Raw genomic sequence first — 57301 nt, 5'->3', positions numbered from 1 at the left:
CGACCGAGTTGATGCCCGCTCTGCGGACCTACGAACTCGCCGAGGCCGGCGCGGGGTTTCGGCCCTGCTCACCCGACGGTCTCCCCGTCATTCGGCGCATCGACGAGCGCGTCGTGGTGGCAACCGGCCACGGCCGCAACGGGATTCTGCTGGCCCCCTACACCGCCGACCGGGTGATGGCGCTCTTGGACGGCCACGAGGAGCCCGTGCCGGACATGGGCATGACCAATGAAGGAGTACGCCGATGATGTCGGTGATTGTCAACGGTGAGCACACCCGGCTGGCGCCGGAGTCGTCGGTGGGTGACCTCGTCGCCGTCCTGGAGTTGCCCGATCGCGGGATCGCCGTCGCGGTCGACGGCGAGGTGGTGCCACGTGGCCGGTGGGATCGTCTGCTGCACAACGATGCTCGCATCGAGATCGTGACGGCGGTGCAGGGTGGCTAACGTCATCGAGACCGTCGACGCGCCGCTGCGCATCGCCGACCGGGAACTGACATCGCGGCTGATCATGGGCACCGGCGGGGTGGCCAACCTCGCCGTCCTCGAACGCGCACTTGTGGCCTCGGGGACCGAACTCACCACCGTCGCGCTCCGGCGTGTCAGCCCCGAGTCCCGCACCGGGATGGTGGAACTTCTGCGTCGGCTCGACATCGCGATCCTGCCCAACACCGCCGGAGCTCACACCACCGCCGAGGCCGTTCTCACCGCGCAGCTCGCCCGGGAGGCGATCGAAACGCCCTGGGTGAAGCTGGAAGTCGTGGCCGATGACCGAACGTTGCTGCCGGACCCGGTCGAGTTGCTCGATGCGGCGCGGGCGTTGGTCGACGACGGTTTCGTCGTGCTCGCCTACACCAACGACGACCCGGTACTCGCCGCGCGGCTGCAGGACCTCGGGGTCGCGGCGGTGATGCCGCTCGGATCGCCGATCGGCACCGGCCTGGGGATCGCCAATCCGCACAATATCGAGATGATCGTCGCCGACGCACAGGTGCCGGTCATCCTCGACGCCGGGATCGGCACCGCGAGCGACGCCGCGCTCGCCATGGAACTGGGTTGCGATGCAGTGCTTCTCGCGTCGGCGGTGACCCGCGCCGACGATCCGGAACGGATGGCGGCGGCGATGCGGCACGCGGTGGCTGCCGGTCGACTGGCCGCCGGGGCCGGACGGATACCGAAGCGGTTCTGGGCGCGGGCATCCTCGCCGGCACCGCAGTTCTAGTGGTGCCGGTCTTCCCGGCGCCCATGGGTCAGTGCGCCGGTGCCGGCACGGGAGACGGTGCGTCGTCGACGAGTTCGTGGTTGACGCCGTAGGTGGCGCGCATGCGGGTCATCTCGACGTCTCTGGCCCGATAGCCGCGCCGCGAAACCCGTTGGGCACCACCGAGAAGTACGATCCGTGCCCGACCGAACGTCGTCATCACCGGTTCGGCGAGGCGGATCACGTGCTTGAGTCGCGTGTCCGGGATGTGCAGGGCGTCGGCGTCGTCGTCGCCGAGGAACACCCGCTGCAGTCCGTTCATCAACCCCGCCGCGACGGCGTGGCGGAGCCGTTGCGGACCGGCCAGCACGGCCGAGAGTTCCGGGATGATGTAGTCGTCGGTGAGGGCGGTGACGAACTCGCGATCGGATTCGTCGGGACCGGGTGAGGTGAGCCGGTAGAGCTCCTCGATACGGATGTGATCGGCGGCGTCGACGGGGTTGAGGTCGGGCTCCATGCCGATGACGTGTCCGACGTAGCGCCAGAGATGATAGATCGCGTCGAGCTCGTCCTCGGAGAACCGCACGCCGAGGCGTGCCATCGCGTCGAGCGCGATGTGACCGAACTCGGCCATCGTGAATGCCATGTACGGCTGTGGGATCGGCACACCCCACGCCGGCTCGTCCCAGGTGCCGAGGCGATACATGGCGCTGCGGACGTGGGCGTGGATCAGCCGGACGCGGACGGTGTAGGCGAACCCGGCTCCGTCGCGGCGCATCCCGCCGGGCGTGATCACATGCCGCAGCCATTCGCCGACCTCGACGGACCGCACGGCCGGCATCGTCGTGTACCGCCCGGTCAGCACCAGGGGCTTGCCGGCGATGCTGTTGCCCGCACCGCGCAGGAGTGAGGCCGCGCCGAGCACGATCCCGAGGGCGGCGGTGTGGCGGATCAGCGCGTCGGCGGCGCGGTCGAGCCGCGCGTGATCGACCCAGTTCGGTTCGTCGTCGAGGAAGGCGAACAGCTCGACCAGCGAGGTCGGCGCATCGTCGACGGCGGAGATGCCGTGCTCCAGTGCGGTGCGGACGGCCGCGGTGGCCGACGACCCGGGGAATTCGTCGAGGACGACCGCGTCGGCCAGGCGATCACCCGACCACATCGATGACACCCAGACCTCACCCGCGACCGGGTAGCGGGCGATCGCGATGTCGGTGTTGATCAGTTCCCTCGGGGCTGCAGACTCCACGATGACAGTGAAACACGAGGAATCCTCACTTACTATTCACTTTTATGGCCGGTTCTCCTCGACGTCCCGCCGGCTCGCGCACGCGGGCCCGGCCGCAGCAAGATCGCAGTGTTGACATGCGACGACGACTCCTCGCCGCGGCCGTCGAGATGCTGCGTCGTCGCCCTGGACGACGCCCGACATCACAAGAGATCGCCGACCACGCTCACGTCAGCATCGGGACCGTGTACCGGTATTTCGCCGATGTCGACGCGATCATCGAGGAGTTGCGCGCCGATGCGGTCCGCGACATCACCACCACCCTGGCCACCGGCGTCGGCCGGGCCATGGACGCCGAGCCGAGCGCGGCGATGGTGATCATCGTCGAGACGCTGACGGGTGCCTTCGAGAAGCACGATCCGGTGCTCCGCGTCGCAACGTCGACAGCGGAGGCCGAATTCGGCGAGGCCTGGGCCGAGGTGGAGGAACCCCTGATACCCCTCGCACGCATCCTGCCGGCGCGACTACGACCCGACCTCGACGAGCGTGCGCTGGACGACCTGGTCTTTCTCACGATGGGTGCGACGGCGAACCTGTGTCTGCGGATCGCGCTCCTGCGGCCGGCCACGGCCGATCGGCCTGCGCTGATCGCGACGGCGGCGCGGATGTTGCTGGCGGCGCTCGACCCGGCGTGACATCTCTCGATCCCTGGCAGGGTCCGCGGCTTCTCGGGACCCCGGATGGCCGCCGGTATCCTTGCCGCACTGCGCAATTCGGCACCGAGTATCCTGTCCTACCTGCACGGTATGATGAGCGATTGAGCTGCTCTCGTCTGACGAAAACCTTTGCAGTGCTGTGAAATCGATTCGATTTGGGCATTGCGTTCGACGTGTCACAGATGGTGGCGTTGACGATCTGGATCTTCGGGTTCTCGACGCTGGTGGCGAGGCTGATCATTTCCGGTGTTCCGCCTTGGCAAACCAAATCCTATGACAGGCAGGGTGTTACGGGTTTCATCCTGGCCTGTGGATAACCCGCCGCAGCGGCAAAATTCGCACAGATGTTCGATTACTATGGGGGCATGCCGATCGATAACCTGCTCCCCACCGTCCGTGACCTGACCATCACCTCCGACGCCACCGGCCGCGAGGTGTACGAGACCACCAAGATCCTGATGGGGCTGCGGAACGTGGTCGACCATCAACTCGCCGTGCACGCCGGCGCGCTGGACCGGTTGGGGATGGCCCGTCAGACCGGCGGGAAGACGCGTGCCCTGTTGACCGAGATGGGTGCCGCACCCACGGCGGCGGATCGGTGGCTGCGGATCGCCGCCGCGTTGACCACCCTGGAGCGGGTCGCGGCGTATTCGGGGGATGGGGTCTTCTCCTCAGAACACGTCGACGCGCTGGTCCGCGGGATGGCCCATATCGAGAAACGGTCGCCGGAACCGTTGAGTGAGGTGTCGCGGATCGAGCACCAACTCGCCCTGATCGCCCAGGCGTTTGCCGGGGCCACCCCACGCCAGGTGCTCGACACCGCCCGCAGCATCGGCAACCAGATCGCCGACGACCAGGGTGGTGTCCCGGCCGGTGAGGACCGCACCATCAACGAGTGGACTAGCACGCCCACCGACGACGGACGGTTGGAGGTCTCGGCGAATCTGGACATCGTGATCGGGGAGAAACTGGTGTCGGCCATCGAATCCCTGGCCGGTAAACGCCCCGAACCCGACGGGTCCGAGGATGCCCGCAGCACTGGGCAGCGCCGCGCCGACGCGTTGGAGATGATCCTGGACGCCGCCGCCCGCGCCGCCGAGTCCGGGGTCACCGATCTGGTGGCGGCCCCGAAAACGCACCTCAATCTGACCGTCCCGGCCGACACCCCCGATGCCGCGGCGTTGCAGTGGCTGGGCCCGATCTCGCAGACCCTGGCGAAAACGCTGTCCTGTGATGCCACGGTGACCGCGATCATCGTCGACGGCGAGAAGGTGCCGTTGGACATGGGACACCCGCAGCGCCTGTTCACTCATCATCAACGCAGAGCGTTGATCGTCCGCGACCAGTGTTGTGTCAAATGTGGTGCGGCAGCAGGATATACGCAGTGTCACCACGTGCGGCATTGGGCTGATGGGGGTCCCACCGACCTGGACAACGGCTGCCTACTGTGCACCTCGTGTCACGCCCAGATCCACGCCTCCGGCTGGGACATCGTCATGGGCTCCGACCGGCATCCCTGGCTGCTCCCGCCGGTGGAGCAGGACCCGAACCGCACCCCGATCCCCGCCTACAACCGCCGCACCATGCACCTCGACGACATCGCCGCCTGACCCCAGGCCCTGATCCCAGGCCCTGATCCCAGGCCCTGCCCGAGCATGACCGAGCACACCTGACCGGCAGCATCTTTCGAATCACCTGACCAGCCACCCGGGAACTCCCCGGACGCACGTTCCTTGAAAACTCCACAGTGTGAAAGAAGGTGGCGGCCCGGTGGGCCCGCCGGAGTCACAGCCGGCGGGCTCGCCCAGCCGCCGCGTCGCCCAGCGTTGAGAGGGAGGCCGGCCCCGAACTCCGCGCGTGAGCGGGGTACCCACACGCCGGTGTCGATGGCGGCCCGGTGATGCGACGTCTACAGGGTCCGTTGCGCTCATAGGGCGCCCCCGACCAGCGAGCGCGGGAGATACCGCTCGTTCCTCAGACGGAATCGACTCGCCAGACCTCGGTGCGGGCGACACATGCGTCGCGGCGATACGCCATCGCCACCCGGCGCGGATCGGTCATGTAGGCGTCGAACGCGGACTGGTCTGTGAACTCGATGACCTGGGTTTCTGTGGGGTGGTCTGCGGCGTCGATGTTGCGCACACGTGTCAGGACCCGACCTCGATGCTCGGCGACGAGCCGCAGCACATCGTCCTCGTAGTGGTGCAGTTGAGACTCTCGGTCGTCGACCGACCACAGCAGCACGGCAAGGGTGACAGACACACGATCCACGGTACGTCGCGCGAGTTCACTGAGGTCTCGCGAGTTCACTAAGGTCGAGTCATGTTGCGAGTCGAGAACCTCACGAAGGTCTTCGGCCAGGTCCGTGCCGTCGACAACCTCACCTTCGAGGTGCGCCCCGGTGTGGTGACCGGCTTCCTCGGGCCCAACGGTGCGGGCAAATCCACGACGATGCGCGTGATCCTGGGACTCGACCGCCCCACCGCGGGCACCGCGACGATCAACGGACGGCCGTATCGGGACCTCGATCACCCACTGCGGCAGGTGGGCGCGCTGCTCGATGCGCGGTGGGTGCACCCCAATCGCAGTGCCCGTTCCCACCTGCGCTGGATGGCGGCGTCCAACGGTATCCCCAAGCGGCGGGTCGACGAGGTCCTCGACCTCGTGGGGCTCTCGACGGTGGCGACGAAGCGGGCGGGCGGCTTCTCGCTCGGCATGTCGCAGCGACTCGGCCTGGCCGGCGCGCTCCTCGGCGATCCGCACACCTTCCTGTTCGACGAACCGGTCAACGGCCTCGACCCCGAGGGCATCGTCTGGATCCGGGGATTCATGCGTCACCTTGCCGCCGAGGGCCGCACCGTCCTCGTATCGAGCCATCTGCTGAACGAGATGTCGGTGACCGCCGACCATCTCGTCGTGATCGGGCAGGGTCGCCTCATCGCGGACTGCTCGGTCACCGAGTTCACCGGCCACGCGTCGAGCAGCGTCCGGGTCCGCAGCCCCCGGCTGCCCGAGCTGCACCGGGTACTCGCCGAGGCGGGCCTGGCGGTCACCCCGAACATCGGGCCCGACGGCAGGCCGTTCCTGTCGGTCGCCGATACGACGACCGAACACGTCGGTGACCTCGCCGCCTGGGCCGGCATCGCGCTACACGAACTGGCCTCCACCGGTGCGTCTTTGGAGGAAGTGTTCATGGCGATGACCGCGGGTGCGGTCCAGTATCACGGCGGGACAGATCATCCGCCGCAGATCGCGGGAGGGCCGCGATGATCACGGCGATGAACGCCGAGCGCATCAAGCTGATGTCCACCCGCTCGCCCTACTGGTGTGTCGCGATCGTCGTCGTCCTCGCGCTCGGCGTCGCACTGGTAATCGGCTCGGTCACCGGACCGATCGCCACGTCGCCCGGAGAGGCGGCGTGGAGCGCGCTCGTGGGGATCAACGCGTTCGGGGTGCTGGTCCTGATGATCATGGCGGTGCTCGCGGTGACGAGCGAATACCGCTTCGGCACCATCCGGACCACCTTCCAGGCGGTGCCGAACCGGTCGACGGTGCTGGCGGCCAAGGCCGCAGTATTCGGTGGGCTCGCGTTCGCGGTGACCCTGATCCTGAGTCTGGTCGCCCTGGCGGTGGTCCGGCTGATGGGTGGAGCGGGCACCGGCATCGACCTCACCGATCCCGGGGTGTGGCGGCAGATCTGGGGTACACCGGTGCTCGCCGTGCTCTATGTCGTCATCGGGCTCGGGGTCGGGGCGGATCGTCCGGCACACCGCCGGTGCGATCGTCATCGTGCTGATCTGGAATCTGGCGGTCGAATCGATCCTGTCGATCCTGCCCAAGGTCGGCCCGCACGTCGCGCCGTTCCTGCCGTTCGCCAACGGCAGCCGATTCCTCAACGACACCACCGGCGTCGCGTCCTACCACTGGAATGCCTATGGTTCGCTGGTCTATTTCGCGCTCTTCGCCGCCGCGATCCTGGGCTTCGGGATCGTGGTGACCGAGCGTCGCGATGCGTGACGCCGACGGCGAACATCCGCCGTGCGGTGGGATGCGGCGTAGCGCGGTCAGGGTAATGCCCCCGTTCACATCGGGGTACTAAAATCCTTCCATGTCCACCAACTGGCCTCTGGTCGAGCGCGAGGAGGAGTTCCGCATCATCGCGGCCACCCTGCGCGGCGAGACGGCGGCGTGCGGCGTTGTCCTGACCGGTGATTCGGGTGTGGGCAAGACGACGCTGGCGCGCCATGTGACCGCGGGCCTGCACGGCGGGGTCCGTTGGGTCGCGGGTACCGAATCCGCCCGCAGCATCCCGCTCGGTGTCTTCGCGCATCTGGTCGGCTCGGCGACGACGAGCGATCCGGTGACCTACCTCGCGGCGGCTCGGGAATCCCTGCTCGCGGAGGGCGACATCGTCATCGGTGTCGACGACGCCCACCTGCTCGACGAGCTCTCGGCCACCCTGCTGCATCAGCTCGCCATCGACCGGGCGGTGCACATCGTCGCGACCGTGCGCAGCGGCGAGACGGTCCCGGACGCGGTGACCTCCCTGTGGAAGGACAACCACCTCACCCGGCTCACGTTGTCGCCGTTCACGAAACAGCAGAGCGTCGAACTCATCGAGACGGTGCTCGGCGGTCAGCTCGAAGGCCTGTCGGCGGATCTGATGTGGGAGGCCTCCGGCGGCAACGCCCTGTTCCTGCGTCATCTGGTGGAGGGCGCCCGTCAGGCCGAGACGTTGCGCCAGGTCAACGGGGTATGGCAGTTGCGCGGTCGGGCAGCCATCACCTCCGAGCTCGCATCGCTGCTCGAGAGCCGTATCGAGCAACTCGACGACGCAGTGCTGACGGTGCTGAAGTACTTGGCGCTGTGTGAACCCCTCGACATCGACATCCTCGCCGACCTCGCCGGTGAGGAGGCGGTGGAGGCTGCCGAGATCGCCGGTCTGGTCCGCATCGTCCGGGACGGCCGGCGGTTGAACGTCCGCTACAACCACCCGTTGTTCGGTGAGGTCATCCGCCACCGGCTCGGCCTCGCGTCGTCGCGGCGCCTGCGTGGGCGGCTGGTGAAAGCGCTGCAGGCGCAGGGCACCGATACCCCCGCGGAACGCATCCGGCTCGCTGACCTCGCGCTGGAGAGCGATGTCGCGGTGGATTCGGCGTTGATGAGTGCGGCGGCCCGGGACGCCCTCGCATTCGCGAATGCCCCGCTCGGGGAACGGTTCGCGCGCGCGGCCGTCGCGGAGGGAACGGGCGGTCTGGCGGCCGCCGAACCGCTGGCGCGGTCGCTGATGTGGCAGGGGAACGCGGACGAGGCCGATGCCGTGTTGACCGCGTTCTCTCCCGCCGATCTGACCGAGCTGGAACTGGTCCTCTGGGGCGGAATGCGATTCGCCACGCTGTTGTGGGCGCTCGGGGACGCAGATCGGGCCGACGACGTCCTCGCGATGCTGCAGGAGAAGATCAGCGACCCCACCCTCGCACTCGTCGTCAAGGGCTTCGCGTCGGTCCGCGCCATCTTCGACAACCGCGTCCAGGACGCGATCACGCTTTCCGACGAGGTGCTCGAATCGCCGCATCCGTCGCCCTGGGCCGTCGAATGGGCGGTCTTTGGCGGCACCCTGTCACGGGCGGTGTGCGGACGAGGGTACGAGGTCGCCGCGCTGGCGGCTCGGGCACGTGTCGCGGAGCAGTCCACCGACGGGCTGCTCCGGTTCCCTGCCGGCCTGGGTGAGATCCTCGCACTCACCCTCACCGGGCAGCTCGATGAAGCCGGGGTGCGTGCCGACCGCTACGTGGAGTTCTCCAACGTCGGTCAGTATCTGGGATGGGGGATGGCCGGGATCCTCGTCTCCGTGGTGGAACTCGCCCACGGTGACAGTGCAGCGGTCGCCCGCCGCATGCAGCAGACGCTGGCGTCTCTGGACAGTGGTCGTGCCGCGGAATCGTGGAACTATCCGGCCCGCGTCTACCTGGTGCAGGCGCTGTCCGCCACCGGACGCACCGCACCGGCCGAACGCGCGCTGCGCAAGGCGCAGGCCCGGTTCGGACGTCACATCGCGGTCTTCGGTCCCATGCTCACCATCGCGCGGTCGTGGCAGGAGGCGGCCTCCGGCACAGTGTCGGTGGCCGTGCAGACGGCGCTGGCGGCGGCCGCAGAGGCCCGAGACTCGGGGCAGTTCGCGATCGAGGCCGAGGCGCTGCACACGGCAGCCCGGTTCTCCGATGCCTCGGTGGCAGAGCGGCTGTCCGAACTGGCTGCGCAGATCGACGGACCGCTGGCGGGGCTCTACGCCCGCCACGCCCGAGCCCTCGAGGTCGGAGACGGGGTCGAACTCGACTTGTGCGCCGGCGAATTCGAGCGGCTCGGCTACCTCTTGTCGGCCGCCGACTCGGCGGCGCAGGCCAGCCTGCTGCATGAGGCCGCGGAGAGTCGCTCGGCGACGGTGGCATCGGCCGCTCTCGCGAATCGTCTCGCGGCGCAGTGCGGTGGGCTGCAGACCCCGGCACTGGTCGAGGCGGCGCAACCACTTCCGTTGACGACACGGGAGCGTGAGATCGCGAACCTGGTGGCCGCAGGCCTGTCGAACAAGGAGATCGCCGAGCGGTTGACGGTCTCGGTGCGGACCGTCGAGGGCCACATCTACCGGGCGTGCACCAAACTCGACGTCGCCGACCGCGCCGAGCTCGCGGCATTGCTGCTCAGGTCGAACGCAGGCACCTGACGACCTCCTCGTCGTCGACCTGCCGGAAATCGCGGTAGTACAGGCCGACCGCGTGGAAGGGCTCCGGCGTGATCACGCAGACGACCGCGTCGACCGCGGGGTCGTCTGCGAACCGGCTCAGCGTGTCGGCGGGGGCGGTGGGTACCGCGACCACGATGGCCGCGGCACCGGCTGCATGCGCCGCGCGCACCGCCACCGCCATCGTCGAACCGGTGGCCATCCCGTCATCGACGAGGACGACCGTGCGGCCGGCGATCGGGACCGGCTCACGCCCTTCTCGATAGCGGGCCTCTCGTGCGGCGCGGACCTGCTCCTCACGATCGGCGATCTGCTGGAATCGCTCCGGGGAGACGCCGAGCCGGTGTGGCATGTCGTCGTTGACGACGACCTCCCCGGCCGCGAGCGCACCCATCGCGAACTCGGGCTGTCCGGGTGCACCGATCTTGCGGACCACCAGCGCGTCGAGCGGCGCTCCGAGGACCTCGGCGACCTCGCGGGCGACGGGGACACCGCCGCGGGCGAGGCCGAGGACCAGGACGCGGTCCGCCACCGGGGTCTCACCGTCGGTGATCAGGGGCAGCGCGCGTAATTCGGCGGCCAGCGCGATGCCGGCCGTGCGACGATTCTCGAAGTCCTGTGGATGGTGTCTCATCACGGCTCCTCGGTCAGGATGGCCGGCCCCACGTCGAGCGCGAAACTCGGCAGGTCATCGAGGCTGAGTTTCGCCTCGTAGGTGCGGTCGTAGCCGGTGGCGCTGATCCGCCAGCCGTCGGCGGTGCGTCGGTAGCGGTCGGTGTAGAACGCCGCCCCGAAGAGCATGAAGGAGAACTCCGGCGCGATCACGCGGTCCTGCAGATACCAGCGCCCGGCGGCGGTGTCGTCGTCGACGGTGATCTCCGGGTGCCCGACGCGGTGTTCGGTGACGATCCCCGGACCCACCGACGCGCGCATGAACCCCACGAGGTCGTCGCGGTTGGTGAACGACAGGCTCGCGCCGTAGTTGCCGGTGACGTCGGCGGTGAGTGTGTCGGCGAAGGCGTCCCAGTTCTTGGTGTCGAGTGCGCGCAGATACCGGTACTTGAGGGTTTTGATCTCCTCGAGGTCGTTCATGGGTCCACATCTACCGGCTCGCGCATCGTCGCGGGTCGAAACGCCCGTCGTCGAGCCATCTCCCGGTGCGGTTGACACACCCGCGCACTGCCCGCGAGTGTGAACCCATGACCTCGATCGCCGCCGGCACCGCCCGCAAGGCCTACGAAACTCTCGAACCACTCCACGTTCTCGTCTACTTCAACCCCGGTCTGCGGGCGGCGCAGGCCGACACCGGACTCGATGCGCGCGCGTTCTACGTCGGCGCCCGTGCCGCGCCGATGGGCCCCTGCCACCCGACCGTGGTCACCTCCGCGTTCTTCAACTTCGCCCCGGACCTGATCACCGCGGCCTGGACGGCCGCCTGCCGCGTCGGTCTCGACACGATCGCCGAACGACGTTTCGTCATGCTGGACGAGCAGTTGCGGCAGATCCTGGCCGACCGGATCGAGAATCCGGAGATCATCGAGCTGGCCAAACGCTATGCCGAGATCGCCGCGGATCTGCCGCTGGGCGGTCGGCCGCTGGCGGCGGCCTGGGCCGCGGACACGGCCCCCGACGACCCGCATCTCGCGTTGTGGCACGCCATCTCGATCCTGCGGGAGTGGCGTGGTGACAACCACATCGCCGTGCTGGTCAACCGGGGTCTCGACGGCCTCGACGCGGTCACCTTCCACGAGGCGCAGCTACCGGACCCGACGATCCGTCGCCGGGTTCTCGGCCGTAAGCTGGTCCAGATCACCCGTGGCTGGTCCGACGACGCGTGGGACGCCTCAGTGCAGCGCCTCGCCGCCCGCGGACTCGTCACCGACGGCGACTCAGGACATCGTCTGACCGATGCGGGCCTCGAACTGTACCGGGCCGTCGAAGCGGATACCGACGCACTCTGCGCGCCGGCGTGGTCGGGATCGGGCGCCGACGATCTGCTCGATCGGACCCGGCCCTACGTGAAGGCGATCATCGACGCCGGGATTCTCCCGGGGACCCGCACGAAGCGCTGACCGCGACCGGCCGGCTCAGCGGTCGCGCCGGTCGGAGGTCGGTTTGTTCGGGGTCGCTTCCTGCTCGTGCCGGGCCTGCCGCTCCCAGGCCGCCTGGCCGAACAGGGCGTTGCCCCAGCTCGCGGTGTCGATGGCGCGGGTGTCGTCGGGCGCCTCCATACGGCCCCGCCGCCACCCGCCCTTCTGCGGCGGCGCCTCGCCGAAGTGGTCGGGGTCGCCAGAGCCGTACCAGGCCACCAGCACGGCGCCGATGACCGCGCCGACGAAGCCGACGATCGCCAGCCACCCGAGCCCCGGCTTCGCGGTGTCGTCGAGAAACAGCACCCCGACAAGGCTGGGGCCCGCGGTCTCGCCGACGACGAGGACCGCGGTGACGCCGTTGACCGCGCCGACCTGCAACGCGACGGTCTGGACGAAGAACCCGGTGGCTCCGGCGACCGCGATACTCCACGCTGCGGGGTCGGTGATCAGTTCGACGGGCTCGAACGGATCGACGCCGTCGAGGATCCGCACCGAGATCGCGATCATGCCGAACAACAGCCCGGCGGCCGCCCCACCGGCGATCGCGGCATGTCTGCCGAGGCGGTACACACAGATCAGGGCGAGTCCGCTGAGTCCGAGCGTGGCGACGAACAGTTCCCAGTGGAACGTCGCGCTCTCGCCGCCGCCGGTGTGATACGCCGACGACAGGCCGAGCAGACACAGCGACAACACGACGAGCCAGATGGAGATCCAGTCCCGGGTGTGCAGGGCGATGTTGAGCAGGATGGTGCCCAACAGCGCGGTGACCACGAGATTCGCCGACACGATCGTCTGGGACAGGAACAGCGGCAGGAACCGGGCGGCCACGGCGCCGCCGGCGAAACCCAGCACCACCATGACGGTGCCGAGGATGAAGGCCGGGTCGAGGATGGTGGACACCGTGGACCGTAGCGACGGCCCGCCCACCGCATTGGTCTGCTCGGTCTCCTCGCCCTCCTCGCGGGCCGTCATCGCCACCCGACGGGCCCCGAGCGCGCGCAGGACCGTCGACATTCCGTAGGCGACGGCGGCGAGACATGCTGCGATCACCCCGATCAAGAACATCTCACGCACCTCCGAACCCGACTCGGGCCACCCGACCTGGACCGACTCCCACCCCGTCGTGACGTCGCATCGCGATCCGGGCCGATGTCCACGAGCGGCGTCGCCCGCGAGTTCGACCAGTCGGCCCTGGTCATCGCATACATCAAGATTGTCCAACGTTCCCGCTCGGCGGGCTATTCCATTTCCGGTGTGTGGAATTGCGCACCGGGGTTCGGCTCCTACACTCGGCCGGGTGGGGAGTTCCGAACGTAGACACGTGATGATCACCTTCGGGCGGTCGTTCCTGACGCTCGACCTTGCGCGGCTCATGTCGGCCGCCGGACATAGGGTGACCATCGTCGACAGCGTCCCGATCGGGATCACCAGGTTCTCCCACGCCGCCGACGCCTTTCACCGTGTCCCCGCACCGAAATTCGAGCCGCGCGCCTACTGTCATGCGCTGGCGCGCATCGTTGCCGACGAGCACATCGACATGGTCATCCCGATGCATGAGGAGACCGACGTCCTGTCGATGATGACCGACATCTTCCCGCCGACGTGTGAGTTGTTCCTCTCCGACTTCGAGACCGAGAACAGCCTGCACAACAAGTTCGAGTTCCAGGAGTTGTTGGCGGCGCGCGGATTTCCCACGCTGAAGTATGCGCAGGTGCGTGGACCCGGCGATGTTGCGACACTCGACTTCGATGACCCGTTCGCCCTCAAGGAGTGCTACTCACGCGGATCGCAACAGGTACACAAGGTCACGCCCGGAGAGGCGCTCGACTGGGTCGACCACGACCCGATCAATCCGTGGCTCGCCCAGGAATGGGTGCACGGCGACAAGTACTGCACCTACTCGATCTGCCGAGAGGGGAAGATCTTCGCGCACGCCACCTATCCGGTCGACTACGCCATCGACGGCAGCTCCTGCCTGAACTTCCGGTCGGTGCGCCACGACGGCATCGTCGAGTGGGTCAGCGAGTTCGTGGCCGACCAGAACTTCACCGGGCAGGTCGGATTCGACTTCATCGAGGTTCCGCAGCGCGGGCTGTACTCCATCGAATGCAACCCCCGCGCCACCAGCGGCATCATGATGTTCTCGCCCGCCGATCGGGTCGACCGGGCGTTCTTCGGGGAGAACACGGAGCTGATCACCCCGGACCCGGAGGTGAACAAGATGATCGGTCTGGGGATGCTGCTCTACGGCTGGCGGAAATCGTCGCGCGGGCACCACACCCTGCGCGGGTTCGTCCGCGATTTCCGCGCCTCGCAGGATGTGGTCAGCGAACCCGGCGATCGGCGACCAGCGATCCTGCTGCCGGTGGCCTACGCAGGAATCCTGCGCAGTTGCCTGCGATATCGCGTGGGCCTTGCCGAGGGCTTCATGTACGACCATGAGTGGGACGGCCTGCGCATCGCCGAGTAGGCCACCCGGCGCGCCGCGTCACACCCCGACCTGGGCGCCCCGCACATAGACCTCGGTGATGGCGGGCTCGCGGAGACCCATGAGCAGGGCGAACAGGATCTGGTCGCGGGCGACGACGTCGTCGTCGGCGCGAATGCCGTGGCGCAGGAGGGAATCCAACGGCGCCCACCGATCAGGTTGGATGACAAGGAAATCTGCCTCCTTGCCGACGTCGAAGTTGCCGAAGCGGTCCTCCATGTCCAGCGCGCGTGCGCCGGCGAGCGTACCCGTGAACAACAATTCGGCCGGGTGAAGCGAGACGCTGTCCTCGCCGGGCTCGGACAGGTGCACCTTGAACGCGTCGGAGAGCACTCGCGAGATCAGCCACTCGTCACCCGCGCCGACGTCGGTGCCCGCGGCGACGGTGACCCCGGCGGCGAGCGTCCGTTTCCACGGCATCGTGCCCGAGCCCAGGAACAACTGCGAGACAGGGCAATGCGCGATCGACGTGCCGGTCTCGGCCATCCGGGCCAACTCGGTGTCGCTGCAGTGCACCGCATGCGCCATGATGGTGCGGCGACCCAGCAGACTCGACCCGCCGACGCGCCCGCCGGGCAGGAACCGGCCGTCGTAGGTGTCGAGGTAGGCGTCGACCTCGAAAGTCTTTTTCACCGAATCGATCTCACCCGTTCCCGGGCGATTGTTCTCGTTCAGGTGGGTGTGGACGTACACGCCGCGAGCGCGGACCCCGTCGTAGAGCTCGCCCAGCGCAGCCAGTGTCTCGGTGGTGACCGACAACGAGAACCGCGGCACGATCGCCGTCTGCAGCAGCGCCGTCGACGGATCACCGGAATCGGCCGCATGCCAACGATCGATCTCCGAGGCGGTGAGGGTGATCGCATCGCTCTCCGAGGTCAACAGCGGTGCCGATGACTCGGAACCGACGGTCTGAATACCGCGGCCGCTCACGATCCGCAGTCCCGATCGCTGAGTCTCGGCGAACAACGCGTCCTGAGCGTGCGGAAAGGCCGAACCGAACACCATCGCCGCCGTGGTCCCCGCCGCGACACGACGGGCCGTGAAATCCCGTGCGATCCGGGTCGCGAACTCCGGGTCGGCCAGGCGCGCCTCGGCCGGGAAGATGCAGTTGTCGAGCCACTCCAGGAGCTGCCCACCGCCGTAGGCGTCGAGCGAGTAGGTCTGCGGGAAGTGGATGTGCGTGTCGACGAAGCCGGGGAGCAGAAATCCGTCCCCGTGATCGTTGATCACTTCGTCGTGCCCGTCCTGCGGAGTCGGGCGATGATCCCGCGGACCGCAGTAGCTGACGACGCCGTCGTCGTCGATGACCAGCGCGCCGTCGGGAATCCAGACCAGCGCTGCGGCCGCGTCGGACGCCTCGGGGCGGCCGGCGACATGGAAGATCCGGCCGAGATGGGTGGTGCTCATCCGACCACGTAAGCACAGGTCGGCGCCGTCGGCCCGCTGAGAGAATGGACGGTCGGCGATAGACTTGGCCGCGACATCGGTGCGGGAGGTCCCGGTGCGGGCGGAATGGAGTGGACGATGAAGCGCAGATTCTCTTTGGCCGTCGCCAGTGCGGCCGTGGTGGCCTCGGTGGGTGCCGTGGCCGCGCCGGCGGCGAGCGCCGCGCCACTCGGACGCCACGAGGTGTTCAACGTCGGTTCGCTGTCGTTCTGTTTCCACTTTCCGATCGGCCCGGTGACCATCACGATCTGCTGACAGCAGGGCGCGGGCACACCAAATGCCCTGGGCACACCCAAAAGCCCACCCTCCAATATGCCCCGCCCCAATGCCGCAGTGGAGGAGTGGGTTTCGGCGGTAGGAATCGGTGGTCGTCGGCCGGAGGAAGGGATCGATCCATGGGCGCTGCACTCGGTGACCTGCTGCCGCTGGCCGTCGGGGTCGCGATCTCGCCGATCCCGATCATCGGCGCGATCCTGATGCTGCTGGGCACGCATGCCCGCACGACGAGCGTGGGGTTCGCGACCGGCTGGTTGGCCGGAATCGTCATCGCCACCACGGTGTTCGTGTTTATCGGCGGCGGCTTCGATGATTCGACGTCGACGACGAGCGCGTGGATCAAGCTCGCCCTCGGCGTTCTGTTGCTTGTCGTAGGGCTGCGGCGCTGGCGATCCCGCGACGAACAGTCGACCCCGAAATGGATGGCCGCGATCGACGACATGAGGCCGGTCCCCGCGCTGGGTCTGGGCTTCGCCCTCGCGGCCGTCAATCCGAAGAACCTGATGATGTGTATCGCCGCCGGTGTCACCATCGGTGGCGCATCACTGCCGGCGGGCTCGGATGTGGTCCTCGTGGTGGTCTACTCGCTGCTCGCCGCGACCACCGTCGTGATCCCGGTGATCGCATATCAGGTGTCGGCGCAACGTCTCAGGGAGCCCCTGGCCCGGCTCAAGGACTGGTTGTCGGCCCACAACGCGGCCGTGATGACCACCCTGATCGTGGTGATCGGAGCGATGCTGATCGGGAAGGGCATCACCGGTCTCTCCTGAATCCCCGTCCCGGCGGTCACGGGGTGACGATGGCGAAACCTGGATCCGGTCTGTCGAGGTACCCGGCGAGTTCGATGAATCGTCCGGGGTCTCCGGTCACGGCGACGGTCCCGTCCTCGACTGCGCTGCTCGGGTCGAGCCTCCCGAGCAGTAGTCGCATCAGGACCGGCCTGGTCAGCGTGAAGGTGGTCTCGGCGGCCGGCCGGTCGGTGGGGACATCGAAGTGGACGAGCAGGCCGTTGCGGAGTTCGGTGCGGTGGCGCCGCTGCTCGTCGGTGAACACCCAATCGATGACGATGTGCGCGTCCCAGCTCGCCGGTCCGTCGACCCGGAGCGCGACGGCGTCGAAGAACTGATCGACCGTCAGGGCGCCGACGATGTCGGTGGCGGCGGTCGTGGTCGGTGTGCCGACCGAACCGTTGCGCAGCTCGTAGGAACCCATCAGGAAGAAGTTGCGCCAGGTGCCGCACTCGGCGCCGTACCCGAGCTGTTCGTAGGTGTCGGCGAGCAGGTCGCGGGCCGCGGGGTTGTCGGGGTCGGCGAACACCACGTAGTTGACGACCTGAGCAACCCATCGGAAGTCGCCCTCTTCGAAGGACTTCCGCGCCTTGGCGAGTACCTCGTCGGCGCCGCCCATGAACTCGACGTGCCGTTTGGCAGACTCCACCGGCGGGTGTTCCCACAGGTGCGCCGGGTTGCCGTCGAACCAGCCCATGTAGCGCTGGTAAATGGCCTTCACGTTGTGACTGACCGAGCCGTAGTAGCCGTGGGTGTGCCAGGCGTTCTCCAGCGCGGGCGGCAACGCGATGTCCTCGGCGATCTCGCTCCCGGTGCGGCCCTGGTTGAGCATGCGCAGGGTCTGGTCGTGTAGATACCCGTACAGATCGCGTTGCAGCTCGAGGAACTCGGTGAGCTCCTCGGTACCCCACGTCGGCCAGTGATGGGATGCGAACAACACATCAGACCGGTCGGCGAAGATCGTGATCGACTCGGTCAGATACCGCGACCAGACGTGTGGGTCGCGCACCAGCGCACCTCGCAGTGTGAGCAGATTGTGCAGTGTGTGGGTGGCATTCTCGGCCATGCACAGCGCCCGCATCTGCGGGAAGTAGAAGTTCATCTCGGCCGGAGCCTCGGTGCCCGGCGTCATCTGGAACTCGATCGTGACACCGTCGATCGAATGGGTCTCGCCGGTCGAAGTGATGTCGATCGTCGGCAGGATCAGTGTCGCGGTACCGGTCGAGGTCGACTGCCCGAGTCCGGCGCCGACGGCACCGCGCGGACCGCGGGGGAGTGCCGCACCGTACATGTAGGCGGCGCGGCGCCCCATCGCGGTTCCGGCATAGACGTTCTCGGCGACGGCGTGTTCGACCATGCCGGCCGGAGCGATCACCGCACAGTCCCCTGCGTCGACGGACTCCTGGGTGATCACGCCCTTGACGCCGCCGAAGTGGTCGATGTGCGAGTGCGTGTAGATCACCGCTTTCACCGGCCGGTCACCGCGCTGCGACCGGTACAGCGCCAGGCCCGCGGCGGCGGTCTCGGCGGAGATCAGCGGATCGATCACGATGACCCCGGAGTCGCCCTCGACGATCGTCATATTCGACAGATCGAGACCGCGAACCTGGTAGATCCGCTCGACGACCTCGAAAAGACCTTGCCGCGCACACAGTTCGGACTGTCGCCAGAGGCTGGGGTTGGCCGTTGTCGGGCAGTCCTCGGCGAGGAATGCGAATTCGTCGCAGTCCCACACGGGGTTGCCGTCGGGACCCGAGATCACCGGCGGGTCGAGCGCCGCGATGAAGCCGCGATCGGCGTCGGCGAGGTCGCGGGTGTCACCGAACGGCAGATCGGATCGGGCTCGTGTGTTGGCATCGGACACCGTCTCGGTTGCTTGTATGGAACTCGACATTGAGTCTCACCTCGGTCTCGGTGGTAGGCAATCCCATTCCACCACGATCGGTGTCCGGTCCGGGCGTGGCCGTTGGGCCGGACGACACCGGTGTCACATCGTAGGCTCGGACCATGACATCGACAGAGGTGCAGTCTGACGAAGGTACTGCCCCCGACCGAGCCCCATTGGTCCTCGGAGCGTTGATCCTGGTGGCCGGCGTCGCCAACATCAACCTTGCGGTTGCCAATGTGGCGCTGCCCGACATCGGCAAGGACCTCGACGCGAGTTCCACCCAGCTCAATCTGATCGCGGTCGGCTACTCGCTGGGCCTGGCCGCCTCGGTGCTCTACTTCGGCGCACTGGGCGACCGGTACGGCCGCAAGCGGATGCTGGTCTACGGCATGCTGTTGTCACTTCCGGCATCGCTGGTCGCGGGGTTCGCGCCGAACGCCGACGTGTTGTTCGGCGCCCGGGTCGTCGGCGGCATCGCGGCGGGTCTCGCGTTCCCCACGACCCTGGCCATGATCACCGCATTGTGGACGGGAGCCAAACGCACCAGGGCCATCGCCGCGTGGTCGGCGCTCGGCGCGGCCCTCTCCGCGTCCGGGCCGCTGATGTCCGGAGCGTTGCTCGAGGTGTTCTCCTGGCACTCGGTCTTTCTCGTGACCCTGCCCTTGGCGGTGGTGGCACTGGCCGGCGCATGGTTCCTGGTTCCCAGAGACGGCGGTGACGAGCGGGCGACGGTGGACAATCTGGGCGGCATCCTCTCGATCGTTCTCGTCGGGGCGACCGTCCTCGCACTCAACTTCGCGCCCGTCCCGGGCGATGGGACCGCGGTCCTGGTCCTCGCCGGTGTCGCAGTGGTGGCCACGGTCGTCTTCGTCATCCGTCAGCTGCGGGTCCGGGTCCCGCTCTTCGACCTCCGCGTGGCCTCGCGACGGACCTTCTGGGTCGCCGCCGTCGGCGGCATCATCGTGTTCGGCACGCTGATGGGCACGATGTTCATCGGGCAGCAGTACCTGCAGAACGTCCTCGGCTACTCGACGCTGGCCTCCGGAGCGATGATCATCCCGGCGGCCGCGGCGATGGTCGTGGTCGCACCGCAGTCGGCGAAACTCGTGGAGTCGAAAGGGTCACGACTGACGCTGCTGACCGGGTACGTCTTCATCGTCGCCGGGTTGGTCACCATGTTGACCACCTGGAAGGATTCGGCCTCGCTGTGGGTGGTGCTCAGCGCGTATCTGCTGGTCGGTATCGGTGTCGGCTTCGCCGGTACTCCCGCGTCGCACTCACTGACCGGTTCGGTCCCCATCGAACGTGCCGGGATGGCCTCGAGCATGTCGGACCTGCAACGCGATCTCGGCGGCGCGATCATGCAGTCCCTCCTCGGTGCGATCTTGACGGCGGGCTATGCGAAGGCGTTGTCGGCGTCCATCGCCGCGTCACCCCACGCGAACGAGGTGACCAGCCAGACCGAGAGCGCCCTGACGAAGTCCTTCTCGAGTGCCGAGGTCATGGCCGAGCGTTACCCGCAGTACGCCGATCAGATCATCTCGGCGGCGCAGCAGGCGTTCGTCGACGGTGACGCACGCGCGTACGCGGCCGCGATCGTCGTCGTGGTCGCCGGGGCCCTCGTCGTGTTCTTCGGCTATCCGAAGCGCGCCGATGAACGCGTCGCGATGAAACGCTATGCGGCCGAAAGATACAAGGGGTCCGAACTCCCTCGGTAGGGATCCCCGACGTGCTGGGACAACGCCACTTTCTGGACGGTTGACCCACCTTTGGCGGGCGGGTGTTGTTCGCGCGCAGACTGTTTGACCGTGGCTTGACAGCTTGACACGGGTGTAAGGCACGCGATAGTTTGCCGGTGGTGGAGATCACATACCCGGATCTCACCCCCGGTTCGCCACACGGTGACCCGGTACTCCATCCCTGTAACTCAAGAGCCCCTCCGGGCTGATCGGTCGTGCCCGGAGGTCGGTGGGAAAGGCGTGTGAGAATGCTTAGGCGAACTGGGCGGGTCGTCGCGGCTGCGATCGCGGCGGCGTGCGTCTTCTCCGTTGTGTCGTGTAGCAGCGACGACAGCGGATCGAGCGATTCAAGTGCCGTCGACGAGAGCGGCGTCAAGGCGTCGGGTGATCCGATCAAGATCGGTCTGTTCAACCCGTCGCAGGGCCCGGCGCCCCAGCCGGGCGTGACGACCGGCAAGGATGCCGCGGTCAACTACATCAACAACTCGCTCGGCGGACTCAATGGCCGGCCGATCGAGGTCGTCGACTGCGGAGTCGACCAGACCGCTCCGGAATCGACGATCGCGTGTGCGAACCAACTCGTGCAGGGTGGGGTCGTGGCCGCCGTCGACGCGTACAACTCGGAGTCGCAGTCGGCCATGCCGATCCTGACCTCGGCGCAGATCCCGTTGGTCGGGCAGATCCCGTTCAACACCGCGACCGGGGCCTCCCCGGAGAACCGCGTCTTCTTCGGTCCCCCTCCGGCCGCGTTCCTGGTCGGCTTCATGCAGTCACTCAAGGCCGCCGGGAAGTCCTCGCTGACACTGGCGAATGCCGATCTGCCGCAGGCGCATCAGGTCTTCGACGGACTGCTCGTGCCGCTCGGCAAGCAGCTCGGCATCGACGTCAAGGCCGTGTACTACCCGCCGACGGGCCCGAACTTCACAGCTCTCGCAACGACTCTCGCCGAGGGCAACCCCGACGCGGCGGGCCTGATGACGTCCCCGAACGACAACACCTGCACCAAGCTGGCCCAGGAAATGCGGTCGGTCGGCTATCAGGGGACGATCTTCTTGGCCGCGTGCACCGAGTTCATCCAGACGATGGGTTCGCAGGCGGTCGGTGCGCAGACCTACTCACCGTTCTGGCAGCCGCCGGCGATCGACTCGACACCCGAGCCGGCAAAGGCCAACCTGCAGATCGCCGAGAAGTACATCAACGATGAGGACGGCACCCCCGACTTCTTCGCGTACGGCACGTTCTCGATCCTGGTCAACATGGCCAACGGGCTCAACAAGGCCGGGGTCACCGACTTCACCGGTCCCAACGTGCTGAACGGGCTCAAGGGGCTCACCGACTTCGAGAGCTTCATGGGTCCCACCGGGTTGACCTGCAACAAGCCCACCACTCCGAACTGCACCACCGAGATGCTGCTGTTCGAGGTGACCGCCGACAAGACCCAGACGCCTGTCGGTGACGGGTTCATCACCCCGAGCCCTGATGTGCTCAAGCTCATTCCGGGCGCCGCATAGGGAAGGTTCGGCAACACTGCTCTGACGGTGGGTCGGGCGACCTGAGCTCGCCCGACCCACCGTCCGTCACCGGATACATTCGCGCCGCTGTCGGTGAGACTCCGGGCGCGCCGATCGATTGGGTCACCGAATGGGTCAGTTCCTCCAATTCGCTTTCCTGGGCTTGTCCACAGGTGCCGTCTACGCCGTGATGGCGTCGTCACTCGTCGGCGTCTACGCGGCCACCGGGATCATCAACTTCGCACAGGGAGCCATCGGCCTCTGGGCCGTCTACCAGGTCGCCGCCCTCCGGGACGACGGCGGGCTCGTGCTGCCGATCGGGACCATCCCGCTCACCGGCGGTGACGACCCGATGCCGATGATCCCTGCGATCATCATCGGCGTCCTGTCCGCGGTCGTGTGGGCGATCGCCGCCCACCTGCTCGTCTTCCGGCCGCTGCGGACCGCGCCGGTGCTGGCGCAGGTCGTCGCCTCGGTGGGCCTGATGCTGTTCATCCAGGCGCTCGTCCAACTCCGATTCGACACCGGCACCCTGTTCGCGTTGGCCACCTTGCCGGACAAGACCATCGAGTTCGCCGGCGCCGTGGTGAACGTGTCCGACCTGATCCTCGCGGGCATCGCGATCGTGATCGCCGCGCTGTTCTGGGCCTACTTCCGCCTCACCCGCCTGGGTGTCGCGACCCGAGCAGGCGCGGAGGACGAGCTCGCCGCGCGACTGGTCGGCTATTCACCCGATCGTCTCGCCGCGATCGTGTGGGTCCTCACCGGCGCCGCGACGGGTCTGATCGTCATCCTCGCCTCGTTCACCATCGGACTCAACGTCACCAGTTACACGTTCTACGTCATCCCCGCACTGGCCGTCGCACTGTTGGGTCGCCTCACGTCATTCGGCGTGGCCTGCGGCGCCGGTCTGGCTCTCGGGTCGTTTCAGGCGATCATCACCTGGCTGACCACCAAGGACTGGTGGCCGGACTGGGCGCAGGCGGGACTCGGCGACGCACTGCCGTTCGTGGTGATCGTCGTCGCGCTGTTCCTGATGGGCGGCCGCATCCCGTCGCGCGGCTCGCTGGGCGAGGTGAAGATGCCCGCCGTGCGCATTCCCCGTGTCCGCCCGGTGCCCACCATCGCGGTGTTGGCGGTGACCGTCGTCGCGATCGTGATCACCTCCGGCACATGGCGATTCGGAGTGGTCACCTCGGTGATTCTGTCGCTGATCGCGTTGTCGCTCGTCCTTCTGACCGGTTATCTGGGCCAGATCTCGTTGGCGTCCATGGCCTTTGCCGGTGCCGCCGGTTTCGCGCTGTCCAAACTCACGGTCAACTGGCATGTGCCGTTCCCGTTCAGCATGCTGTTCGCGGCCCTGATCGCGACCGGACTCGGTGTCCTCGTCGGCATTCCGGCGCTGCGTATCCGGGGCGCGCAGCTGGCTGTGGTCACCCTGGCGGCCGCGATCGCCATCCAGGGCTTCGTGTTCAACAACCCGGCGATCACCGCCTACGAGGGCAACATCATCTCCGACCCGTCGCTGTTCGGGATCGATCTCGGGGTGCGTGACGGCACCAACCTGGTGACGCTGCGCTTTTCGCTCATGGTGCTCGTCGTCGTCGCGATCGCCACCCTCGTGGTCATGCGGTTCATGGCCGGGTCGACCGGCCGCGCGTTCCTCGCGGTGCGGTCCAACGAACGTGCGGCGGCGTCGGTGGGCATCAACGTCGCCGCCACCAAGCTCTTCGGATTCGCGCTCTCGGCGTTCCTAGCCGGTATTGGCGGCTGTCTGATCGGGTACAGCCGCGGGCAGCTGTCCGCTGGATCGTTCACCGTGATCATCGGTCTGGTCATGCTTGCGATGACCTATGTCGGCGGGATCACGTCGGTGTCCGGCGCGTTCATCGCGGGCATCATCGGGCCGCTTGGCGTCGGGTACGTCTTCCTGAATCAGACCCTCGAACTCGGCGAATACTACGACCTGATCGCCGCGGGTGGCCTGCTGCTGATGGCGGTGCTCAACCCGGTCGGTATCTCGGGAGCGGTCGGAGAATTCGTCGATCGTCTCACCGCGAGGCGTCACGTCATGTCCGACGGAGTGTCAACGCCTGCTGTGGCATCACCGAATACGAAGGCGGACTGCAATGTCTGAGACCGTGGCCGCAACTGCAACACAACCACTGCTGAGCACCAAGGGGCTGGGCGTCCGCTACGGCGGCGTCACGGCCAATGCGGACATCGACATCGCCGTGTCGGGTGGCGAGATCGTCGGGCTCATCGGGCCCAACGGCGCCGGGAAGACCACCTTCGTCGACGCGGTGACGGGCTTCGTGAAGGCCGAGGGCGAGGTCGTCCTCGACGGTCACCGCGTCGAGAAGACCAGTCCCCATCGTCGCCGCAACGCGGGGATGGCACGAACCTGGCAGGCCGGCGAGCTGTTCGCGGACCTGACCGTCGCCCAGAACCTGGCGGTCGCGGTGCAGCCGATCGGGTTGCGGGCTTTGCTCCTGGACGTGTTCACCGGCTCCCGGCCACCGGCCGGGGTCGTGGAGGAGGCGCTGGACCTGGTGGGTCTGGGCCCCGTCGCCGACCGTCGGCCTGGTGAGCTGACGCTGGGTCAGCAGAAGCTGGTCGGGGTGGCGCGTGCGCTCGTGGGCGGGACCCGGATGGTGTTGCTCGACGAGCCCGCGGCCGGTCTCGACACCCATGAGAGCCGTGAGTTCGGTCAAGAACTTCGACGCATCGCGGCCACCGGTGTCGGCATCCTGCTCATCGACCACGACATGTCGCTGGTCCTCGACGTCTGCGATCGGCTCTACGTGCTTGACTTCGGACGGGTGATCGCCTCGGGGTCGCCCCACGAGATCCAGGAGGATCCCGCGGTGGTCGCCGCGTACCTGGGCAGTGCCGAGGTACAGGGTGAGGAGATCGTCCCGGTCGATATCGTCGACGCACCCCAGAGCGACGGGGCGCCCGAGGTCGACGGGGCAACCGAGATCGACGGGGCACCCGAGAAGGAGGACTCATGACCAGCAGTTCGACCGTGTCCCAACCCGCGCTGCAGACCGGGGTCCTGGTCTTCGACGAGGTGACCGTCGGCTACGGAGGTGTGCCCGCAGTGCGGGAGTTCTCCACCGCGGTGGCGCCCGGAGAGATCCTCGCCCTGCTCGGTCCGAACGGCGCCGGCAAGACGACCACGTTGCTGGCCGCGGTGGGGGCGCTGCCGGTGATGTCCGGGACCATCAGCGCGCTCGGCGAGCCGATCCACAGCCATGTCGAGCGCAACGCCCGCCGCGGTGTCACCCTCGTGCCGGACAACCGCGGTATCTTCCACCGGCTCTCGGTGGTCGACAACCTGCGGTTGGCCCAGCGCAAGGGTGGGGGCAACCTCGCCGACGTCTATGAGCAGTTCCCCAAACTGCACACGCTGCGTGGGCGGCGGTGCGGCACCCTCTCGGGCGGCGAGCAGCAGATGCTCGCCGTGGCCAAGGCGCTGCTGACCAAGCCCTCGGTGCTGCTGATCGACGAACTCAGTCTCGGTCTGTCGCCGATCGCGGTGCAGGATCTGCTGCCGCGGCTGCGCACCCTGGCCGACGAGCAGCAGATGGCCATCGTGCTGGTGGAACAGCACATCGACCTCGCGTTGGGCATCGCCGATTCGGGGATTGTCCTCCACCACGGTCGGGTGGCACTGCGGGGCTCGGCGAGCGAGCTGCGGGAGCACCGCGATACCGTCGAGGACGCCTATTTCGGCCGGTTGGGCGGATCGGACAGCGCCGGTTGAGAGAGGTGTCGGGGGACGTATCGGATCGCGGTATCGCCCACCCGCTCAACGACCTGACATCAGGAGACCAGAGTGACCAACTCCGGACGAGCCGAGGGTTCGCGGAGCCGCAAACGGCCGCGTAACACCCGGAATCGGCCGACCGACGACGAACTGCTCGATGCCGCCACCTCGGTGATCGCCGAGGTCGGGGTCGAGCGGGCGACGATGGACATGATCGCCGAGCGCGGCGGCACCAGCCGGGTCACGCTCTACGCCCACTTCGGGTCGCGGGATGCGCTCGTCGACAAGGTGGTGGAGCGAGAGCTCGACCAGTTCACGCAGTGGATGTTCGCGGCCTACGACGACATCGCGGACATGCCCTACGGACAGCGGGCCCGGCGATCGGTGGAGGCCACCTTCGAATACGCGCGGCGCAACCCGGCGGGACTGCGCATCCTCCTCGGCCACCGGCAGGAGGCCGAGGACCCGGGCCGTCGGCTCTATCAGACCCTCGAGCCGCGGGTGGCCGCCCGTCTGCGGGAGAACTACGCGACCCGCGGGGCGCAGATCGAGGCCAGCGCCGACACACTCGCGTCGTTGCTGATCGGGATCAGTCTCGACGTCGCCTACCGCGCGGTCATCGTCGACAACGCCGACATCGACGTCGCCTGCGAGATCGCGGTGACCGCGACGATGGCCGTGCTGCGTGACGTCCAGGCCGAACAGCTACTCGCGCTCGATGCATCGCTGTCGAGGAAGTGACGGGTCCCCTCAGCGCTTCTCGACCAGATAGAGATGTTCGGTCACGTGCGTGGCGCGTCCGCCGAGGTTGCGGCTCCCCCGAAACGTGTTGTATTTCGAACGGAATTCGGTCACGGCACCGACCGCGGTGAGGATCTCGACCATGTCGGTCGGCGCGATGAACCCCTCGTCGTTGAAAGAGACGAGGAGGAAGCGGGCATCGAGTGCGTCCGTCAACTCGGCCATCCGGTCGGCGGACCGGCTGCGGACGTTGAAATCCGAACGGTTCCAGTCGGTCGGGATGCCCGACACCCGACTGATCTGCGGCGGCCGCCGGTAGTCCGTCAGCAGATTGAGCATGAAGTAGTTCGAACCGTAGGGGTGCTGGTTGTAGGGCGGATCGAGATAGGCGATGTCGACGGGGCCGGTCAGGTCGGGTAGCAGGCTGGCGTCGACCTGCAGGACCCGCTTCTCCGCGTCGTGACGGCTCAACACCGGGGGCGCGATGCGGATCGTGCCGCGAATACGAGCCAACGCATCCTCGCCGGCCCCGCCGAATCGTCCCAGACCGGTGTGCTTGTCTTTGTAGAAACCTTTGAAGACGCCCGAGGTGTTGGCGTGTATGGAAGCCTGGGACAGCAACGGCGCCAACAGGAATGGCTGTAGCTGTGGGTCGAGCTGACCGATCAGCCAGGCGTACGCGTCGAGTCGGCGGGCGTTGTCGCGCGTGTAGAAGACCCGTTCACCGGGACGGATCGCGTCGTCGTCGTCGGGGGCGTAGAGCTCGGAGATGAATCCGTCCACGGTCAGGCCGCTGTCGACCTGCTCGCTGACGCGGTGGACGAGCGAGGCGATCTCGTCGAGGTCGACGTCGCCCAGGTTGGTGAGGTGGCACTCGCTCATCACCCGTGCGTAGGACTCGAGGTCGTTGGCGATCACGACCTTCGCGCGGGCCTTGAGGAGCCGGGACACGACGCCGCTGCCGGAGAACGCGTCGAGCACGGTCAGCCTGCGGCCCAACCGCTGCTGCACATGCGCCGCGGCGCGGTCGATCAGGGGGAGCAGGGCCCGCTTGTTCCCGAGGTAGGTGAGCAGCTGATCGGACAGGTACCGTGGGTCCTCGTCCGGCATGTCCACCTCGAATCGTCGGTTGGTGCGGACATGATCCCACACCCACTCCCCACCCACCCCCATTCGCCGCGCACCGGCGCACACCTCGCTTCTTCCCCCAGAATTCGGGCCATTCCCCGTCTGTGCAGGTGGAGGATTGCCCGACTTTCGGGGGACGAACCACCGGACGAACTCCTCATGGACTCAGCGGACGGTGACGAAACCCGCCGGTGCAAACGAATCCGCATCGGCGGACGTCCAGTCCTCGACCCACGATTCGGGAGTGTCGTCGATCAGCTGTCCAAGACCGAGCCATTCGTAGATCTCGGCATACGAACGTTGCCGGGTGACCGAGATCCGCTTGCGCAGCATATGCGGTGAGAGTTGCGACGGGTGCTCGACTCCCATGGAGGCCATCAGCCGCATCGCTTCGTCGACCGTTGCGTGCTGGTAGCGGAAGACGCGCTCACTCTTGTCGTCGACGTCCAGAGCACGGGCCCGTCTCGGATCCTGTGTGGCCACACCGACGGGACATCGGTTGGTGTGACATCGCTGCGACTGGATACATCCGGTGGCCATCATCATCGCCCGTGCCGCGTTGGTGAAATCGGCACCCTGGATCAGTCGCCTGACGATGTCGTTGCCGGTCGCGACCTTGCCGCCGGCACCGATCCGGATGCGTCCGCGCAAGCCGGTGCCGACGAGCGCGTTGTGCAGGGTCATCAGGCCGTCGGTGAGCGGAAGGCCCACGTGATCCTCGTATTCGAGTGGGGCAGCGGCGGTTCCACCCTCGGATCCGTCCACGATGATGAAGTCGGGTGTGATGTCCTCGTCGAGCATCGCCTTGCAGATGGCCAGCACATCCACACGTGACCCCAGGCAGAACTTGAAGCCAACCGGCTTCCCGTTGCCCAACTCGCGCAGACGTGCCACGAAGCCGACCAGCTCCCGTGGTGTGGAGAACGCGGAATGGCTTGCCGGGCTGACACATTTCTCGCCGGCGGGAATGCCCCGGTAGCGGGCGATCTCCGGGCTGACCTTGGTGGCCGGGAGGACCCCGCCGATACCCGGTTTCGCCCCCTGACTCAGCTTGATCGAAATGCACCTCACCTGGTCGATCGCGGCTTTGTCGGCGAACTGGACGGGATCGAAATGCCCGTCGGTGGTACGCGTGCCGAAATAACCGGACCCGATCTCCCACACCAGGTCCGCCCCGCCGAGATGGTAGGGCGTGATACCGCCCTCACCGGTATCGTGGGCGAATCCGCCCTTCTTGGCTCCGTTGTTCAATGCGCGCAGGGCATTTCCCGACAGCGCCCCGAAACTCATGGCCGAGACGTTCAGCAGGGCCATGTCGTAGGGCTGACGGCAGTCGGGCCCACCGATGCGGACCCGGTGCGGTCGGGGTGTGGGGTCGACCGGGGCGGTGGAGTGGACGAGGTACTCGTAGCCGTCGGAGTCGATGTCACGCTCGGTTCCGAAGGAGAGCTCGGCCGACGTGCCCTTGGCACGCTCGTAGATGAGAGTCCGGACATCTCGGTCGTAGGGGCGGCCGTCGAAATTGCGCTCGATGAAGTACTGCTGCAGCTCGGGGCGGATGGCTTCCAGCAGGAAACGCATATGCCCGACAACCGGGTAGTTCCGCAGGACAGAGTGCCGATGCTGGAGGAGATCGAAGACGCCGACACCAGCGAGTGCGGCAACGATGATCGCCGGGATGTACCACCCCCACGGGCCGAGGATTGCCACCGCGATCAACGCCGCTGCTGCCACCACAAGGGCAACGACACCCCAGAGCCGGATCACCGCATACCTCCTTCTTCGCCGACGAGTGTACGCAGGGCTACCGCCGCCGGAGATCACATGAGACCGTGCTCGTAGGCGTATGCGGTGGCCGCCGAACGTGTGTTCACGTCGAGTTTGGTGAAGATGTTGGTGAGGTGGCGTGACACGGTCTTCTCGCTGAGCACCAGCTCGGCAGCGATCTGGCCGTTGCTGCGTCCGGTGGCCACGAGTCGCAGGACCTCGACCTCACGATCGGTCAGTCCGGCGGGGAACCCCTCCGGCGTGAGCAGCCCGGCGACCTCGTCCGCGGCGGGCTTCGCGCCCAGGTCGACGAAGGTCCGGTGCGCCGCCGCGAGTGTCGCGTCGGCCGAACGTGTGTCGGAGAGGGCTCGCAGCCCGCGGCCGATGAGCACCTGAGCGCGTGCCGTCTCGTAGGGGCAGTCCAGATCGATCCACAGCTGGCGGGCCTTACGGAGATAGGGCAGCGCTCCGGCCGGATCGCCGTCGGACAACTCGACCGCTCCCGCCGCATAGGCGGCCATCGCCTGCAGTGCGACGCAGCTGAAACCGCAGGCGATGTGGTCGAGTTCCCGCGCGGATTCCCGGGCCTGCTCGAGTTCGCCGGCGGCGATGAGGATCTCGATAGCTGCGGGGAGGATTCGTGAGCGCTCCACCGGCTGTTGGGATTCCACCAGCAGCCGACGGATCGCACCGAGTGCGGCGTCGCGGCGCCCGCGCGACAGCCAGAGCAGCGCGAGCCCGGGTTGCGGCTCGTAGCCGAACTCCGCCGCCTGCTCGTAGGAGTCCTCCGCGCTGTCCGGTTCACCCGTCAGCCGGTAGATGTCACCACGCAGGGCCAGGGCGAAACCGGCGGCCGGTGAAGACGTCTCGCGGTAGCGGCGTAGCGCGTCATCGAACTCGGTGATGGCATCGGAGAATGCGCCGTGCAACGCACAGATCTGGCCGCGGTGAACCGCGCATTGCCCGCGGTAGGGCACCAGACCCGGCTGCCTGTCGCACCACTGACTCAGCGCGGCCGTCCAGGCCGCGGCGCGACCGAAGTCCGAGACGTCCTGGCAGCCCTCGATCATCGTGCAGTACACCATGCCGGCGAACACCGCGGACACCTCGCCGGCGGTCACCGACACCATCGCCTCGTCGAACAGGGCGAGTCCCTCCCGAACATTGCCGCGTTCCAGGATGATCCGCCCCTCCGCGGAGATGCCGGCGGCGAACAGATCGGGATTGGCGAAGCGCCTGCCCGCGTCGGCGACACGGCGCGCGGACTCCGTCGCCTCGTCGAGTTCTCCGACCGCGAGATGGGCGTACACGTGGTTCATCTCGAGATACCCGCGCTCCTCGACGTCCTCGTCGAACTCGTCGAGGAGCCGTTCGGCCCGCGACGCCCACCCCTGACCGACCGCCGGCTGGCCGGCCATCGACATGATCATCGCGATCCAGCACGCGCGCCGAGCCGCACCGAGGGTGTCGGCGTCGTCGATACAGGTCTGGAACGCCCGCTGGAGGGCCTCGGCGGCCGTCGAATCGCGGCCGACCAGGTAGGCAGCCACGGCGAGATCCTCGAGATCATCCGCCGACAGCCGACCCTGGTCGATCGACTCCCAGGTGCGCAGCGCGGCTCCCCACTCTCCGGCGTCGAAGTGCTCGCGGGCGCGCTCGAGTTCGTCGGTGACCGCCATCGACATTCACCTCCTCCTCGAGCGTAGAACGATCCACCCGGGGAGTCGGCGTCTCAGGCCGGTTGATGCATCACTGTGCTGTCCTGAGCGGCCCGCTCGGCGATCCGGTCGGCGATATAGGCGGCATCGCGCCCGACACCGGGCAGGACCATCGAGCTGAACGCGTACTGGAATGCGAGGCCACAGAAGTAGAGTCCGGGGACGTTGTCGACGACGCCGCGCATCTCCTCGGGCCATCCGTCGTCGCCGAGGACCGGTAGATGAATCCAGTCGAAGACCTGACGGAAACCGGTGCACCAGACGATGTTCGTGACGTCGAGGACCTCGCCGTCGGCCACCTCCGGCATGCCGCCGCGGCTGCCGGTCACGCGCTGTCCGATGCGCCGCACACCCCGCTTGCGCAGGTCTGAGTTCTTGACCCGGAGCGCGGGGGCGCCATGGTGGCGCACCTTGGGCATCTCCTTGCGGCCGATCGGTGTTCGGCGGGTCAACACATGCCGCCAGGCGAACACCACCATGGGGAACAGCACGTGTGCCCGCATCGACTCCGGGCGGAACGGGATGGATCCGCAGTCGCGACCGCAGAGAATCGTCGGGTGTGATTCGGCGACCTCGTACGCGATGTCGAAACCGGAGTGCGACGCGCCGACCACCAGCGTCGGGCCGTCCCGCAGCTGGGCCGGGCGACGGTACTCGCTCGAGTGCAGCTGCAGGATCGACGGGTCCAGGTCGGCGGCGCAGTCGGGGATGTTGGGCGTGCGGCCGAAGGTACCCGTGGCCACGACGACGTTGCGGCAGGAGATCGTTTGCGATCCGGTGCGGACGAGGAACCCGCCGTTCCCGTCTGCGTCGACGGACTCCACCCGGGTGTTCAAGCGGACCGGCAGGTCGAACCGTCGTGCATAGGACTCGAGATACTCGCCGACGGAGTCCTTGCCGGGAAATGACCACCCCGGTGCGGGGAACGGGTAGCCGGGCAGTCCGTCATAGCGAGCCGGGGAGTAGAGCCGGAGGCTGTCCCACTGTCTGCGCCAGTTGTCGCCGACGCGGTGGTTGGCGTCGAGGACCACACAGTCGTGGTCGCGTTCCAGCAGTTGATATGCGGTGGACAGGCCGGCCTGACCTGCCCCGATGATGACTGTTTCGATGTTTGTGGTGGACATACCCCGACGCTAGGTCGGCGCCGGTGACCCTCGCATCGGACGCATATCCCATCCCGGTCACGCGCCGGCTGGGAGATTCACCCCATGCCCTGCACCCGCGGTGGCGGGTCTGTGGTGAGCGGGTGCCACCATTGCTGCTCGCCGGGACGAAGTCTGATGTGCGAGAGGGTCGCATCGCGTCGTGAACCCGGCACGACGTGATAGCGGATGCTGGCGCGTTCGCTGACCAGGGCGAGCGGCCACCACAGCGCGCGCACGTAGCGGTGCGCCAGGTCCTCGCGGTCCCACTCGTAGACACCCCGGTAGACGTTGTTGCCGTCGTGGGCGATCCACAGTTTGGACACGAAGCCCGGGAACCCGACGAACAATGGTGTGTTCAGCAGACTTTCGATGCGGAAGAGCCGGTGGGCGAATCGGTTCGACCCGACCCACCGGAGGCGGAAACCGACGATCAGGGTCACCGGCTCGGTCGCCTTGCCGAGGTCGAGCACGGTCTCCCGGTACACCCGCCCGACGGTGCCGTCCGCGAACGGTATCTCGTGCCCGACGTTGTGGCGGGGGAGGTGGACCCGCCAGGTCAACAGCAGGATCGCGGTCGTGACGGCGCAGCTCAGCAGGCGCCAGAGGGCCACGGGGGAGGGCAGCGGCAGGACACCGTCGGCGTCCGCGGGGTCGGTGGCTCCGGCCACGGGCGTGCCTTTCGCGCGGACTGATCGGTCACTTGGAAGTAAACACAAGAATCAACGAGCTCGCGAGAGGAGATCAGGGGCCTCACCTATGCGACCGTCGAGGTGAGATCGACCTGGACGCCATGTCGGATGGTGTCGAGGGTGACGCACAGGGCATCGACCTGACCGAGCAGGAGCTCGACCAGGGTGTCATCGGTGCCGGGGGCGGTGCGGAGTGAGATCTCTGCGTCGATCCGTCGGAAGCCTGGGCGCACGGTGCGGTCGAGGGCCAGGCAGCCCCGGACGTCGACGTCGCCCACGACGTCCACGGTCAGGTCCTCGATCTCGATCCCGAGGTGGTCGGCGACGATCCGCGTGGTGCTCTCCAGACAGGCGGCCAGTGCGGCGCAAAGAAGGTGGCCGGGATTGGGCAGGTCGTCGTCGCCGCCGACCTTGGCGTCGATGCCGTAATCCCAGGTCGTTCCCGGGAAGTCCGGGGCGACGATGCGGCCGTGCCATTCGTCGGTGTGCGTGCCGGTTTCGGACGTGACGTGCTTGATCGAGATGGCCTTGGTCGGGTCGTCGGCAAAGGCGCGGCGCAGCGGGGCCTGCCGCCGGGCGGCGCTGAGTGTGGCTGTGGTCATGGTCGAACCTTCCGGGGTGATCTGATTTTAGTTGGCACGATCGTGCGTGCTTATTTAGACCGTACGCCCGTGCGTGCTAACTTGTCTAGTGTGTCGACCCAGAAGAATGCGGAGCGACGTGTGCGCTCCGACGGAGAGCGGTCGCGCAACGCGATCCTGGACGTGGCTGCCGACCTGGCCACGGTGGAGGGGTTGGGTGGGCTGTCGCTGGCCCGCATCGCCGGTGTCACCGGGATGAGCAAGAGCGGGGTGTTCGGCCTGTTCGGGTCGAAGGAGGACCTTCAACTGGCCGTCGTCGACCGCGCCCGCGAGACCTTCATCGAGGAGGTCGTCGTCCCCGCGTTGACGGCACCTCCCGGTCGCGACCGGCTCCTGGCGCTCTGTAGCGGATACCTCGACCACGTGGCGCGACGGGTCTTCACGGGCGGGTGTTTCTTCGCCTCCGTTGCCTCGGAGGTCAGTACGCGGCCGGGGCCGGTCAGAGATCGGATCGCCGACGAGCAGGTCGCGTGGGTTAGCCTGCTCGCCGACAATGCCCGCCACGCCGTCGAGGCCGGTGAGCTGCCCGGCGATGTCGACCCCGATCAGCTCGTCTGCGAGCTGAGTACGATGCTCACCGGCGCCGACATCGCCTTCCTGTTGCGTGACGATCCGGCCGTGCTCGACGGTGTCCGAGCCGCGATCGAGGCGCGGCTGGCGTAGCGCTGACAGAAACGGACTCTTCGTCGCGAAACAAGTGTCGTATTGCCCGGGTGGAGGGGCTTCGCAGAACAGGCGTGCGCTGATAAGTGCGGCTTGCTTGGGGAACGGTCCGAGCCTGCTGTGAGCCTGCTGTCAGGTTGCACACGAGCCCGTTTAGATACCCCCGGGGGTATAAAATCGGAGGTGGAATCTCAGAGAGGAGTCCGATCATGATGACCAGACGTCGTACCGTGCTCACCGCGGCCGCATCGGCCGCACTCGCCGCCACGATCACTCTCGCCGGTTGTGCGGCCGACCAGCAACCGTCCGCGGTGTCGACCCCGGCGGCCTCGAGCACCACCTCGCAGTCGGTGGTGTTGACCGCCACCGATGAATCTCTCGCCGACCAGCTCCGTTATCTCGTCGAAGAGGAGAAGCTGGCCCACGACGTGTACGTCACGCTCGGCGACCAGTGGGGAAGCCGCATCTTCAGCAACATCGCGTCCTCGGAGGTGCGTCATCAGCAGCAGGTCGAAGCGCTGCTGCCCGCCTACGGCATCGAGGATCCGCGCATCGATCAGGTGGGACGGTTCACCGACCCGGACCTGCAGGCGCTGTATGACCGCCTCGTGGCCGAGGGTTCTCGCTCGCAGGCCGCGGCCTTCCAGGTCGGCGTCACCATCGAGGAGACCGACATCGCCGACCTGAAAGCGGCCATGGCGGGCTCGCCGGCCGACGTCACCGCCGTGTTGGAGAGTCTGCTCAGCGGATCCCAGAATCACCTCGCGGCCTTCCAGCGTCAGCTCGCCTGATCGGACGATCGACCCTGAAGTCCGCGCACGAGCGGGGCATCGAAACGTCGGTGTCGATGACCGCCCTACGGTGTGAGGTTTTCGTGGACCGATGCGGCAAGGCCCAGGCGCTCAGTCGGCGGTCGCCAACACCTGCTCGGTCAGCAGCGACGTGAAGTAGCGCTTCGTCCGCTCGTGGGTCCAGCCGCGGGCGGCGAAGCCCTGGTACGCCTCGGCGCTCAGGATCACGAGCATGATGTCGGTCGCCGTCTCCACCGTCATCCCGCGGCGCAACCCCCGGGGTTTGGTGGCGATGACGTCGACGACGGCGCGATAGGTCTCGACGCGACGCTCCTCGCTGACCCGAGCCATTTCCTGACCCTCCGGATCGCCGCTTGCGCCGTGCAGGGCGGGAACCAGGGGACCGACCCGCTTCAGGATGTCGGTGCCCTGCGCGACGAACACCCCGAGCGCATCGCGGGCGGTCGGGGCGGCGAGCAGGTCGGCCCACCAGCTGTGCACGGGGAGGAGGTCGGCGATCTCGAACGGCTCCGGCGGTGGTGCCCGCCATTGGTCGAAACCCACGATCGCGGCACCGAGGGTCTCGCCGAGCAGGGCGACCTTGGTGCCGAAGGTGTAGTACATCGTGGGGGCGGCGACCCCCGCCCGCTTGGCCACCGCGGCCATCGTCGTGCCCAGAAACCCTTCGGCGGCGAAGGTCTCGTACGCCGCCTGGACCATCCGTCGCCGCGTGGCGAGAGCGCGCTCGGCTCGTGTCCCGGTTCTCGTGGTCGTGGTCGACATGATCCTCACTATAGTCTTGCTTAATTTTCACTATAGCAGGACTATAGTGAGGAACATTGGAGGACGCCATGCAGATCCTGTTCGCCGCTCTTCCCGCCGAAGGCCACTTCAACCCGCTGACCGGCGTCGCCGCTCATCTCGCGAGCCGGGGTCATGACGTGCGCTGGTATGTCGGCCCCGCCTACAAACGCAAGGTCGACGCCCTCGGTCTGCAGTCGTTTCCGTATCGCCGCGCGGTCGAGGTGACGGGTGAGAACATCAACGCGCTGTTCCCGGAGCGGGCCAGGATGAAGGGTCCCAAACTCATCTCCTTCGACGTCGACACGTTTTTCGTCGGGAATGTCGAGAAGCACTTCGACGACATCACCGAGATCCGCGAGGAATTCCCGTTCGATCTCTTCTTCTGCGACGGGGCCATGTACGTCGAGAAGCTCGTTGCCGAGCGCCTGGGCGTGCCGGTGTTCGCGACTGGCCTGACCACTGTGTTGCCCGGCCCGGGTAGCCCACCACCGTTCTTCGGCCTGCGGCCCGCCCGGACCGTCGTCGGTCGCACGCAACACCGCGTGGTGCGGGGCATGCTGACCGCCACGATGAAGCGGGGTGTCGGACACTACAACACCGTCCTGGACTCCCATGGCCTCGAGCCGATTCCGTCGGACGGCTTCCCGCAGGCCCCGATGGCCTGCGCCGGCCGACTGTTCCTCGACGGTGTCCCGGGCCTGGAGTTCCCCGGTTACCGGCCGCCGCCGAACGCGCAGTTCGTCGGTCCGCTGGTGCCCGCCCGTGCTCTCCTCCCGCCGGACGCTCCCCTGCCGACGGTGATCACCGACCACGAGACCACGGTTGTCGCCGTGTCCCAGGGGACGATCGACAACACCGACCCGGACAAGCTCATCGCACCCACACTCGAGGCCCTCGGCGACGGACCGTATGTCGTGGTGGCCACCACCGGTGGGGCGAACACCGATCGGCTGCGCGAGCGGTTCGCCGGACCGAACATCGTCATCGAGGACTACCTGCCCTACTCGACACTCTTCGGGCACGTCGACGTCTTCGTCAGCAACGGCGGATGGGGCAGCACCGTGGCCGCACTGCGCCACGGTGTCCCGGTCGTCGGCGCCGGAAAGCGCGAGGGCAAGAACGACATCAACGCCCGGATCGGCTACAACGGCCTCGGCGTGGATCTGCGTACCGAGCGGCCCAGACCGGCCAGGATCCGTGCCGGGGTGCAACGCGTCCTCTCCGACGAACGGATCGCCGCGAACGTGAATAGCCTGCGTGCCGAGTTCGACTCGTATGATCCCCTCACGCTGATCACCGACGCAGTGGAGTCCTTGGAGCGCACCGCATCCCGCTGACGCCGGACCGATCTGCGGAGGCAGTTTCGGTCAGGCACATGGGAACAACGACGCGGACTCCGACGCTCGCGCCCACTGTTCGGCGAACTGGAGTTTGATCGTCTCCAGCGCCGGGGTGAGCGGCTCGATCGTCGGGGTGACGAGGGCTTGCTCGTCGGTCGCGGTCACCGGATGCCAGTAGACGCCCTCGGCGGTCACCGTCACCTCGGGGACGAGCGATTCGCGAGACAGCGTCTGGCCGACGTCGGCGACCCCCTCCCTCGCGATCGGCCGGATGACCTGATCGTCGCGGGCGATGCCGAGATCGTCGAGGAAGGTGTGGAATTTGTCCAGTTCGCCCGGGGCCGGGTCGGCGATCGTCGCCGCGACACGCACCCGAAAACCGAGCGAGATCGCCAGACGGATACCGGCGACGGCCCGCTTCCAGCTGCCCGCGCCGCGATGCGAGTCGTGCAGGTCCGGCGTCGACGAGTCGAGGCTGATCTGCAGGGCGAGCCCCGTGCGCGGAAGTGCCTCAAGCGCACGTAATCCTCTCCCGCGGAACACCATTCCGTTGGTGAGGACCGTGGTGGGCAGCACCGTGACGCAGTCGGCGATGATCTCGCCGATGTCGGGCAGCAGGAAGGGTTCACCGCCGGTGAGGAACAGTTCGGCGGCACCCCAATCGGCGGCCTCGCGGATCAGCCGCGCGATCCGCTGCGCCCCGAGTTCACGACGAGGCGCGCGGGGCGACGATGCGACGCAGCAGTAATCGCAGGACAGGTTGCAGTGGAAGTTGGTGTAGAGCCACAACCGCATCCCCGGCAACCGGTCGGCGCCGATCACGGTGGCGGGATCCGGTGGCCGGCCACGTCGGACGGTGAGCGTCCCTTCGCCGGTCTCGTCGACGTCGGCGCGTACGACACTGTTGCCGTTGCGTTCACACCAGCGCTGCGCGAGGTCGCGGTCGGCCGCCGAGCCGATGGGGATCTCGACGGTGGTGCCGACCGGCACACCCCCGAGGGTCCGCATCAGCTCGAGGATCACCATCGCGGGTCGATGCCCTGCTCCGCCACGGCCTCGAACAGCGGCTTGTAACCGTCGAGGTGCGGCTCCACCCAGCGCGTCAACCCCTCGAGTTCGAGGATGATGCGATGGTCGGGGTTCTCCCAATCCATGGCCATCAGCCCCTTGAGCCACGGTTCGTACCGTGCGGGTTCGAGGGTGTCCAGGGCGGTGAACATGCAGTGGCAGTAGCCGTCGGTGCGCCAGATCTCGGTGAGCGTCTGCGCCATCAGGTCGGCATCCATCGCCTGCCAGGTCGAACTGCCGATGGCTGCGACATCGGCCTCACCGTCGAGAACCGCCTGCACCGCGTCGAGTTCGCTGCGCCCGGTGTCGCCGTGTTTGCCGATGTCGGTGTCGAATCGCATGAGGTGCAGATCCTCGTCGGTGACGCCGGCACGACGCAGGTAATACAGCGGCAGGACCGCCGCGTGTGCCGAATCCGCCGATCCCAGGGCCAGCCGTTTGCCGGCGATCGCCTCGGGACCCTCGAGTTCGGTGCCCGCGCGCGCGACGAACACCGTGGTGAAGTCGACGTCGGTATCGCGCTGCGCCAACGCGATACAGTGGCCGTTGGTTTGTATGACGGTACGCACGTAGGCGAGGTTGGTGTTCCAGGCGACATCGATGTGCCCGGCGATCAGCGAGTCGACCAGCCTGCCGTAGTTCGAATACAGCACGAAGTCCATCTGTGCGTCGGGATCGTCGAGTCCCTGGAAGTAACTTCGTATCCCTTCCCAGATCGGTACCACGTTCGGCGTGTACGCAACCGCGCCGATGACCAGTGGTTCACTCATTCTTGCCAACCCTTCTCCTAGAACGATGGCTTCTCCTAGAACAGCGGCAGTCCGGTGACCGCCCTCCCGTAGAAGTCGTACAGCGCGTCCGCGGTCGGTGCCATGACCGAACCGGCGCGGGCGTCGCGGAAGGCGCGCTCGATCGGCAGGTGCTTGGAGAACGCGGCGCCGCCACAGACCCGCATCGCCGAGTCGGTGATCGTCAGTGCCGCGTCGTTGGCCGATGCCTTCACGCCGAGCACGTGGTGCAGCGTGGATTCGTCGGGGGACGACACGCTCTGCGCCGTATGGGCCAGATACGCCTTCTGCGTCGCGACGGCGATCCCCATCCGGGCGATCTGCGCACGGATGGTGGGTAGGTCGGCGAGGCTCTCGCCGAGGTGCTGCAGTCGCGCGGACCGGACGTGTTCGATCGCTGCGGTGGTCGCACCGGCGGCCAGGCCGGTCGACACCGACGCGTTTCCCAGGTTGAACCACGGCAGCACGACCTGCATCATCGTGCCGAATCCGCTTGCTTCCGCGCCGATCCGGTAGGACGCCGGAAGCCTGATGTCGACGCTCATCGGCGTCGACGCGTTGCCGCGCAGGCCCAGGCCGGTGAAGGTTCCGGAGATCTCCAGGCCCGGTGTACCCGCGGGCACGGCGAACATGTCCACGGCTCCGGCCTCCCCGGAGGTGGATCCGGACGACACCACATAGACATCCGCGTGCCCGGCCGAGGTGACCCAACTCTTCGCGGCCGTCACGGTCACGTCGTCGCCGGCCGCGACCGCTTTCGAGACCGGAGCCCAGAAGTGCGACCGAGAACCCTTCTCGCTGAAGGCCAGCGTGCCCAACGACTTCCCCGTCGCCATGTCCGACATCAGGTCGGGCAGTCCGGGGGGTGGCGCCGACGCGGCGGTGACCGCGGCCGCGACGTGCATCAGGTAGATCATCGCGGTGGACCCGCAGGCGGCCGCCAACGCGCAGACCACCTCGGTGAACTCGATCGGGCCCTTGCCCATCCCGCCGACCTCACGAGGCAGGACCAGGCCCATCAGCCCGCTGTCACGCAGAGCAGCAACCGCTTCTGAGGGGAAGACGCCGTCGGTGTCCACGCGTTCCGCGTGTGCGGTGGCGACGGCGACGACATCGGGTAACGAGTCGGGCGGTAGGGGGTCCGCAGCCATCAGGACAGTCCTTTCGGTTGGTTGATCCTCATTCCGGTGGTCACAGCGACCACCGCGGCGCAACCGAACACCACCGCCGTCTCCGTCGTTCCGCCCAGCCACACCTCGCCGCGGCCGAACTGGATGTAGATCCAGACCGCCGCGCCGACCGCGACGGCGGCAGCAACGAAGGCGACGACGGACGCCCGGATCACGGCAGCGACGATCATCGCGACACCGACGACGAGCAGCACCAGCCCGCCGCGGAGGTTGTATTCGCCGAAGGTCACCTCGAGATCGGTGGAACCCACGGTGATCGGCGCATCGTTGCCGATGGCCACGAGCATCGCGGCGGCCCCGATAAACGCCACCACCACACCCCACACGCCCAGGAAACGCACAGCGGCGGGCCGCGCCGCGGCGTCGGGCAGGGCGCGGATCGCGTCGACCGCGGCGAAGCGGGCGCACGCGGTGAACAGCAACACCACGTGGATCGCGATCAGCATGATGTAGGCCCAGGGCCATTCGTGGGGCGCCTCGGCGACCGAGAGGCCGATCGCCAGCGACTGTCCGATTCCGAGCAGCGCCGCGAACCGAACCAGCGTCCCGGTCAGCAGCAGCACCGCCAACGTGGACTCGAGGGCCAGCACCAACCAACCGAACGCCGTGAAGTTGGGTAGCACAACATGTTCCACCGCCCAGCTGTAGGGCGCGAACACGGGATGATCGACCGCGAGATTGGTGAACAGGTACAACCCGCCGTCGCGGTTCTCGCCGAAGTCGGGCGGGATCTTCCAGGCGACGTTGTGCAGCCAGATCAGGCCGGCGATGATGCGCAGGACCGCGAGTGAGATCTGGCCGCCCTTCTCGGGCAGCGGCGTGGGCGCCAGCAGCCAGCCGGCGATACGACCTGGGCCAGTCGCAGCCATGTCCCCCAGTGTGACAGCGGATGGTCGGTGATGTGGTTGATATCGGAACGCCGGGTTCCGAGCCGGTCCGAGTCGGCAGGTCCGTTCATGCTCTGCTCGAGGACCACCCGGGTAGTGTTGCGGCCGATGACCGAGGGTGAGACCACCACGCCGGGCGACACCGGATGGGATATCAGCAACGCCGACCACTGGGGTGGTATCGACGCGGCGGTACGCGAGTCCGGACTCGACAGCCCGGTGCTCGCACTCGATCTCGCCGCCCTCGACCACAACGCGAGCGACCTGACGCGACGGGCGGGCGGGGTCCCGATACGTGTGGCCACCAAATCGTTGCGCGTGCGATCGGTCGTCGACGATGTGCTCGGCCGCCCCGGGTTCGGTGGCGTGCTCGCCTATGACCTGGCCGAAGCCCACTGGCTGGCAACAGTATCCGAGGTATCGGATGTCCTCGTCGGCTATCCGTCCACGCGGCGGGCGGCGATCGCCGAGTTCGCTCGCGACGAGACAGCCGCCCAGCGCGTCACGCTGCTCGTCGACTCCATCGCACACCTCGACCTCGTCGACGCGACGGTATCGCCGGTGTGTCGTCCCACGATCCGTGTCGCGATCGACGTCGACGCCTCCTACCGTCTCGCCGGCGGACGGATCCACCTCGGAGTGCGGCGCTCACCGATCCACGACCGGCATGAGGCCGTCGAACTCGCGCGAGCGATCGTCGGGCGCCCCGGATTCCGACTCGTCGGCGTGATGTCGTATGAGGCCCAGATCGCCGGGGTCGCCGACGCGGTACCCGGCAGGCGACTGACCAATCTGGGCGTCGGCGTCATGCAGCGCCGCTCGATGGCTGAGCTGCGGCGCCGCCGCGGCCGCATCCTCGCCGCCCTCGGCGAGGTGGCCGATCTCCAGTTCGTCAACGGCGGCGGTACCGGCTCGCTCGAGCAGACCGCGACAGACACTTCGATCACCGACATCGCTGCCGGAAGTGGTCTTTTCGGCGGTCACCTGTTCGACTCCTATTCCCGGTTCCGGCCCGCTCCGGCGTTGGGATTCGGGCTCGACGTCGTACGTCGGCCCTCCGCCGGCATCGTCACCTGCGCCGGCGGCGGCTGGATAGCGTCGGGCCCGCCGGGCGCCGACCGGCTCCCGCTGCCGGTGTGGCCGGAAGGCCTGGAGTATGTGGGCACCGAGGCCGCCGGGGAGGTGCAGACCCCGTTGCGTGGGGCCGCCGCGGACGCGCTCGCCATCGGCGACCGGGTCTGGTTCCGGCACACCAAGTCCGGCGAGGTCTGTGAGCGGGTCACGTCGGTCGCGCTGATCGAGCGCGACCTCTCCGGCCGGGCCCGGGTCTGTGACGTGGTGCCCACCTATCGGGGCGAAGGGAAATGTTTCGGATGAGAGCGGATGGGAGAACCTGGCGGAACTGGGGCGGCACCCAGAAGGCCACGCCCACACGCGTTGCCCGCCCCGCCGACGCAGCGCAGGTTGCCGACCTGGTCGCGGACACCGCCGCGCGTGGGGGTGTGGTCAAGCCGGTGGGCGCCGGCCACAGCTTCTCCGCGATCGCCGTCGCCGACGACGTGCAGGTCGACCTCTCGGCGATGCGCGGGCTCGTCCGGGTCGACGGGTCCGCGGTCACGCTGCGGGCCGGTACACACCTCTACGAGATCCCCCGCATTCTCGCCCCGTACGGGCTTGCGATGGCCAATCTCGGCGACGTCGACCGTCAGACCATCGCCGGCGCCATCTCCACCGGGACGCACGGCACCGGACTTCGCTTCGGCGGGATCAGCACGCAGGTCACCGGTGTCACCCTGGTCACCGGCACCGGAGAGATCGTGACCGTCGAGAAGGGCAACCCGGATCTGGCCGCGGCCGCACTCGGTCTCGGCGCGCTGGGCGTACTCGTGGACATCACGCTGGAGTGCGTGCCGGAGTTCGGCTTGCGCGCGGTCGAGGCGCCCGCCGCCCTCGACGACGCTCTCGACGGATTCACCGACCGGGTCGCCGACACCGATCACCACGAGTTCTACTGGTTTCCGCATACCGAGTGCGCCCTGACCAAGTCGAACACAAGAATCGACGCCGACACCCCGCGATCGGGCCCGGGCCGGATCCGGCGCTACGTCGACGACGAGCTGTTGAGCAACAAACTGTTCGGGGTGCTCTGCGCGCTCGGCGCCCGTGTCCCGGCGGTGGTTCCCGCCATCGCGCAGCTGTCCGGCCGGGCGCTGGGGGCACGCACCTTCACCGACCGGTCCAGCGAGGTCTTCGTCTCGTCGCGCGAGGTGCGGTTTCGCGAGATGGAGTACGCCGTCGCGCTCCACGAGGTACCGGACGTGCTTCGTGAGGTGCGCCGGATGATCGAACGCCGGCGCTACCGGGTGAGCTTCCCGGTCGAGGTGCGCGCGGCCGCCGCTGACGAACTGATGCTCTCCACCGCCACCGGCCGCACCACCGGCTACATCGCCGTGCACCGATACCACCGCGACGACCCCGCCGACTCCGATGCGTACTTCGCCGGCGTCGAGACGATCATGAACGCGCACGGTGGTCGGCCGCACTGGGGCAAGATGCACGGCCTCGACGCCGCGGCGCTGCGCGGCCGCTACCCGCGATTCGACGAGTTCCTCGAGGTCCGCAACCGTTTCGACCCGGTGCGGGTGTTCGCCAACGACTATCTGCGCCGGGTGCTCGGCGACTGACTGCCCGCCGGCCCTGCAGGGCTACTCAGACAGCGCCGGCGGTCTCCGCGCGCATCTTCCGCAGCTGGATTGCCTTGTCGATGCCGACGAATGCCGGGGCGATCAGCGAGAGGCCGAGCACCACCATCCACTGACGACCACTGAGTGACACGGTGTCGAGCATGTGCTGGAACATGTTCAGTTCGACCGCCGCCCAGGCCAGCGTCCATCCACCGATGAGCCAGCCGAAGTATGGGAACATCGGGTTCGACCACGGGGCCTCGCGCTCGCGGCGCATGACCACGCCGAGGTTCACGCCGCTGAACGCGACCACACCGAACGCCATCGTCATCGACACCGACCCGACAGTCGCGGACGGCTCGTCCGGACCCCACTGGAGCACCGCGAGCGCACTGCCCGCGATCAGGAAACCACTGATCACCCACCGGATGATCTGCGGTCCGTTCACGATCCGGGTACCGGGGTGGCGGGGCGGACGTTGCATGACCCCGGGGTCGGAGGTGTCCACGATGAAGCCGACCACCACGGTCACGATGACGAAGAACTTGCAGAACAGCAGCTGCATCGGGAGCAGCGCGACGCCGCCGTTGATGTTGAAAATCGTGGCCAGCACCATCATCTGCAGCACCGCGGACAAGACCGTGAGCTGTAGGCGGATGTAGGAGGAGATGCGGCGGTAGATGTCACGGCCGAGTTCGACCGCGCGCACCAACGTCGCGAAGTTGTCGTCGGTGAGCACGATCTTGGCGGCCTGCTTGGTCACCTCCGAACCGCTGCCCATCGCCACCCCGATGTCGGCCTGCTTGAGGGCGGCGGCGTCGTTGACCGCGTCGCCGGTCATCGCGACGACCTCGCCGGACTCCTGCATGAGGCGCGCCAGGCGCAGCTTGTCCTCCGGGGCGACGCGGCCGAAGACGTGGAGTTCGGGGAGCCGGGCGACGACCTCCTCGTCGCTGAGGTGCTGGAGGTCGGTGCCGGTGATGACCCCGGGCCCCAGACCCAGTTGATCGGCGATGGCGCGTGCGGTGATCGTGTGGTCACCGGTGATCATGCGGACGTCGATGCCGGCCCCGAGAGCCGTGTGGACCGCCGCGGTCGCCTCGGTACGAAGCGGGTCGATGATGCCCACCAGGCCGATGAGCACGAGGTCGCTGACGGCCGCCATCGGGTCGGCCTTGGCCGCGTCCATCGCGGCGTCGTCGAGGCCCTTCGCGGCGAACGCGAGAACCCGCAGCCCCTTTTCGGACAGTTCACGGTTGGCATCGAGGATGTTCTGGCGCATCTGGTCCACCGGCACGATCTCGCCGTGGCGGAGTGCGCTGGAGCATCGGTCGAGGACCACATCGGGACCGCCCTTGACGACGGTGAAATGGGGCTGGACGACGACCGTGCCGCGAACCGTCTGCGGGCGGTCGTGGAAGGTGGCCATGAACTTGTAGTCGGAGTCGAAGGGGACCTCGGTGACGCGCGGGATCGTCCGCCGGGTGGTCTCGGCGTCCACTCCCATCTTCGCCGCCAGGACGACGAGCGCGGCCTCGGTCGGGTCGCCGATGACCGAACCGTCGTCGGCGACGGTGGCGTCCGAACACAGCGACAGTCCCAGCGCGAGGGGCGTGAAGTCGGGCAGATCGCCTGCCGCGCCCAGGATTGCTCCGGTCTTCGAGTAACCCGATCCCTCAACCCGGAACCACTGATCGCCGGCATAGAGCGACGTGACCGTCATGGCGTTCATGGTGAGCGTGCCGGTCTTGTCGGAGTTGATCACGGTGGTGCCGCCGAGTGTCTCGACGTCGGTCAGCGATTTGACCACGGCCTTCTCGTCGGCCAGATGCTGAGCTCCCGACGACAGCATCGTCTGCACGAAGGTCGGCAACCCGGTCGGGATGGACGCGATCGCGGTCGAGATACACAGCAGCGCAAGCGTTTCGCCGTCCTGGCCCCGGGCGATACCGATGATGCCGATGACGGCGACGGCACCCCAGGCGAGGAATCCGAACACCTTCGTCATCCCGTCCAGCTCGCGCTGCAGCGGGGATTTGGAGCGCTTGGTGGTGGTCACCATGTCGGCGATCCGGCCCATTTGGGTGGCGGCTGCGGTGGCGGTCACCACGAACGCCGCCGATCCACGGGTGACCTGCGTGTTCTGGAAGACCATGTTGGTGCGGTCGCCGAGCGCCACGTCGCCGCCCGCGATGGTCGCGGGGTCCTTGGCGACCGGCGCGCTCTCGCCGGTGAGTGCCGCCTCCTGCACCTCCAGCGTCGCCGACGTGATCAACCGGCCGTCGGCGGGGACGAGGTCACCGGCCTCGACCAGCACGACGTCACCGGGCACGAGATCGGCGGCGGGGACCTCGGCGACCTGCCCGTCGCGGCGCACGCGCGCCTGCGGAACCTGAAGGTCTGCCAAAGCATCGACACTGGCCTGGGCCTTCATCTCCTGCTTTGTGCCCATCGTCACGTTGAACGCAACAAGCAACCCCACCACGATCCCGGTGGAGAACTGGCCGATCGCGAAGCTGGCCACCGCGACGATGAGCAGCATGATGTTCATCGGGTTCGCCAACTGGCCGCGGGAGACCGCCCAGAGCGTCGGCGGCGGCTCCGGTGTCAGTTCGTTGGGTCCGTATCTGGCGAGCCGGGCCGCGGCGTCGGCAGTGGCGAGACCCAGTTCCGGATCCACGCCGGCGCCTGCCGCCACCTCGCCGGCGCTGCGGAGATAGGCGTCGTTGATGGTCGACGCGTCGCTGGTGGAAGTCATGCAGACGGTCCTCTCAGTCCTCACGGTGGGCGGTGGCGCGAGACTGCTTCGGGTCGCGAGACCGTCCGACGAAACACCTGCAACATCATGCCCTACCACTCCCCGGGGTATGGGGATTTCACGGGCACCTGCGGGCCGTCACATCACCCGCCGGACGGCCCCGTCGGCGCGGAGATCGGCGATCGTGGGGTAGCCATTGATCGCCATCAACAGGTCCGCCTCGGCGAGGATCGACCTGAGGTGATGGACCAAGCCGTCCTCGCCGCCGACTGCCAGCGCATACGCATACGAGCGGCCGACACCGACCGCGGTGGCGCCGAGTGCGAGGGCCAGGACGACGTCGCTGCCGTCGCGCACTCCCGAATCGAACAGTACCGGCGTGTCGCCGGCTGCGGCCACCACCTCGGGCAGGTGCTGCAATGCCGGCAGGCCACCATTGGCTTGGCGGCCACCGTGATTCGAGCAGTAGATGGCGTCGGCACCGACGTCGATGGCGCGGCGGACGTCGTCGGGGTGACAGATACCCTTCGGCATGACCGGCAGATCGGTCGCCTCGCGTATCCAGGCCAGGTCGTCCCAGGTGATCGGCTGGCCGAAGTTCCCGGCCCAGGTCAGGATGGCCGATGGCATGTCCTCTTCGGGACTCTTGGCGAGCTTGCCGAGGAAGTTCGGATCGGTGAAGTAGTTGGAGATGCACATGCCGCGCAGTTGTGGGAAGTTCGAGGTGTTGAGATCCCGTGGACGCCAGCCCGGTGTCCACGTGTCCATGGTGACGGCGATGCCCTTGTATCCGGACTGCTCGGCGCGCTGGATGAAACTCAGTGCGAGGTCACGATCCTTGGGCATGTAGAGCTGGAAGAAGCCCGGCGTCTCCTGGTGGATCGCGCCGGTCTCCTCCATGGGGTCCATGGACAGCGTGGACTGCACCGCCGGGACCCCGGTGCGTTCGGCGGCCCGCGCGACGGCAAGATCGCCGTGGAAGTCTTGTGAGCAGATTCCGATCACGCCGATCGGCGCCATGAAGACAGGCGACGGCAGCGTGGTCCCGAACAACTCGACCGACAGGTCGCGCTCGGTCGCCCCGACACCCATTCGAGGCACGATCCCCCACTTGTCGAACGCGTCGACATTTGCCCGCTGGGTCCGCTCATTTCCACAGCCACCCGCCACGTACGACCAGATCCACGACGGCAGCACCTCCTGCGCCTTGCGTTCCAACGACTCTGCATCGACGGGATACCTGGGTAGTAGACCCTGGGTGCCGGCGAGGTAGATCTCCAGCTGGAAGGCTCCGTAGTCGGGTGTCATGTTCGGTGTCCCCCGTGCGTCGATGGGATTGTCGCGGCGCCCACCCGACTCTCGCCGAGACTCGGCGCCATATGACTGCGGTCACATGGCGACTCCCGAATGTACGGCATCGCCATCACACGTCCGGCCGTATCGGCCAATCCCGGTCACGCGCGGGGCAGTCGAAGGGTGTCGTCAAGCTGTCGTTCTCGTGACCGTCCGGACGGTGAGCGGGAAGCTCAGGGCTTCGAACCGTCTTCGGGGACCTCCTCGGCGTCCTGCCCGGACACCCCATAGAACGACGCTTCTGCCAGCGGTGGTGCAGCGCCCTCGCCCGGTTCGGCCTTCTGGATCGCGATCCCGAAGGCCGCGTAGATGAACGAGATGAGCGGGTTGATCCAGTTGAAGAATGCGAACGGCAGGTAGGCAATCGTCGTGACGTTCAGGACCCCGGAGGCGTAGGCGCCGCAGGAGTTCCAGGGGACAAGGACAGAGGTGACCGTCGCGGTGTCCTCGATCTGGCGGGACAGTGTCTGCGGCGCGATGCCCCGCTTGCGGAACTCCTCCTTGAACACGTTCCCCGTCAGTACCAGGGCGAGGTACTGGTCACCGGCGACCACGTTGAGGCCGATCGCCGTCCCACCGGTTGACGCCATCGCGCCGCGAGGGCTGGTGGTGCGCTTGCGCAACGGTTCGATCAGTTTGCCCAGGAACCCGGTGTGATTCATGATTCCGCCGAACGCCAGTGCGGTGATGATCAGCCAGACGGTGTTCAGCATGGCCTGCATGCCACCGCCGCTGAGCAGGTTGTCCACGGCCTCGATGCCGGTGTCCGCGACGTAGCCGGTCGCCATCGCGTCCCAGACCCCCTTGAGCATCACCATCGGAGTGCCCAGCGAGTCGTCGTCGACGAAGGCACGGACGACATCGGGCTGCAGGATGATCGCCAACAGCCCACCGGCCAGCGCACCGCCGAGGATCGCGAACATCGGCGGAATCTTGCGCAGCGCCAGGATGACCACCACGAGCAGCGGGATGAGGGTGAGGACGTTGATGTTGAACAGGTTCTCGATGTCGCTGAGTTCTTCCGGGGTGTCGATGTCACCCGAGGGGTTGGACCTGAACCCCAGGACCAGATAGATACCCAGGGTGATCAGGATGGCCGGAACGGTCGTCGCCATCATCGACCGGATGTGCTTGAACAGATCCGCCCCGGCGACGCCCGCGGCCAGGTTCGTGGTCTCCGACAGCGGCGACATCTTGTCGCCGAAGTACGAGCCGGAGATGACCGCTCCGGCGGCCATGGCCATGCTCAGACCCAGGCCTTCGGCCACCGCGACCAGTGCCACACCGATGGTGCCCATCACCGTCCAGGAACTGCCGACCGACACCGCGATGACCGCGCACAGGAGAACAGCGGCGACGTAGAAGAAGTCCGGGTTCAGGACCCGGATCCCCCAGTCGGCCAACGTGGCGATGGTCCCGGACATGTTCCAGGTGCCGATCAGTGCGCCCACCGAGAAGAGGATGAAGATCGCGCCCATCGCGGAAGCGACACCGTCGACCGCGGCTTTGGTCAGGTCGGAGATCGTGTGACCGTTGAAGTAGCCGACCTGGGCGGCCAAGGCGGCGGCCAGGAGGAGCGCCACCTGGACCGGGCCGTAGACGGCGTCCTCGCCGTACAGCGCGATGGCCAGTGCCAGCCCCACGATGAGGAACACCAGCGGGATCAACGCCTGCCAGAACCTCGGTGGCCGCAACACCTGTTTCTGCTGCTCGGACTTCTCGTCGGTCATGTCCGATCGCTCCCATCCACATGGTGGCAGACGGAACGAACCGCAGCCCCGTACCGCGACGTGACGTTGCCCTCGGAACCGACGTGCAATGGCTCACGGGGCGTGTACCAGCACTTACGCTAATCCACCCGGGTGGAATCGGCTGGGTTTCACCTCAGGCCGCACATCGTGGTCTTTTGGGATGTGGTGGTGGAGCGGTGGAGCCGGGGCCGGGACCGATCAGTCGGCCGACACCCTGGCCGACCCTCCGGCCGCCGCGGTCGGCACTCCGGCCTGTTCGACCATCTGACCTCGTTGGCGACGGAGGAACACGATGCCGACGACCAGGCCCAATATCGAATTGACGATGACCAGGGCGCCGACGCCGCCTGGCAGGTCGCCGCCGATCGTCACGAAATCCCAGGCGGCATGGAGCACCATCGCCCAGATCAGAGTCCCCGAGACGCGGCGTAGCAGATAAAACGTCGATCCTGCGCCGAAGGCCATCAGCACCTGACCCACCGCCCCCGGCCCGGCCCCGAACACCCAGTTCGGCAGGTGCAGCAACCCGAACAGGAGACACGAGTAGAACCACACCCACGGCTCGGTGAGACGTGCACGGAATCCGGTGATGAGGACGCCGCGTGTGGAGACCTCCTCGGCGACGCCGACACCGATACTGCCGAGAAACAGGGCGGCGAACATGGCGCCGGTCGACCCCGAGAAGTCCGCCGTCAGCGCGAGCACCACCAGAGTGACGACGGCGAAGGCCGGGGCCAGCAGAATCCAACGCGGCTGCGCACGTTCCTTCTCGAACAGCACCGGCCGCCACCATCCGAGCCAGGACACCGCGATGATGAGGAACAGTCCGCCGACCCAGGTGGGCGCCACATACCACTTGAGCAGGTGGCCGGCACTGTCGCCGATGGTCTCGTAGTCGACGCCGGTGACGATCCACACGCCGTAGAAGAGTGCGAGATAGATCAGGAAGACGACGATGGCGGTTTGCGGTCGGGGCGCATGACGCACGACGGGCCCTTCGATGAGGCGAGGATCTGACAAACCAACAACCTATGTCATCGCCTGAGGCGATGCGCGGTTTGTCCGTTTCCCACGCCCGGGTGAGGCTAGGGCAACTGCCGGCGCCGGAGCGGCTCGAGCAGCCACTCCACGTCGGGCTCGTGCTCGAGATGCCAAAGGCGCCGAATGACATCCTCACGCTCGGCGTCGTCGCGGGCGAAGCCGAAGTAGGTGCGCAATTTGGCGCTGAGGTCATCATCGGACAGTGGATCGCCGGGGTCCCCGCGAGGTACGTCGCGGCGGCGGGTCACGGTCGATCCGTCGGCGAACATGACGGAGATCTCGCAGGGAGCAGTCGCCGGATACGCGGCGCTCAGCGCCGGGTCCTCGATGACCGACACCTTGGTCATGAGGGCCCGCACGGTGTCATCTCGGCTGCGCGGGTCGTCGAAGTCCGTGTACTCGATCGGCTTCAGCAGCGCCGTCGCGACGCAGTAGGGGATGGAGTGCGTCCGCGCCGCCCGGCTCTCGGGCTGGTAAGCGCCCTCGGTGGCGCCATTGCGCATCGCGATCGCATACGACCGCACCTCGATCGCGGTCACCGCGTGTGGGTCGATGCCCGCCGCGGCGAGATCCGACGCGACGTCGATCGGGGTCTGGCAGAACACCAGCGCCGGCCAGCGCTTGAACACGATCCGCTCCAGATCCGGTGCGGGCTCGAAGAACGTGTCGGCGTGCCGAAAAAAGCGATCCACACCGGCCGCGCCCTCATAGATATCCGGCGGAGCATCGAATCCGGCCCGCGCGATCTTCACGGCCTGGATGGCGCGCATCGCCGCCGACGCATACGTGCAGTGCTTCCAGTCGGTCATCTTCCCGAGCGCGGCCTGGTTGGTGTCGAGCCCGAGCATCCCGGCGACGCGCTGCGCGGTGACCAACTCGGGGACCGAGAGGTCAAACGCGTATCCGATCGTCAGCGCGGTATAGAACGTCGCGGCCGCATCGTGGTCGTAGCCTGCGCTTTCGGGGTCGTAGTAGGTCGCGAACGCGGCCGACAACGTGAACGCGACGTGGACCGTGGAGATCAGCTCTCGCCCGCTCATCCCGAGGTGGTCGGCGAGCGTGAGCACGAGCGCGAGGTTGTCGGACGGGTGCGAGCCGCCCATGCTGTTCGGCGCCAGGTATGTGTTCAGCAGATCGCTGCGGCGCCCGAGGACCGAGTTTGTGAAGACCGCCTCCGCGAGCCCCGCTCGCCGACCGATCCCCCACACCGAGACCGTGGCGGACTCCGCGTCGGCCGCGAAGCGATCGAAGTGCTCGAGCATCGCGCGATCGTTCAGAGATCCGCAGATCCCCGCGTACGAGTCGAGGATGTTGCGCTTGAGAATATGCAGCAGCGACGAGTCGATATCCTGCCCGCGCATCGCCGCGACCCGCTCGGCGATCGAGCGCTCCAGGCCCATGGGCCCAAGGCTACCGGCCTCACGACCGGTCGCTGACCGCAGGCTCGGGCGGCTGACACGCGTGGATGACCCCGGGTTGGACGTGTGGTCGGATGACGGCGCCCGTCCGGATAGTGACGGCGGCGATGAATCCGCCGGTGGCGCAACAACCGCCGGCGATGATCATCGCCGTCGAAAAGCCCGGTCCCAGGGCCTGGTCGTAGCCCGCGTGGACGCCTGCGATCACCGGCAGGACGGCGACTGCGAGAAGGCTCGCCACGCGGGCGACGGCATTGTTGACTCCGGACGCGATACCCGAATGCGCAGTATCCACCGCACCGAGCGCCGCCGAGGTCAACGGTGCGACGGTGATGGTCATCCCGAGCCCGAACACCACGACGGCGGGCAGCACCGCATCGAGATACCCCGCGCCCGGCACGATCCGTGCCATCAGCGCCAGTCCGGCGGCCGCCACCCACGGACCGACCGTCATCGGCAGACGCGGGCCGGTGACCTGCGCCAGTCGTCCCGAGAACGGCGAACCGAACAGCATGATGACGGTACTCGGCAACATCGCCATGCCGGCCTCCAACGCCGAATAACCCATGCTCTGCTGCAGTTGCAAGGCAACCAGGAACAGCGCACCGCCCAGCGCGGCGTACACCACCAGGGTGGTGAGATTGGCGCCGGTGAACTGCCACGACCGGAACAGTCCCAGCGGCAGCAGCGGAGCATCGGCGCGTGACTCGACGACGAGGAACGCGAGCAGTGCGCCGAGGCCGACGACAGCCGCGACCACGACCCCGAGAGTCCATCCCTGCGACGGAAGCTCGATCAGTGTGTAGATGACACCGGTGAGCCCGACAGTGATGGCCGTGGCGCCGGCGACGTCGAGACGCCCGGTCAGTGTCTCGTCCCGCGATTCCAACACGTGCCGCACCGAAATCCAGATCGCACCCAGCGCCAAGGGCACGCTGATGAAGAAGACCCACCGCCACGACGCCGCATCGACGAGCCATCCACCGACGAAAGGACCCAATGCGCTTGTCGCCCCGGACATCCCGGCCCACAGTCCGATTGCGCGTCCACGGTCGGACTCCGCGATCTCGGCGTCGATCAGGGCCAGGCTTCCCGGCACGACCGCCGCGGCACCGACGCCCTGCACGACGCGCGCGACGATCAACCAGCCGATCGTCGGGGCCAGGCCGCATCCCATGGACGCGACGGCGAACAGCACGAGGCCGATCACGAACACCCGACGCCGCCCGTATCGATCTCCGGCCGCGCCGCCACCCAGCAGCAGCGCGCTCAGGGTCAGCATGTAGCCGTCGAGAACCCATTGCTGCCCGGTCAGTCCGGTGTCGAGGTCGCGGGCGATAGCGGGCAGCGCCACGTTCACCACGGTGCTGTCGAGGAAGGCCACCCCCGAGCCGAGTACCGCGGCGCCGATCAGCCATCGTCCGGCTGTCGAGGATGCCGGGACACCGCCCACGTCGGTGAGTGTACGTGCGATGCCGGTCGACCAACGCTGGTCAGCGGCGGATCTTGCCGAGGTGACACGAGTCGGGCCCGCGCGGGCGCGGTCTCAGGTCGTCGTGGACCTGTCCGCCACCTTCGGCTCCCAGGCGAACCCATCCGGATCGGTGAATCCTCCACCGTCGATCCCGATGACGAGGCGATGCGACCCGGTTCCGTCGGCGTCGACGCCGGCGTCCTTGGCCGCCGCCTTCCGCCCGTAGAGGGCGAGCTTCACCGAATCCGGGCCGCTCTCGAACTCGGCGTACTTGCGGCCGAAGCTCTTCGCGACGACGAGCCCGTGGTCGACGTAGAACTGTTTGCTCGCGACGACGTCGTCGACGCCGAGAAGCAGCACGACATCGTCGATGGTGCGCAGCGGGGCGCCGGTCGGCTTCTTCTTCGACGTCGCAACCTTCCAGATCGTCCCGTCCGGAGCCTGCACGACGCCTCCGTAGCCCCAGAACGATCTCTTGGCCGGCTTGAGCACGGTGGCGCCTGCCGCGATCGCCGGTTCCATCAACGAATCGACAACGGCCGCGTCCGCCACGACCATGGACACGACGAAGCCGCGGAAGCCCGACGTCGGCGCGTCGGAGGTCGACAGCCGGAGACACGCGGCCAGGTTGGTGTCGCCGAAGGCATTGTCATAGAACTGCTTTGCCGAATCGGGATCGGCAACTTCGAGGGTGATGAAATCGATGTTCGTCATACCGTCGACGATAGGAGCCGGCCGGCACGGAAGCTTCTCGATTCCTGACCGGTATCGGTCAGCCCCGATGCCACATCGAGCGCTGCCGACAATCAGCGGCGGTCCAAGTGAGGCGAACGGCTGTCACGGCATGGCGCCCGTACTACCTCGGGCCCGCTGCGCCAGATCTGGGCGCGACGCAGCTCTCGAAGCGGCTTCTGAGCATACGAAACGCCGCTCTACCTGCGGTGATGGTGGAGCCGATGACGGGAATCGAACCCGCGTATTCAGCTTGGGAAGCTGATGTTCTGCCATTGAACTACATCGGCGTGCGGGGCGTGAACCTCGCGACCGACAGAGTAGCAAACGGTCCGGGTGGGTGCGCGCGGCCATCCCCGATCAACGGATCGTGCGACGTCGGGTTGGGCGTGCGGGCCCGGTTGCATACGATTCCCGCGGGCCCCGGGCCGACGTGGGTCCGATAACCTCGCAGGCGTGCTGCTCTCCGATCGCGACATCCGTTCCGAGATCGCCGACGGGCGGTTGTCGGTCGAACCGTTCGACCCGGGGCTTGTTCAGCCCTCGAGTATCGACGTCCGCCTCGACAACCTGTTCCGGGTCTTCAACAACACCCGCTACACCCACATCGACCCCGCTCAGCGGCAGGACGAACTGACTAGCCTCGTCGAACCGCCCGCGGGAGAGCCGTTCGTGCTGCACCCCGGGGAGTTCGTGCTCGGCTCGACTCTGGAGGTGTGCACCCTGCCCGACTCCCTCGCGGGGCGCCTGGAGGGCAAGTCGTCGCTGGGTCGCCTGGGTCTGCTCACCCACTCGACGGCCGGCTTCATCGATCCCGGATTCTCCGGGCACATCACGCTCGAGCTGTCGAATGTCGCCAACCTCCCGATCACCCTGTGGCCGGGGATGAAGATCGGCCAACTGTGCCTGTTCCGGTTGTCCAGCCCGGCCGAACACCCGTATGGCAGCTCCGCGGTCGGGTCGAAATATCAGGGCCAGCGCGGACCCACACCGTCGAAGGCGTACCTGAACTTCCCCCAACCTGACCTGCCGAAACGCGACTGACCTCCGACCCGGCAAACCATCCGTCGACTGCTGTTCACCCGACCCGGCCGATGTTCACCGATGCGATACGCCCGCGCCACGTCGCGGTCGCGTCGCGGATGGAAACCCCGCGTACCCACTGAAGGCATGAAGCTCACGGTGATCGGGTGCGGATACCTCGGCGCGACGCACGCGGCCTGTATGGCCGAACTCGGACACGACGTCCTCGGTGTGGACACCGACGCGGACAAGGTCGCGCGCCTGAAGGTCGGGGACACGCCGTTTTTCGAACCCGGCCTGTCGGATGTGCTGCGTCGCAACCTCTCCGCCGGACGTCTGCAGTTCACCACCGATGTGCGTGAGGCGGCGGCGTTCGCGTCCGTGCACTTCCTCGGGGTCGGGACACCGCAGCAGCGCCGCGGATACGGCGTCGACCTCGGCTACGTCGAAGCCGCCGTCGACGCCCTCACCCCACTGTTGCGCGGCGACCACCTCGTCATCGGCAAGTCGACGGTCCCCGTCGGGACCGCCGCCGCACTCGCCCAGCGGATGGCGGTGCTGACCGCACCCGGTTCCCGGATCGAACTGGCGTGGAGCCCGGAGTTCCTGCGCGAGGGATTCGCTGTCGAGGACACCCTCGAACCCGACCGTCTCGTGCTGGGGACCGATCCCGACACCGCCGAGAGCACCGCCGAGCAGATCGTCACCGAAATCTACTGCGACATCCTCTCGACGGGTGTGCCGTTCATCCGAACCGACTGGGCCACCGCCGAACTGGTGAAGGTCTCGGCCAATGCCTTCCTGGCGACAAAGATCTCGTTCATCAATGCGGTCAGCGAGATCTGCGAGGCCGTCGGGGCCGACGTCTCCACGTTGGCCGACGCGATCGGCCACGACAAGCGGATCGGGCGCCGATTCCTCAATGCGGGACTGGGGTTCGGCGGCGGGTGTCTGCCCAAGGACATCCGGGGTTTCATCGCCCGCGCCGACGAGGTCGGCGCGACCCAATCGCTGCGATTCCTGCGTGAGGTCGACGCGATCAACACCCGACGACGCACCGCCATGGTGGATCTGGTGGCCCATGCCTGCGGCGGCGACGTCCTCGGCGCCAACATCGCGGTGCTCGGTGCCGCGTTCAAACCCGAGAGCGACGACGTACGGGACTCCCCGGCGCTCAACGTCGCCGGGCAGCTCGCCCTGCGCGGGGCGTCGGTGACGGTCTTCGACCCGAAGGCCTCGCAGAACTCGCAACGGATGTATCCGATGCTGGCGTACGCCACGAGCGCCGCGGAGGCATGTGAGCAGGCCGACGCTGTGGTGGTCGCCACCGAATGGGCGGAGTTCGTGCACATGGCGCCCGAGGAGATCTCCGATGTCGTCCGGGGCCGGGTCATCATTGACGGGCGCCGTTGCCTCGACCCGCAGACCTGGCGCGATGCCGGCTGGCGCTATCACGCCATCGGTGGGCCGATGCGCGCGACCGCGGTCCCCCAACAGTCGCCGCAGCGTTCCCGCCCGACATCGTCGCAGGTCACCGGGGATATCGCGTCGAGAACCCGCTGATCTGCGCGCCTATGCGTCCGTTGTCTCGCCCCCGGGGCATGACCCCCCAGGTTGAATCCGGCAAAGCCGACCGGGACAATCGCTGAGACCAGCATGGCCGACGTGCACTCGGGGGAGTGCGCATGGACACGGGGCAGCGATGCAGATGAACGATGAGATGGCGGGTGGGGGTCGCGGGGTGCATGCCGTGGCCGAGGGTGTCCCGCGTGTCGTCGATGCGGGGCTGCTCGGTGATGTCGCGGCGCGTCAGCTTGCCGCGGGGGT

General features: G+C 67.5%; 49 protein-coding genes, 1 tRNA gene and 1 pseudogene (1 of these 51 cut by a window edge). 25 read left to right on the top strand and 26 right to left on the bottom strand.

The features are described from left to right. The 3 genes in view from thiO to GORHZ_RS05970 are tightly spaced (each overlapping or abutting the next) and all read left to right on the top strand, a layout consistent with a single transcriptional unit that may run on beyond the window. Positions 1-248 carry the 3' portion of a glycine oxidase ThiO gene (gene thiO, locus GORHZ_RS05980; protein ID WP_051998770.1) on the top strand. Its footprint begins 856 nt before the window's first position, so only the last 248 of its 1104 coding nucleotides appear in the window; the start codon falls outside the window, past its left edge; the stop codon is at positions 246-248. Beyond that, on the top strand, positions 248-445 hold the full coding sequence (gene thiS / locus GORHZ_RS05975) for a sulfur carrier protein ThiS (protein ID WP_040530368.1): 198 nt from the start codon (positions 248-250) through the stop codon (positions 443-445). Before thiO ends, thiS begins: the two co-directional genes overlap by 1 nt. Continuing rightward, complete coding sequence (locus GORHZ_RS05970; RefSeq protein WP_006331263.1) at positions 438-1220, top strand: thiazole synthase; 783 nt, start codon at positions 438-440, stop codon at positions 1218-1220. Before thiS ends, GORHZ_RS05970 begins: the two co-directional genes overlap by 8 nt. Before the next feature lie 28 nt (positions 1221-1248). Here the strand turns inward: GORHZ_RS05970 and GORHZ_RS05965 are convergent, their stop codons facing one another. Further along, positions 1249-2445, bottom strand: coding sequence for an oxygenase MpaB family protein (locus GORHZ_RS05965; protein WP_006331259.1), 1197 nt, complete (start codon positions 2443-2445; stop codon positions 1249-1251). 116 nt (positions 2446-2561) lie between these two features. On the opposite strand from GORHZ_RS05965, the gene GORHZ_RS05960 reads away from it, so the two are divergent. Together GORHZ_RS05960 and GORHZ_RS05955 are read left to right on the top strand one after the other, a co-directional pair. Beyond that, positions 2562-3119, top strand: coding sequence for a TetR/AcrR family transcriptional regulator (locus tag GORHZ_RS05960; protein WP_040530365.1), 558 nt, complete (start codon positions 2562-2564; stop codon positions 3117-3119). 365 nt (positions 3120-3484) lie between these two features. Beyond that, positions 3485-4750: an HNH endonuclease signature motif containing protein gene (locus tag GORHZ_RS05955; protein WP_006331256.1), complete on the top strand. Its 1266-nt coding sequence runs from the start codon at positions 3485-3487 to the stop codon at positions 4748-4750. A gap of 364 nt (positions 4751-5114) precedes the next feature. Here GORHZ_RS05955 and GORHZ_RS05950 read toward each other — a convergent pair whose 3' ends face one another. Then, on the bottom strand, positions 5115-5402 hold the full coding sequence (locus tag GORHZ_RS05950) for a DUF1330 domain-containing protein (protein WP_040530403.1): 288 nt from the start codon (positions 5400-5402) through the stop codon (positions 5115-5117). 60 nt (positions 5403-5462) lie between these two features. On the opposite strand from GORHZ_RS05950, the gene GORHZ_RS05945 reads away from it, so the two are divergent. From GORHZ_RS05945 to GORHZ_RS05935, 3 genes and pseudogenes are all read left to right on the top strand, one after another. Further along, entirely contained in the window at positions 5463-6410 is a 948-nt protein-coding gene (locus tag GORHZ_RS05945) for an ATP-binding cassette domain-containing protein (protein ID WP_006331254.1), read from the top strand. Next, positions 6407-7157: pseudogene (locus tag GORHZ_RS05940) on the top strand (ABC transporter permease). The gene GORHZ_RS05945 and the pseudogene GORHZ_RS05940 overlap by 4 nt, the downstream one beginning before the upstream one ends. Positions 7158-7248: 91 nt before the next feature. Further along, positions 7249-9861, top strand: coding sequence for a LuxR C-terminal-related transcriptional regulator (locus GORHZ_RS05935; RefSeq protein ID WP_006331247.1), 2613 nt, complete (start codon positions 7249-7251; stop codon positions 9859-9861). Here GORHZ_RS05935 and GORHZ_RS05930 read toward each other — a convergent pair. Further along, positions 9839-10513, bottom strand: a complete 675-nt coding sequence (locus tag GORHZ_RS05930; protein WP_006331246.1) for a phosphoribosyltransferase — start codon at positions 10511-10513, stop codon at positions 9839-9841. The two genes, GORHZ_RS05935 and GORHZ_RS05930, sit on opposite strands and share 23 nt — an antisense overlap. After that, positions 10513-10971 carry a nuclear transport factor 2 family protein gene (locus GORHZ_RS05925; protein WP_006331245.1) on the bottom strand — a complete coding sequence of 153 codons (459 nt, stop codon included), beginning with the start codon at positions 10969-10971 and terminating at the stop codon, positions 10513-10515. The genes GORHZ_RS05930 and GORHZ_RS05925 overlap by 1 nt, the downstream gene beginning before the upstream one ends. Positions 10972-11078: 107 nt before the next feature. Between GORHZ_RS05925 and GORHZ_RS05920 the strand changes: the two genes are divergently transcribed. Further along, the gene (locus GORHZ_RS05920) at positions 11079-11951 is read left to right on the top strand and encodes an SCO6745 family protein (protein ID WP_006331243.1); all 873 of its coding nucleotides are present in this window, start codon (positions 11079-11081) and stop codon (positions 11949-11951) included. Between the two features lie 15 nt (positions 11952-11966). On the opposite strand, the gene GORHZ_RS05915 is transcribed toward GORHZ_RS05920, so the two are convergent. Beyond that, positions 11967-13037 carry a hypothetical protein gene (locus GORHZ_RS05915; RefSeq protein WP_006331242.1) on the bottom strand — a complete coding sequence of 357 codons (1071 nt, stop codon included), beginning with the start codon at positions 13035-13037 and terminating at the stop codon, positions 11967-11969. Between the two features lie 259 nt (positions 13038-13296). Between GORHZ_RS05915 and GORHZ_RS05910 the strand changes: the two genes are divergently transcribed. Next, positions 13297-14442: an ATP-grasp domain-containing protein gene (locus tag GORHZ_RS05910; protein ID WP_006331241.1), complete on the top strand. Its 1146-nt coding sequence runs from the start codon at positions 13297-13299 to the stop codon at positions 14440-14442. 18 nt (positions 14443-14460) lie between these two features. Here the strand turns inward: GORHZ_RS05910 and GORHZ_RS05905 are convergent, their stop codons facing one another. Then, positions 14461-15867 carry an amidohydrolase family protein gene (locus GORHZ_RS05905; RefSeq protein WP_006331240.1) on the bottom strand — a complete coding sequence of 469 codons (1407 nt, stop codon included), beginning with the start codon at positions 15865-15867 and terminating at the stop codon, positions 14461-14463. Positions 15868-15984: 117 nt separating this feature from the next. Here GORHZ_RS05905 and GORHZ_RS31220 point away from each other — a divergent pair, with 117 nt between their 5' ends. Together GORHZ_RS31220 and GORHZ_RS05895 are read left to right on the top strand one after the other, a co-directional pair. Further along, positions 15985-16161: a hypothetical protein gene (locus GORHZ_RS31220; protein ID WP_006331238.1), complete on the top strand. Its 177-nt coding sequence runs from the start codon at positions 15985-15987 to the stop codon at positions 16159-16161. 140 nt (positions 16162-16301) lie between these two features. Beyond that, on the top strand, positions 16302-16952 hold the full coding sequence (locus GORHZ_RS05895) for a GAP family protein (RefSeq protein WP_006331234.1): 651 nt from the start codon (positions 16302-16304) through the stop codon (positions 16950-16952). Between the two features lie 16 nt (positions 16953-16968). On the opposite strand, the gene GORHZ_RS05890 is transcribed toward GORHZ_RS05895, so the two are convergent. Next, positions 16969-18864: an alkyl/aryl-sulfatase gene (locus GORHZ_RS05890; RefSeq protein WP_006331232.1), complete on the bottom strand. Its 1896-nt coding sequence runs from the start codon at positions 18862-18864 to the stop codon at positions 16969-16971. Between the two features lie 113 nt (positions 18865-18977). Here GORHZ_RS05890 and GORHZ_RS05885 point away from each other — a divergent pair, with 113 nt between their 5' ends. The 6 genes from GORHZ_RS05885 to GORHZ_RS05860 all read left to right on the top strand — a co-directional run bounded on the left by GORHZ_RS05885 (position 18978) and on the right by GORHZ_RS05860 (position 26621). Then, positions 18978-20576, top strand: coding sequence for an MFS transporter (locus GORHZ_RS05885; RefSeq protein ID WP_006331230.1), 1599 nt, complete (start codon positions 18978-18980; stop codon positions 20574-20576). A 269-nt stretch (positions 20577-20845) separates the two neighbouring features. Beyond that, positions 20846-22108, top strand: a complete 1263-nt coding sequence (locus GORHZ_RS05880) for an ABC transporter substrate-binding protein (protein WP_006331228.1) — start codon at positions 20846-20848, stop codon at positions 22106-22108. A gap of 130 nt (positions 22109-22238) precedes the next feature. Then, positions 22239-24245: an ABC transporter permease gene (locus GORHZ_RS05875; protein ID WP_006331225.1), complete on the top strand. Its 2007-nt coding sequence runs from the start codon at positions 22239-22241 to the stop codon at positions 24243-24245. After that, entirely contained in the window at positions 24238-25122 is an 885-nt protein-coding gene (locus GORHZ_RS05870; RefSeq protein WP_006331224.1) for an ABC transporter ATP-binding protein, read from the top strand. The genes GORHZ_RS05875 and GORHZ_RS05870 overlap by 8 nt, the downstream gene beginning before the upstream one ends. Then, positions 25119-25877, top strand: a complete 759-nt coding sequence (locus tag GORHZ_RS05865; RefSeq protein ID WP_006331222.1) for an ABC transporter ATP-binding protein — start codon at positions 25119-25121, stop codon at positions 25875-25877. Before GORHZ_RS05870 ends, GORHZ_RS05865 begins: the two co-directional genes overlap by 4 nt. Before the next feature lie 72 nt (positions 25878-25949). Beyond that, positions 25950-26621, top strand: coding sequence for a TetR/AcrR family transcriptional regulator (locus GORHZ_RS05860; protein WP_006331217.1), 672 nt, complete (start codon positions 25950-25952; stop codon positions 26619-26621). 9 nt (positions 26622-26630) lie between these two features. Here GORHZ_RS05860 and GORHZ_RS05855 read toward each other — a convergent pair whose 3' ends face one another. The 6 genes from GORHZ_RS05855 to GORHZ_RS05830 all read right to left on the bottom strand — a co-directional run bounded on the left by GORHZ_RS05855 (position 26631) and on the right by GORHZ_RS05830 (position 33670). Then, positions 26631-27731 (bottom strand): DNA adenine methylase, encoded by a 1101-nt coding sequence (locus tag GORHZ_RS05855; protein WP_040530399.1) that lies wholly within the window; start codon positions 27729-27731, stop codon positions 26631-26633. 183 nt (positions 27732-27914) lie between these two features. Next, a complete protein-coding gene (locus GORHZ_RS05850) occupies positions 27915-29516 on the bottom strand; it encodes an FMN-binding glutamate synthase family protein (RefSeq protein WP_006331214.1) in 1602 nt (533 codons plus the stop codon). A gap of 53 nt (positions 29517-29569) precedes the next feature. Continuing rightward, positions 29570-31195, bottom strand: coding sequence for a LuxR family transcriptional regulator (locus GORHZ_RS05845; protein ID WP_040530397.1), 1626 nt, complete (start codon positions 31193-31195; stop codon positions 29570-29572). 53 nt (positions 31196-31248) lie between these two features. Then, on the bottom strand, positions 31249-32358 hold the full coding sequence (locus GORHZ_RS05840; RefSeq protein ID WP_006331212.1) for a flavin-containing monooxygenase: 1110 nt from the start codon (positions 32356-32358) through the stop codon (positions 31249-31251). A 77-nt stretch (positions 32359-32435) separates the two neighbouring features. Continuing rightward, a complete protein-coding gene (locus GORHZ_RS05835) occupies positions 32436-33047 on the bottom strand; it encodes a hypothetical protein (RefSeq protein WP_006331210.1) in 612 nt (203 codons plus the stop codon). Between the two features lie 86 nt (positions 33048-33133). Continuing rightward, complete coding sequence (locus tag GORHZ_RS05830; RefSeq protein ID WP_006331209.1) at positions 33134-33670, bottom strand: OsmC family protein; 537 nt, start codon at positions 33668-33670, stop codon at positions 33134-33136. Between the two features lie 90 nt (positions 33671-33760). On the opposite strand from GORHZ_RS05830, the gene GORHZ_RS30755 reads away from it, so the two are divergent. Both GORHZ_RS30755 and GORHZ_RS05820 read left to right on the top strand, forming a co-directional pair. Further along, positions 33761-34372, top strand: coding sequence for a TetR/AcrR family transcriptional regulator (locus tag GORHZ_RS30755; RefSeq protein ID WP_157205085.1), 612 nt, complete (start codon positions 33761-33763; stop codon positions 34370-34372). Between the two features lie 209 nt (positions 34373-34581). Continuing rightward, positions 34582-35163 carry a DUF2202 domain-containing protein gene (locus GORHZ_RS05820; RefSeq protein ID WP_006331207.1) on the top strand — a complete coding sequence of 194 codons (582 nt, stop codon included), beginning with the start codon at positions 34582-34584 and terminating at the stop codon, positions 35161-35163. Positions 35164-35274: 111 nt separating this feature from the next. Here the strand turns inward: GORHZ_RS05820 and GORHZ_RS05815 are convergent, their stop codons facing one another. After that, positions 35275-35946: a TetR/AcrR family transcriptional regulator gene (locus GORHZ_RS05815; RefSeq protein ID WP_040530359.1), complete on the bottom strand. Its 672-nt coding sequence runs from the start codon at positions 35944-35946 to the stop codon at positions 35275-35277. 68 nt (positions 35947-36014) lie between these two features. Between GORHZ_RS05815 and GORHZ_RS05810 the strand changes: the two genes are divergently transcribed. Further along, positions 36015-37304: a glycosyltransferase gene (locus GORHZ_RS05810; RefSeq protein WP_006331205.1), complete on the top strand. Its 1290-nt coding sequence runs from the start codon at positions 36015-36017 to the stop codon at positions 37302-37304. Between the two features lie 30 nt (positions 37305-37334). On the opposite strand, the gene GORHZ_RS05805 is transcribed toward GORHZ_RS05810, so the two are convergent. Genes GORHZ_RS05805 through GORHZ_RS05790 form a run of 4 tightly spaced genes read right to left on the bottom strand, consistent with a single transcriptional unit; the run spans position 37335 to position 41222 of the window. Beyond that, positions 37335-38333: an Rv1681 family radical SAM protein gene (locus GORHZ_RS05805; RefSeq protein ID WP_006331204.1), complete on the bottom strand. Its 999-nt coding sequence runs from the start codon at positions 38331-38333 to the stop codon at positions 37335-37337. Further along, on the bottom strand, positions 38327-39145 hold the full coding sequence (locus GORHZ_RS05800) for an Rv1680 family SBP-like protein (protein ID WP_006331203.1): 819 nt from the start codon (positions 39143-39145) through the stop codon (positions 38327-38329). Before GORHZ_RS05800 ends, GORHZ_RS05805 begins: the two co-directional genes overlap by 7 nt. A gap of 35 nt (positions 39146-39180) precedes the next feature. Further along, positions 39181-40314 (bottom strand): Rv1679 family acyl-CoA dehydrogenase, encoded by a 1134-nt coding sequence (gene fadE16 / locus GORHZ_RS05795; protein ID WP_006331202.1) that lies wholly within the window; start codon positions 40312-40314, stop codon positions 39181-39183. Continuing rightward, the gene (locus GORHZ_RS05790; RefSeq protein WP_006331195.1) at positions 40314-41222 is read right to left on the bottom strand and encodes an Rv1678 family membrane protein; all 909 of its coding nucleotides are present in this window, start codon (positions 41220-41222) and stop codon (positions 40314-40316) included. The genes fadE16 and GORHZ_RS05790 overlap by 1 nt, the downstream gene beginning before the upstream one ends. A 126-nt stretch (positions 41223-41348) precedes the next feature. Between GORHZ_RS05790 and GORHZ_RS05785 the strand changes: the two genes are divergently transcribed. Next, on the top strand, positions 41349-42617 hold the full coding sequence (locus tag GORHZ_RS05785) for a type III PLP-dependent enzyme domain-containing protein (RefSeq protein WP_006331191.1): 1269 nt from the start codon (positions 41349-41351) through the stop codon (positions 42615-42617). Beyond that, on the top strand, positions 42614-43924 hold the full coding sequence (locus GORHZ_RS05780) for a D-arabinono-1,4-lactone oxidase (RefSeq protein WP_006331189.1): 1311 nt from the start codon (positions 42614-42616) through the stop codon (positions 43922-43924). The genes GORHZ_RS05785 and GORHZ_RS05780 overlap by 4 nt, the downstream gene beginning before the upstream one ends. 25 nt (positions 43925-43949) lie before the next feature. Here GORHZ_RS05780 and GORHZ_RS05775 read toward each other — a convergent pair whose 3' ends face one another. The 8 genes from GORHZ_RS05775 to GORHZ_RS05740 all read right to left on the bottom strand — a co-directional run bounded on the left by GORHZ_RS05775 (position 43950) and on the right by GORHZ_RS05740 (position 54741). Next, positions 43950-46682, bottom strand: coding sequence for a cation-translocating P-type ATPase (locus GORHZ_RS05775; protein ID WP_006331188.1), 2733 nt, complete (start codon positions 46680-46682; stop codon positions 43950-43952). Between the two features lie 138 nt (positions 46683-46820). Then, positions 46821-47990, bottom strand: coding sequence for an alpha-hydroxy-acid oxidizing protein (locus tag GORHZ_RS05770; protein WP_006331183.1), 1170 nt, complete (start codon positions 47988-47990; stop codon positions 46821-46823). Positions 47991-48208: 218 nt separating this feature from the next. After that, positions 48209-49765, bottom strand: a complete 1557-nt coding sequence (gene nhaC, locus GORHZ_RS05765; RefSeq protein WP_006331182.1) for a Na+/H+ antiporter NhaC — start codon at positions 49763-49765, stop codon at positions 48209-48211. A gap of 219 nt (positions 49766-49984) precedes the next feature. Beyond that, positions 49985-50806: a CPBP family intramembrane glutamic endopeptidase gene (locus GORHZ_RS29410; protein ID WP_006331181.1), complete on the bottom strand. Its 822-nt coding sequence runs from the start codon at positions 50804-50806 to the stop codon at positions 49985-49987. 65 nt (positions 50807-50871) lie between these two features. Beyond that, a complete protein-coding gene (locus GORHZ_RS05755; protein WP_006331180.1) occupies positions 50872-52227 on the bottom strand; it encodes an MmgE/PrpD family protein in 1356 nt (451 codons plus the stop codon). A 19-nt stretch (positions 52228-52246) separates the two neighbouring features. Next, positions 52247-53698, bottom strand: coding sequence for an MFS transporter (locus GORHZ_RS05750; protein WP_006331179.1), 1452 nt, complete (start codon positions 53696-53698; stop codon positions 52247-52249). 93 nt (positions 53699-53791) lie between these two features. Then, positions 53792-54433 (bottom strand): VOC family protein, encoded by a 642-nt coding sequence (locus tag GORHZ_RS05745; RefSeq protein ID WP_006331178.1) that lies wholly within the window; start codon positions 54431-54433, stop codon positions 53792-53794. A 234-nt stretch (positions 54434-54667) separates the two neighbouring features. Then, positions 54668-54741, bottom strand: a tRNA-Gly gene (locus GORHZ_RS05740). A gap of 166 nt (positions 54742-54907) precedes the next feature. Between GORHZ_RS05740 and dcd the strand changes: the two genes are divergently transcribed. Both dcd and GORHZ_RS05730 read left to right on the top strand, forming a co-directional pair. Beyond that, entirely contained in the window at positions 54908-55495 is a 588-nt protein-coding gene (dcd, locus tag GORHZ_RS05735; RefSeq protein ID WP_006331177.1) for a dCTP deaminase, read from the top strand. A gap of 126 nt (positions 55496-55621) precedes the next feature. Next, a complete protein-coding gene (locus GORHZ_RS05730; protein WP_006331176.1) occupies positions 55622-57037 on the top strand; it encodes a UDP-glucose dehydrogenase family protein in 1416 nt (471 codons plus the stop codon). Positions 57038-57301: the final 264 nt, after the last annotated feature.

It is taken from the genome of Gordonia rhizosphera NBRC 16068 (assembly GCF_000298195.1).
In the GTDB taxonomy this organism is placed as follows: Bacteria; Actinomycetota; Actinomycetes; order Mycobacteriales; family Mycobacteriaceae; genus Gordonia; species Gordonia rhizosphera.
The sequence above is the reverse complement of the archived record's forward strand: the minus strand, read 5'-3'. Positions and strand labels throughout refer to the sequence as shown.

What these genes read in the sequence shown, in the direction of transcription:
- GORHZ_RS31220 (WP_006331238.1), top strand. Translation starts at nt 15,985, where the DNA reads ATGAAGCGCAGATTCTCTTTGGCCGTCGCCAGTGCGGCCGTGGTGGCC.
- GORHZ_RS05840 (WP_006331212.1), bottom strand. Translation starts at nt 32,358, where the DNA reads ATGTCCACCACAAACATCGAAACAGTCATCATCGGGGCAGGTCAGGCC.
- nhaC (WP_006331182.1), bottom strand. Translation starts at nt 49,765, where the DNA reads ATGACCGACGAGAAGTCCGAGCAGCAGAAACAGGTGTTGCGGCCACCG.
- GORHZ_RS05925 (WP_006331245.1), bottom strand. Translation starts at nt 10,971, where the DNA reads ATGAACGACCTCGAGGAGATCAAAACCCTCAAGTACCGGTATCTGCGC.
- GORHZ_RS05800 (WP_006331203.1), bottom strand. Translation starts at nt 39,145, where the DNA reads ATGAGTGAACCACTGGTCATCGGCGCGGTTGCGTACACGCCGAACGTG.
- GORHZ_RS05905 (WP_006331240.1), bottom strand. Translation starts at nt 15,867, where the DNA reads ATGAGCACCACCCATCTCGGCCGGATCTTCCATGTCGCCGGCCGCCCC.
- GORHZ_RS05945 (WP_006331254.1), top strand. Translation starts at nt 5,463, where the DNA reads ATGTTGCGAGTCGAGAACCTCACGAAGGTCTTCGGCCAGGTCCGTGCC.
- GORHZ_RS05910 (WP_006331241.1), top strand. Translation starts at nt 13,297, where the DNA reads ATGATCACCTTCGGGCGGTCGTTCCTGACGCTCGACCTTGCGCGGCTC.
- GORHZ_RS05915 (WP_006331242.1), bottom strand. Translation starts at nt 13,037, where the DNA reads ATGTTCTTGATCGGGGTGATCGCAGCATGTCTCGCCGCCGTCGCCTAC.
- GORHZ_RS05885 (WP_006331230.1), top strand. Translation starts at nt 18,978, where the DNA reads ATGACATCGACAGAGGTGCAGTCTGACGAAGGTACTGCCCCCGACCGA.
- GORHZ_RS05820 (WP_006331207.1), top strand. Translation starts at nt 34,582, where the DNA reads ATGATGACCAGACGTCGTACCGTGCTCACCGCGGCCGCATCGGCCGCA.
- fadE16 (WP_006331202.1), bottom strand. Translation starts at nt 40,314, where the DNA reads ATGGCTGCGGACCCCCTACCGCCCGACTCGTTACCCGATGTCGTCGCC.
- GORHZ_RS05960 (WP_040530365.1), top strand. Translation starts at nt 2,562, where the DNA reads ATGCGACGACGACTCCTCGCCGCGGCCGTCGAGATGCTGCGTCGTCGC.
- GORHZ_RS05730 (WP_006331176.1), top strand. Translation starts at nt 55,622, where the DNA reads ATGAAGCTCACGGTGATCGGGTGCGGATACCTCGGCGCGACGCACGCG.
- GORHZ_RS05755 (WP_006331180.1), bottom strand. Translation starts at nt 52,227, where the DNA reads ATGGGCCTGGAGCGCTCGATCGCCGAGCGGGTCGCGGCGATGCGCGGG.
- GORHZ_RS05780 (WP_006331189.1), top strand. Translation starts at nt 42,614, where the DNA reads ATGAGAGCGGATGGGAGAACCTGGCGGAACTGGGGCGGCACCCAGAAG.
- GORHZ_RS05785 (WP_006331191.1), top strand. Translation starts at nt 41,349, where the DNA reads ATGACCGAGGGTGAGACCACCACGCCGGGCGACACCGGATGGGATATC.
- GORHZ_RS05845 (WP_040530397.1), bottom strand. Translation starts at nt 31,195, where the DNA reads ATGGCGGTCACCGACGAACTCGAGCGCGCCCGCGAGCACTTCGACGCC.
- GORHZ_RS05790 (WP_006331195.1), bottom strand. Translation starts at nt 41,222, where the DNA reads ATGGCTGCGACTGGCCCAGGTCGTATCGCCGGCTGGCTGCTGGCGCCC.
- thiS (WP_040530368.1), top strand. Translation starts at nt 248, where the DNA reads ATGTCGGTGATTGTCAACGGTGAGCACACCCGGCTGGCGCCGGAGTCG.
- GORHZ_RS05880 (WP_006331228.1), top strand. Translation starts at nt 20,846, where the DNA reads ATGCTTAGGCGAACTGGGCGGGTCGTCGCGGCTGCGATCGCGGCGGCG.
- GORHZ_RS05865 (WP_006331222.1), top strand. Translation starts at nt 25,119, where the DNA reads ATGACCAGCAGTTCGACCGTGTCCCAACCCGCGCTGCAGACCGGGGTC.
- GORHZ_RS05770 (WP_006331183.1), bottom strand. Translation starts at nt 47,990, where the DNA reads ATGACACCCGACTACGGAGCCTTCCAGCTGGAGATCTACCTCGCCGGC.
- GORHZ_RS05955 (WP_006331256.1), top strand. Translation starts at nt 3,485, where the DNA reads ATGTTCGATTACTATGGGGGCATGCCGATCGATAACCTGCTCCCCACC.
- GORHZ_RS05890 (WP_006331232.1), bottom strand. Translation starts at nt 18,864, where the DNA reads ATGTCGAGTTCCATACAAGCAACCGAGACGGTGTCCGATGCCAACACA.
- GORHZ_RS05920 (WP_006331243.1), top strand. Translation starts at nt 11,079, where the DNA reads ATGACCTCGATCGCCGCCGGCACCGCCCGCAAGGCCTACGAAACTCTC.
- GORHZ_RS05810 (WP_006331205.1), top strand. Translation starts at nt 36,015, where the DNA reads ATGCAGATCCTGTTCGCCGCTCTTCCCGCCGAAGGCCACTTCAACCCG.
- GORHZ_RS05830 (WP_006331209.1), bottom strand. Translation starts at nt 33,670, where the DNA reads ATGACCACAGCCACACTCAGCGCCGCCCGGCGGCAGGCCCCGCTGCGC.
- GORHZ_RS05805 (WP_006331204.1), bottom strand. Translation starts at nt 38,333, where the DNA reads ATGGTGATCCTCGAGCTGATGCGGACCCTCGGGGGTGTGCCGGTCGGC.
- GORHZ_RS05935 (WP_006331247.1), top strand. Translation starts at nt 7,249, where the DNA reads ATGTCCACCAACTGGCCTCTGGTCGAGCGCGAGGAGGAGTTCCGCATC.
- GORHZ_RS05895 (WP_006331234.1), top strand. Translation starts at nt 16,302, where the DNA reads ATGGGCGCTGCACTCGGTGACCTGCTGCCGCTGGCCGTCGGGGTCGCG.
- GORHZ_RS05855 (WP_040530399.1), bottom strand. Translation starts at nt 27,731, where the DNA reads ATGCCGGACGAGGACCCACGGTACCTGTCCGATCAGCTGCTCACCTAC.
- GORHZ_RS05815 (WP_040530359.1), bottom strand. Translation starts at nt 35,946, where the DNA reads ATGTCGACCACGACCACGAGAACCGGGACACGAGCCGAGCGCGCTCTC.
- GORHZ_RS05775 (WP_006331188.1), bottom strand. Translation starts at nt 46,682, where the DNA reads ATGACTTCCACCAGCGACGCGTCGACCATCAACGACGCCTATCTCCGC.
- GORHZ_RS05875 (WP_006331225.1), top strand. Translation starts at nt 22,239, where the DNA reads ATGGGTCAGTTCCTCCAATTCGCTTTCCTGGGCTTGTCCACAGGTGCC.
- GORHZ_RS05930 (WP_006331246.1), bottom strand. Translation starts at nt 10,513, where the DNA reads ATGAGACACCATCCACAGGACTTCGAGAATCGTCGCACGGCCGGCATC.
- GORHZ_RS05870 (WP_006331224.1), top strand. Translation starts at nt 24,238, where the DNA reads ATGTCTGAGACCGTGGCCGCAACTGCAACACAACCACTGCTGAGCACC.
- GORHZ_RS05745 (WP_006331178.1), bottom strand. Translation starts at nt 54,433, where the DNA reads ATGACGAACATCGATTTCATCACCCTCGAAGTTGCCGATCCCGATTCG.